56 protein-coding genes and 1 tRNA gene (2 of these 57 only partly in view) are annotated in these 54,701 nt (G+C 69.0%); 26 read left to right on the forward strand and 31 right to left on the reverse strand.

The window, feature by feature from the left end:
* The 5 genes from ACZ7OI_RS24805 to ACZ7OI_RS24825 all read right to left on the reverse strand — a co-directional run.
* A protein-coding gene (locus ACZ7OI_RS24805; RefSeq protein WP_470266549.1) for an ABC transporter ATP-binding protein crosses the window boundary here: on the reverse strand, positions 1-418 show its 5' end (the start). The gene continues 608 nt to the left of window position 1, outside the view; only the first 418 of its 1,026 coding nucleotides appear in the window; its start codon is at positions 416-418; its stop codon lies beyond the left edge, outside the window.
* 5 nt (positions 419-423) lie between these two features.
* Entirely contained in the window at positions 424-1,380 is a 957-nt protein-coding gene (locus ACZ7OI_RS24810; protein WP_470266550.1) for an ABC transporter permease, read from the reverse strand.
* Positions 1,373-2,299: an ABC transporter permease gene (locus ACZ7OI_RS24815; RefSeq protein WP_470266551.1), complete on the reverse strand. Its 927-nt coding sequence runs from the start codon at positions 2,297-2,299 to the stop codon at positions 1,373-1,375. The genes ACZ7OI_RS24810 and ACZ7OI_RS24815 overlap by 8 nt, the downstream gene beginning before the upstream one ends.
* A 103-nt stretch (positions 2,300-2,402) precedes the next feature.
* Positions 2,403-4,031, reverse strand: a complete 1,629-nt coding sequence (locus ACZ7OI_RS24820) for a peptide ABC transporter substrate-binding protein (RefSeq protein WP_470266552.1) — start codon at positions 4,029-4,031, stop codon at positions 2,403-2,405.
* A gap of 205 nt (positions 4,032-4,236) precedes the next feature.
* Entirely contained in the window at positions 4,237-5,190 is a 954-nt protein-coding gene (locus ACZ7OI_RS24825; protein ID WP_470266553.1) for a Ppx/GppA phosphatase family protein, read from the reverse strand.
* A gap of 179 nt (positions 5,191-5,369) precedes the next feature.
* Between ACZ7OI_RS24825 and ACZ7OI_RS24830 the strand changes: the two genes are divergently transcribed.
* The gene (locus tag ACZ7OI_RS24830) at positions 5,370-6,110 is read left to right on the forward strand and encodes an oxidoreductase (RefSeq protein ID WP_470266554.1); all 741 of its coding nucleotides are present in this window, start codon (positions 5,370-5,372) and stop codon (positions 6,108-6,110) included.
* Positions 6,107-6,841, forward strand: coding sequence for an SDR family oxidoreductase (locus ACZ7OI_RS24835; protein ID WP_470266555.1), 735 nt, complete (start codon positions 6,107-6,109; stop codon positions 6,839-6,841). Before ACZ7OI_RS24830 ends, ACZ7OI_RS24835 begins: the two co-directional genes overlap by 4 nt.
* A gap of 3 nt (positions 6,842-6,844) precedes the next feature.
* Here the strand turns inward: ACZ7OI_RS24835 and ACZ7OI_RS24840 are convergent, their stop codons facing one another.
* From ACZ7OI_RS24840 to ACZ7OI_RS24865, 6 genes are all read right to left on the reverse strand, one after another.
* Positions 6,845-7,738: a LysR family transcriptional regulator gene (locus ACZ7OI_RS24840; RefSeq protein WP_470266556.1), complete on the reverse strand. Its 894-nt coding sequence runs from the start codon at positions 7,736-7,738 to the stop codon at positions 6,845-6,847.
* 99 nt (positions 7,739-7,837) lie between these two features.
* Positions 7,838-8,923 (reverse strand): lytic transglycosylase domain-containing protein, encoded by a 1,086-nt coding sequence (locus ACZ7OI_RS24845; protein WP_470266557.1) that lies wholly within the window; start codon positions 8,921-8,923, stop codon positions 7,838-7,840.
* A gap of 958 nt (positions 8,924-9,881) precedes the next feature.
* The gene (locus tag ACZ7OI_RS24850; RefSeq protein ID WP_344281221.1) at positions 9,882-10,403 is read right to left on the reverse strand and encodes a DUF501 domain-containing protein; all 522 of its coding nucleotides are present in this window, start codon (positions 10,401-10,403) and stop codon (positions 9,882-9,884) included.
* A 711-nt stretch (positions 10,404-11,114) separates the two neighbouring features.
* Positions 11,115-11,480 (reverse strand): septum formation initiator family protein, encoded by a 366-nt coding sequence (locus tag ACZ7OI_RS24855; RefSeq protein WP_078870811.1) that lies wholly within the window; start codon positions 11,478-11,480, stop codon positions 11,115-11,117.
* A gap of 193 nt (positions 11,481-11,673) precedes the next feature.
* Entirely contained in the window at positions 11,674-12,960 is a 1,287-nt protein-coding gene (gene eno, locus ACZ7OI_RS24860; RefSeq protein WP_344280197.1) for a phosphopyruvate hydratase, read from the reverse strand.
* Positions 12,961-13,075: 115 nt separating this feature from the next.
* On the reverse strand, positions 13,076-13,567 hold the full coding sequence (locus ACZ7OI_RS24865) for a VOC family protein (RefSeq protein ID WP_470266558.1): 492 nt from the start codon (positions 13,565-13,567) through the stop codon (positions 13,076-13,078).
* Between the two features lie 70 nt (positions 13,568-13,637).
* Between ACZ7OI_RS24865 and ACZ7OI_RS24870 the strand changes: the two genes are divergently transcribed.
* Together ACZ7OI_RS24870 and ACZ7OI_RS24875 are read left to right on the forward strand one after the other, a co-directional pair.
* On the forward strand, positions 13,638-14,042 hold the full coding sequence (locus tag ACZ7OI_RS24870) for a tetratricopeptide repeat protein (RefSeq protein ID WP_101437659.1): 405 nt from the start codon (positions 13,638-13,640) through the stop codon (positions 14,040-14,042).
* Positions 14,043-14,248: 206 nt separating this feature from the next.
* Positions 14,249-14,431 (forward strand): hypothetical protein, encoded by a 183-nt coding sequence (locus ACZ7OI_RS24875; protein WP_470266559.1) that lies wholly within the window; start codon positions 14,249-14,251, stop codon positions 14,429-14,431.
* A 568-nt stretch (positions 14,432-14,999) separates the two neighbouring features.
* Here ACZ7OI_RS24875 and ACZ7OI_RS24880 read toward each other — a convergent pair.
* Positions 15,000-15,800 carry a lysozyme family protein gene (locus ACZ7OI_RS24880; protein WP_470266560.1) on the reverse strand — a complete coding sequence of 267 codons (801 nt, stop codon included), beginning with the start codon at positions 15,798-15,800 and terminating at the stop codon, positions 15,000-15,002.
* A gap of 268 nt (positions 15,801-16,068) precedes the next feature.
* On the opposite strand from ACZ7OI_RS24880, the gene efeU reads away from it, so the two are divergent.
* The 5 genes from efeU to ACZ7OI_RS24905 all read left to right on the forward strand — a co-directional run bounded on the left by efeU (position 16,069) and on the right by ACZ7OI_RS24905 (position 20,915).
* On the forward strand, positions 16,069-16,920 hold the full coding sequence (efeU, locus tag ACZ7OI_RS24885) for an iron uptake transporter permease EfeU (RefSeq protein WP_470266561.1): 852 nt from the start codon (positions 16,069-16,071) through the stop codon (positions 16,918-16,920).
* Between the two features lie 2 nt (positions 16,921-16,922).
* Positions 16,923-18,074 carry an iron uptake system protein EfeO gene (gene efeO, locus ACZ7OI_RS24890; protein ID WP_470266562.1) on the forward strand — a complete coding sequence of 384 codons (1,152 nt, stop codon included), beginning with the start codon at positions 16,923-16,925 and terminating at the stop codon, positions 18,072-18,074.
* On the forward strand, positions 18,071-19,330 hold the full coding sequence (gene efeB / locus ACZ7OI_RS24895; RefSeq protein ID WP_470266563.1) for an iron uptake transporter deferrochelatase/peroxidase subunit: 1,260 nt from the start codon (positions 18,071-18,073) through the stop codon (positions 19,328-19,330). Before efeO ends, efeB begins: the two co-directional genes overlap by 4 nt.
* Positions 19,331-19,435: 105 nt before the next feature.
* A complete protein-coding gene (locus tag ACZ7OI_RS24900) occupies positions 19,436-20,500 on the forward strand; it encodes an LLM class flavin-dependent oxidoreductase (protein ID WP_470266564.1) in 1,065 nt (354 codons plus the stop codon).
* Between the two features lie 4 nt (positions 20,501-20,504).
* Positions 20,505-20,915: a PPOX class F420-dependent oxidoreductase gene (locus tag ACZ7OI_RS24905; RefSeq protein WP_470266565.1), complete on the forward strand. Its 411-nt coding sequence runs from the start codon at positions 20,505-20,507 to the stop codon at positions 20,913-20,915.
* 77 nt (positions 20,916-20,992) lie between these two features.
* On the opposite strand, the gene ACZ7OI_RS24910 is transcribed toward ACZ7OI_RS24905, so the two are convergent.
* The 7 genes from ACZ7OI_RS24910 to ACZ7OI_RS24940 all read right to left on the reverse strand — a co-directional run bounded on the left by ACZ7OI_RS24910 (position 20,993) and on the right by ACZ7OI_RS24940 (position 27,641).
* Complete coding sequence (locus ACZ7OI_RS24910; RefSeq protein ID WP_470266566.1) at positions 20,993-21,556, reverse strand: hypothetical protein; 564 nt, start codon at positions 21,554-21,556, stop codon at positions 20,993-20,995.
* On the reverse strand, positions 21,556-22,902 hold the full coding sequence (locus ACZ7OI_RS24915) for a hypothetical protein (RefSeq protein ID WP_470266567.1): 1,347 nt from the start codon (positions 22,900-22,902) through the stop codon (positions 21,556-21,558). The genes ACZ7OI_RS24910 and ACZ7OI_RS24915 overlap by 1 nt, the downstream gene beginning before the upstream one ends.
* Positions 22,902-23,705, reverse strand: a complete 804-nt coding sequence (locus tag ACZ7OI_RS24920; protein WP_470266568.1) for an ABC transporter ATP-binding protein — start codon at positions 23,703-23,705, stop codon at positions 22,902-22,904. The genes ACZ7OI_RS24915 and ACZ7OI_RS24920 overlap by 1 nt, the downstream gene beginning before the upstream one ends.
* 21 nt (positions 23,706-23,726) lie before the next feature.
* The gene (locus tag ACZ7OI_RS24925; RefSeq protein ID WP_470266569.1) at positions 23,727-24,515 is read right to left on the reverse strand and encodes a zf-HC2 domain-containing protein; all 789 of its coding nucleotides are present in this window, start codon (positions 24,513-24,515) and stop codon (positions 23,727-23,729) included.
* A gap of 29 nt (positions 24,516-24,544) precedes the next feature.
* Positions 24,545-25,099, reverse strand: coding sequence for an RNA polymerase sigma factor (locus ACZ7OI_RS24930; RefSeq protein WP_470266570.1), 555 nt, complete (start codon positions 25,097-25,099; stop codon positions 24,545-24,547).
* Between the two features lie 632 nt (positions 25,100-25,731).
* The gene (locus ACZ7OI_RS24935; protein ID WP_470266571.1) at positions 25,732-26,646 is read right to left on the reverse strand and encodes a nucleoside triphosphate pyrophosphohydrolase; all 915 of its coding nucleotides are present in this window, start codon (positions 26,644-26,646) and stop codon (positions 25,732-25,734) included.
* Positions 26,643-27,641, reverse strand: coding sequence for a hypothetical protein (locus tag ACZ7OI_RS24940; RefSeq protein WP_470266572.1), 999 nt, complete (start codon positions 27,639-27,641; stop codon positions 26,643-26,645). The genes ACZ7OI_RS24935 and ACZ7OI_RS24940 overlap by 4 nt, the downstream gene beginning before the upstream one ends.
* A gap of 81 nt (positions 27,642-27,722) precedes the next feature.
* Here ACZ7OI_RS24940 and ACZ7OI_RS24945 point away from each other — a divergent pair, with 81 nt between their 5' ends.
* Entirely contained in the window at positions 27,723-28,136 is a 414-nt protein-coding gene (locus ACZ7OI_RS24945; RefSeq protein ID WP_470266573.1) for a hypothetical protein, read from the forward strand.
* A gap of 6 nt (positions 28,137-28,142) precedes the next feature.
* On the opposite strand, the gene ACZ7OI_RS24950 is transcribed toward ACZ7OI_RS24945, so the two are convergent.
* Entirely contained in the window at positions 28,143-28,718 is a 576-nt protein-coding gene (locus ACZ7OI_RS24950; protein ID WP_470266574.1) for a Rossmann-fold NAD(P)-binding domain-containing protein, read from the reverse strand.
* A gap of 110 nt (positions 28,719-28,828) precedes the next feature.
* On the opposite strand from ACZ7OI_RS24950, the gene ACZ7OI_RS24955 reads away from it, so the two are divergent.
* Positions 28,829-29,701: a LysR family transcriptional regulator gene (locus ACZ7OI_RS24955; RefSeq protein WP_470266575.1), complete on the forward strand. Its 873-nt coding sequence runs from the start codon at positions 28,829-28,831 to the stop codon at positions 29,699-29,701.
* Between the two features lie 11 nt (positions 29,702-29,712).
* Here ACZ7OI_RS24955 and mfd read toward each other — a convergent pair whose 3' ends face one another.
* A complete protein-coding gene (gene mfd, locus ACZ7OI_RS24960; RefSeq protein WP_470266681.1) occupies positions 29,713-33,273 on the reverse strand; it encodes a transcription-repair coupling factor in 3,561 nt (1,186 codons plus the stop codon).
* A 24-nt stretch (positions 33,274-33,297) separates the two neighbouring features.
* Complete coding sequence (locus tag ACZ7OI_RS24965; RefSeq protein ID WP_470266576.1) at positions 33,298-34,239, reverse strand: LLM class flavin-dependent oxidoreductase; 942 nt, start codon at positions 34,237-34,239, stop codon at positions 33,298-33,300.
* An 88-nt stretch (positions 34,240-34,327) separates the two neighbouring features.
* On the opposite strand from ACZ7OI_RS24965, the gene ACZ7OI_RS24970 reads away from it, so the two are divergent.
* Positions 34,328-35,101, forward strand: coding sequence for a helix-turn-helix domain-containing protein (locus ACZ7OI_RS24970; RefSeq protein ID WP_470266577.1), 774 nt, complete (start codon positions 34,328-34,330; stop codon positions 35,099-35,101).
* On the opposite strand, the gene ACZ7OI_RS24975 is transcribed toward ACZ7OI_RS24970, so the two are convergent.
* Both ACZ7OI_RS24975 and ACZ7OI_RS24980 read right to left on the reverse strand, forming a co-directional pair.
* The gene (locus ACZ7OI_RS24975; RefSeq protein ID WP_470266578.1) at positions 35,079-35,585 is read right to left on the reverse strand and encodes a DedA family protein; all 507 of its coding nucleotides are present in this window, start codon (positions 35,583-35,585) and stop codon (positions 35,079-35,081) included. The genes ACZ7OI_RS24970 and ACZ7OI_RS24975 overlap by 23 nt on opposite strands.
* Complete coding sequence (locus ACZ7OI_RS24980) at positions 35,557-36,162, reverse strand: class I SAM-dependent methyltransferase (protein ID WP_470266579.1); 606 nt, start codon at positions 36,160-36,162, stop codon at positions 35,557-35,559. The genes ACZ7OI_RS24975 and ACZ7OI_RS24980 overlap by 29 nt, the downstream gene beginning before the upstream one ends.
* A 146-nt stretch (positions 36,163-36,308) precedes the next feature.
* Here ACZ7OI_RS24980 and ACZ7OI_RS24985 point away from each other — a divergent pair, with 146 nt between their 5' ends.
* Genes ACZ7OI_RS24985 through ACZ7OI_RS24995 form a run of 3 tightly spaced genes read left to right on the forward strand, consistent with a single transcriptional unit; the run spans position 36,309 to position 39,260 of the window.
* Complete coding sequence (locus tag ACZ7OI_RS24985; RefSeq protein WP_470266682.1) at positions 36,309-37,433, forward strand: sensor histidine kinase; 1,125 nt, start codon at positions 36,309-36,311, stop codon at positions 37,431-37,433.
* The gene (locus ACZ7OI_RS24990; RefSeq protein ID WP_470266580.1) at positions 37,430-38,083 is read left to right on the forward strand and encodes a response regulator; all 654 of its coding nucleotides are present in this window, start codon (positions 37,430-37,432) and stop codon (positions 38,081-38,083) included. The genes ACZ7OI_RS24985 and ACZ7OI_RS24990 overlap by 4 nt, the downstream gene beginning before the upstream one ends.
* A 19-nt stretch (positions 38,084-38,102) precedes the next feature.
* The gene (locus tag ACZ7OI_RS24995; protein WP_470266581.1) at positions 38,103-39,260 is read left to right on the forward strand and encodes a PQQ-dependent sugar dehydrogenase; all 1,158 of its coding nucleotides are present in this window, start codon (positions 38,103-38,105) and stop codon (positions 39,258-39,260) included.
* Positions 39,261-39,262: 2 nt separating this feature from the next.
* Here ACZ7OI_RS24995 and ACZ7OI_RS25000 read toward each other — a convergent pair whose 3' ends face one another.
* The gene (locus ACZ7OI_RS25000) at positions 39,263-39,985 is read right to left on the reverse strand and encodes an SDR family NAD(P)-dependent oxidoreductase (protein WP_470266582.1); all 723 of its coding nucleotides are present in this window, start codon (positions 39,983-39,985) and stop codon (positions 39,263-39,265) included.
* A 25-nt stretch (positions 39,986-40,010) separates the two neighbouring features.
* Here ACZ7OI_RS25000 and ACZ7OI_RS25005 point away from each other — a divergent pair, with 25 nt between their 5' ends.
* The 3 genes from ACZ7OI_RS25005 to ACZ7OI_RS25015 all read left to right on the forward strand — a co-directional run bounded on the left by ACZ7OI_RS25005 (position 40,011) and on the right by ACZ7OI_RS25015 (position 41,218).
* A complete protein-coding gene (locus ACZ7OI_RS25005; protein ID WP_470266583.1) occupies positions 40,011-40,544 on the forward strand; it encodes a MarR family winged helix-turn-helix transcriptional regulator in 534 nt (177 codons plus the stop codon).
* A 10-nt stretch (positions 40,545-40,554) separates the two neighbouring features.
* On the forward strand, positions 40,555-40,953 hold the full coding sequence (locus tag ACZ7OI_RS25010; RefSeq protein WP_470266584.1) for an NUDIX hydrolase: 399 nt from the start codon (positions 40,555-40,557) through the stop codon (positions 40,951-40,953).
* 109 nt (positions 40,954-41,062) lie between these two features.
* Positions 41,063-41,218, forward strand: a complete 156-nt coding sequence (locus ACZ7OI_RS25015; RefSeq protein WP_470266585.1) for a VOC family protein — start codon at positions 41,063-41,065, stop codon at positions 41,216-41,218.
* A 4-nt stretch (positions 41,219-41,222) separates the two neighbouring features.
* Here the strand turns inward: ACZ7OI_RS25015 and ACZ7OI_RS25020 are convergent, their stop codons facing one another.
* Complete coding sequence (locus ACZ7OI_RS25020; RefSeq protein ID WP_162834135.1) at positions 41,223-41,813, reverse strand: TetR/AcrR family transcriptional regulator; 591 nt, start codon at positions 41,811-41,813, stop codon at positions 41,223-41,225.
* Positions 41,814-42,032: 219 nt separating this feature from the next.
* Positions 42,033-42,992, reverse strand: coding sequence for an acyl-CoA desaturase (locus ACZ7OI_RS25025; protein ID WP_470266586.1), 960 nt, complete (start codon positions 42,990-42,992; stop codon positions 42,033-42,035).
* A 197-nt stretch (positions 42,993-43,189) separates the two neighbouring features.
* Here ACZ7OI_RS25025 and ACZ7OI_RS25030 point away from each other — a divergent pair.
* The 4 genes from ACZ7OI_RS25030 (at position 43,190) to ACZ7OI_RS25045 (ending at position 47,550) form a co-directional block, all read left to right on the forward strand.
* Positions 43,190-43,261: transfer RNA gene (locus ACZ7OI_RS25030), tRNA-Gln, on the forward strand.
* 90 nt (positions 43,262-43,351) lie between these two features.
* On the forward strand, positions 43,352-45,031 hold the full coding sequence (locus tag ACZ7OI_RS25035; protein ID WP_470266587.1) for a GGDEF domain-containing protein: 1,680 nt from the start codon (positions 43,352-43,354) through the stop codon (positions 45,029-45,031).
* A 45-nt stretch (positions 45,032-45,076) separates the two neighbouring features.
* On the forward strand, positions 45,077-46,573 hold the full coding sequence (gene glmU / locus ACZ7OI_RS25040) for a bifunctional UDP-N-acetylglucosamine diphosphorylase/glucosamine-1-phosphate N-acetyltransferase GlmU (protein WP_470266588.1): 1,497 nt from the start codon (positions 45,077-45,079) through the stop codon (positions 46,571-46,573).
* Positions 46,570-47,550, forward strand: coding sequence for a ribose-phosphate diphosphokinase (locus tag ACZ7OI_RS25045; protein ID WP_116200125.1), 981 nt, complete (start codon positions 46,570-46,572; stop codon positions 47,548-47,550). Before glmU ends, ACZ7OI_RS25045 begins: the two co-directional genes overlap by 4 nt.
* Before the next feature lie 772 nt (positions 47,551-48,322).
* Here ACZ7OI_RS25045 and ACZ7OI_RS25050 read toward each other — a convergent pair.
* Positions 48,323-48,748: a pyridoxamine 5'-phosphate oxidase family protein gene (locus tag ACZ7OI_RS25050; protein WP_470266589.1), complete on the reverse strand. Its 426-nt coding sequence runs from the start codon at positions 48,746-48,748 to the stop codon at positions 48,323-48,325.
* Positions 48,749-48,854: 106 nt separating this feature from the next.
* Between ACZ7OI_RS25050 and ACZ7OI_RS25055 the strand changes: the two genes are divergently transcribed.
* Entirely contained in the window at positions 48,855-49,727 is an 873-nt protein-coding gene (locus tag ACZ7OI_RS25055; RefSeq protein WP_470266590.1) for a TIGR03621 family F420-dependent LLM class oxidoreductase, read from the forward strand.
* On the opposite strand, the gene ACZ7OI_RS25060 is transcribed toward ACZ7OI_RS25055, so the two are convergent.
* Complete coding sequence (locus ACZ7OI_RS25060) at positions 49,663-50,337, reverse strand: TetR/AcrR family transcriptional regulator (protein ID WP_470266591.1); 675 nt, start codon at positions 50,335-50,337, stop codon at positions 49,663-49,665. The genes ACZ7OI_RS25055 and ACZ7OI_RS25060 overlap by 65 nt on opposite strands.
* A gap of 122 nt (positions 50,338-50,459) precedes the next feature.
* Here ACZ7OI_RS25060 and ACZ7OI_RS25065 point away from each other — a divergent pair, with 122 nt between their 5' ends.
* A complete protein-coding gene (locus ACZ7OI_RS25065) occupies positions 50,460-51,320 on the forward strand; it encodes an esterase/lipase family protein (RefSeq protein ID WP_470266592.1) in 861 nt (286 codons plus the stop codon).
* A gap of 47 nt (positions 51,321-51,367) precedes the next feature.
* Here ACZ7OI_RS25065 and ACZ7OI_RS25070 read toward each other — a convergent pair whose 3' ends face one another.
* Positions 51,368-52,015 carry an NAD(P)-dependent oxidoreductase gene (locus ACZ7OI_RS25070; protein ID WP_470266593.1) on the reverse strand — a complete coding sequence of 216 codons (648 nt, stop codon included), beginning with the start codon at positions 52,013-52,015 and terminating at the stop codon, positions 51,368-51,370.
* Positions 52,016-52,118: 103 nt separating this feature from the next.
* On the reverse strand, positions 52,119-53,234 hold the full coding sequence (locus ACZ7OI_RS25075; protein ID WP_470266594.1) for a hypothetical protein: 1,116 nt from the start codon (positions 53,232-53,234) through the stop codon (positions 52,119-52,121).
* A gap of 325 nt (positions 53,235-53,559) precedes the next feature.
* Here ACZ7OI_RS25075 and ACZ7OI_RS25080 point away from each other — a divergent pair, with 325 nt between their 5' ends.
* Together ACZ7OI_RS25080 and pth are read left to right on the forward strand one after the other, a co-directional pair.
* Positions 53,560-54,159: a 50S ribosomal protein L25/general stress protein Ctc gene (locus ACZ7OI_RS25080; protein WP_470235172.1), complete on the forward strand. Its 600-nt coding sequence runs from the start codon at positions 53,560-53,562 to the stop codon at positions 54,157-54,159.
* Between the two features lie 10 nt (positions 54,160-54,169).
* Positions 54,170-54,701, forward strand: partial view of an aminoacyl-tRNA hydrolase gene (pth, locus tag ACZ7OI_RS25085; RefSeq protein WP_470266595.1) — the 5' portion only. 62 nt of this gene lie beyond the right edge of the window; the window shows 532 of its 594 coding nt (coding positions 1-532); its start codon is at positions 54,170-54,172; its stop codon lies beyond the right edge, outside the window.

Consider the following 54,701-nt stretch of genomic DNA (forward strand, 5'->3'; position numbering starts at 1 on the left):
TTTTGGACATGCCAAGCCGGACCCGCAGCTGTTCTTCGATCTGGAACCCGACGGTGAACACCGGGTTCAGCGCCGAAAGCGCGTCCTGGAAGATCATCGCGATCTCCGCGCCGCGCACCTGGCGGCGCCGGTCCGCCGACGCGGTGAGCAGATCCTCGCCGCGATAGCGGATCGATCCGCCGGTGATCACGCCCGGCGGGGTGTCGAGAATCCCCATGATGGTCTGCGCCGTGACGCTCTTGCCGGAGCCCGATTCGCCAAGCACGGCAAGGGTTTCCCCGGCATGCACCGCATAGCCGACGCCGTTGAGCACGTTGGCCACGCCGTCGGAAGTGCGGAACTCCACGTGCAGGTCTTCGACCTCGAGCAGCAGCTCGTTCTCGGCGGCCGGGCCTGGTGTAGTGGACACTGTGGACATCGCGGCTACCTCGACTTCGGGTCGAGCGCGTCGCGGATACCGTCGCCGAGCATCACGAACGCGAGCACGGTGACGGTGACGAACGCACCGGGGAACAGGAGCATGTGCGGGACCGCGCGGAAATAGTCGCGGGCGTCGCTGATCATGACGCCCCACGACACCACCGGCGGCCGCACTCCGATGCCGAGGTACGCCAGCGTCGCCTCGGCTCCGATCGCCGCGCCGAGCGCGATAGTGGCGTACACGAGCACCGGCGCGATCGTGTTCGGCAGCAGATGCCGGAACACGATCCGCGGCGTGCTGGCGCCAAGCGCGCGGGCCGCCTTCACGTAGTCCAGCTGTTTGGCCACCAGCGTCGCGGACCGCATGATGCGCATCGCCACCGGCCAGGTCAGCACCGCGATCGAGCACACCACCTGCACGATGATGGTGACCTGCCCGGGATTCGTGCCGGGTGCGTTGAACGTGGTGAGGATGACGATCGCGCCGAGCACGAACGGAAGTCCGGCGAACACGTCGCCGAGCCGGGACAGCAGGCTGTCGATGAGGCGGCCGTAGTAGCCCGCGACAATGCCGATCAACGATCCGAAAAGGACAGTCAGCAGCGTCGCGAAAACACCGACCAGCAGCGAAGCCCTGGCCCCGTAGATGGTCCGCGCGTAAACGTCGTAGCCCTGGTTGTCGTAGCCGAACCAGGCGTCCGCGGACGGTCCTTCGTTGGCGTGCGTCAGATCGCTGTAGCCGGCACTGCGGTGCGAGAACAGCCCCGGCGCGATCGCGATCAGCACGATCAGCAGGATGATCAGCGCGGAGATGACGAAGGCCGGCTTGCGGCGCAGCTGCCGCCACGCGTCGCCCCACAGACTGCGCGGCTTCTTCGGACCGGCGTCGGCCGAGCTGTCCACATGCGACAGCTGCGCCGCGTCGATCCCTCCGCCGCCGACGAGATTCGGGTCAGTCATAACGGATCCTCGGGTCGAGAACGGCGTAGAGCAGGTCCACGATCAGGCTCATCAGCAGGTACACCAGCACCAGCAGCACGACGACGCCGACGACGGTCGCGCTTTCCCGGTTCTGGAGGCCGCGGAAGATCAGCCCGCCGAGACCGTTGATGTTGAACACGCCCTCGGTCACGATCGCCCCGCCCATGAGCGAGCCGAGGTCGGTGCCGAGGAAGGTCAGCACCGGGATCACCGAATTGCGCAGCAAATGGATGCCGACGACGCGGCTGTTGGGCTGCCCCTTGGCGATGGCGGTGCGGATGTAGTCGGCGTGCCGGTTTTCCGCGATCGACGTTCTCGTCAACCGGGCGACATAAGCCATCGAAAGGCTGCCGAGCGCGATGCCGGGCACGATCAGCTCGCCGAAACTCGGATCGTCCGAGACGCTGGCGTCGATGATGCCCAGGTTCACGCCGAGCACGATCTGCAGCACGATCGCGGTGACGAACACCGGCAGCGAAATCAGGAAGGTGGTCGAGACCAGCACCAGGTTGTCGAGGAAACCCTTGCCGCGCAAGCCGGTCAGCACGCCGGCGGTGAGGCCGATGATCGCCTCGATGAGCACCGCGACGAGCGCGAGGCGCAGCGTGATCGGGTAAGAGGTGGAGATCAGTTCGCCGACCGAGGAGCCGTTGAACGTCTCGCCCCAGTCGCCGCTGAACAGGCTCCCGAGGTATTTGAAGTACTGGACGATCAAATTGTCGTTCAGGTGGAACTTCTCGGTCATCAGGTCGATATAGGCCTGCGGACAGGCTTGCTGACCGCATTTGCCGGAGAACGGGTCCCCTGGCACGGCCCACACCAGTGCGTAGATCAGGAAGGTGGTGCCGAAGAACACCGGGATCAACTGGAGCAGGCGACGCAGGACGTAACGAATCATGCGTGGTTCCTAGGAGTGCGCGCCGGGCTCGTGAGTGGCCAGGCCGGTTCTTACCGGCGTAGCCACTCACGAGCCGCGTGGTGGAAACGGACGAGTCAGCGCATCACTTCTTGAGGACCTCGACCGAGGAGTAGTCCGCGCGACGGCGGAAGTCGAGGACCACGGTCTTGGTGTGCTTCGACTTGGCCGCGACGCCCTTCTCGTCCCACACCGGGATCGAGGGCAGGTCCTTCGCGATCAAGTCCTCGGCCTGCTGGTACAGCTTCACCGCGGCGTCCTTGTCCGCCGTCGAGTCGGCCTGCTTCAGCAGAGCGTCGACCTGCGGGTTGGAGTACGTCGAGTCGTTCGACGAGGCCCCGGTCCGGTAAAGCGGGTTGAGGAAGTCCTCAATGGACGGATAATCCGCCGACCAGTCGGAACGGCCCATGCCGGTCAGCTTGTGCCCGGTCACGATGCTGCGCCACTGGCCGAAGTCGGTCGCCGGAACGAAATCGCATTCGACGCCGAGGGTGTTCTTGATGCTGTTGCACGCGGCCACCAGCGGTTCCTTGCGGCCGCCGTCGGCGTTCGAGGCGATGGTGAGCTTGCCCTTGAACCCGGACTTCGCGAACAGTTCCTTCGCTTTTGCCGGGTCGAACTTGCAGTACTCGCCGCACACGCCCGGCCGGTAGCCCGGAATGCCTTGCGAGACATAGCTGTCCGCCGGCACGTAGGTGTCGTGCATGACCGTCTTGGTGATCTGCGCGCGGTCGATCGCCATCGAGATCGCCCGGCGCAGGTCGAGGTTGTTGTAGCCGGGAACGTAGTACGGCACCGCGATCGTGCTGATCCCCAGCAGATGCCCGGTGACCAGGTTGTCCTTGAGGTCGGTCTTGTACTTCTCCGCGGTGAGCGCGGACGGCGGCAGCGTCTCGATGAAGTCGAGCTTGTTGCTCAGCAGGTCCTGGTACGCGGTTTCCTGGCTGGCGTAGATCTTGATGTCCAGATCCTTGAACTTGACCTTGTCCGCGCCCTGGTAGTCGTCGAAGCGGGTCAGCTTGATCTCGACGTTCGGCGTGCGGCTGACGAACTTCATCGGGCCGTTGCCGATCGGGTGCTTCGCGAAGGCCTCGGGGTCCTTGAAGAAGGAGTCCGGCAGCGGGTCGAAGGCGGTGTAGCCGATCTTCGTGGCGAAAACGGAGAACGGGGCCTCGAGGGTCACCTGGAACTCGTAGTCGCCCTTCACGACCAGGCCGGACATCTTGTCCGTGGTCGGCTTCGCCGTCTTGTCGGCCGGGTGAACATCGGAGTAGCCCTGGATGTTCTCGAAGAACGTGCTGTTGATCTGGCCGTTCGCGGAGTTGGCCCCGTAGTTCCAGGCGTCGACGAAGTTCTTCGCCTTGACCTCGGTCCCGTCGTGGAACTTCCAGCCGTGCTTGATCTTGATGTCGTAGACCTTGGAATCGGTCGTGGTGATCGATTCCGCCATCAAGTTCGACGGCTCGCCGTTCTCGCCCTTGTAGACGACGAGTCCCGCGAACATCGGGTCGACGGCCTTGGAACCACCGAGTTCGTTGGTATTCGTGGGGATCAGCGTGTTCTGCGGTTCCGTGCCGTAGACCGTGAAGGTCCCGTTCGGATCCGCCTCTCCCGACGACCCGCTGCTGGATCCGCCGCCCCCACAGGCAGTCAGGAGCAGTGACAAGGTTGTCACGACTGCGGCCGCGCTCCAGAGCCTGGATGAACCCCGCATGTCCCCTCCGTTTCTAGCGTCCGAATAGCGAGATGGAGGCTAGCGTGATCGGCCCTTCGTAACCGGATCACCGGGTTGCACATGAATAACAACGCCGACCGTCACCCAGACAGCTCACAACGAACTGCGGTTGATGACTTTCAGTCATTTTGATACGGGTTCGGACGCGGGGTGCGCGCGTGGTCACCGGGGCACTGCGGAGCGTTCAGGCGAGCGACAAAGCGATGCCGTCCAGGATGTCGTGCTCGCTGACGACCAACTGGTCCGGACCACCGCGCGCGGCGAGTTCCTCGGCGAGCACCTGGACGACGACCGCGCCGCCGCCGATCACGTCGACCCGGCCGGGGTGGATCACCGGGTTCGCGGCACGGGTCTCGCGGTCGGCCGCGAGGAGGTTCTGCGCGACCCGGTCGATCTCGCCGTGGGTCAGCTTCGACAGGTGAATGCGCTCGGAGTCGTACTCGGGCAGCGCCAGCGAAACCGCTGACAACGTGGTCACGGTGCCGGCCACGCCGATCCAGGTGCGGGCCTTCGCGACGTCCACGACGTCGAACGCCTCGGCGAGGATGCCGCGGGCCAGTTCGCGGGCGGCGGAGACCTCGTCGGCGGTCGGCGGGTCGCCCTTCAGCGCGCGCTCGGTGATCCGGACGCAGCCGATGTCGACGGATTTCGCGGCGATCACCTCGGCCTCGCGACCGTTCCAGGTGCCGAGGACGAGTTCGGTGGAGCCGCCGCCGACGTCGACGACCACGAACGGCCCGTCGTCGGGGTCCTGCTCGCCGACCGCGCCGGTGAAGGACAGCCGGGCTTCCTCGTCGCCGCTGATCACCTCGGCCTCGACGCCGAGCGTCTCGCGGGTCATCGCGAAGAACTCGTCGCGGTTGCTCGCGTCGCGCGTTGCCGAGGTGGCGACCATGCGCACCTTCTCGACGCCCTTGCGGCGCGCGGCGACGGTGTAGTCCGCGAGCGCGGCGCGGGTGCGCTCGAGCGCTTCCGGCGCGAGCCTGCCGGTGGCGTCGACCCCCTGGCCGAGCCGCACGATGCGCATCTCGCGGTGCAGGTCGCGCAGGTCGACCGTGCCGTCGTGGCGCGGCGTCAACTCGGCGACGAGCAGACGGATGGAGTTGGTCCCACAGTCGATCGCAGCTACCCGAGGCATGCCTCCGACTTTACTTGGTCTCCGGCGCTTCGCGGGCCAGGCGGGCATAGGCGGGTCCTATGCCCCCTCGCCGACATTTGGTCTTTGCCTTCCCCTCTTTTCCGGACGTACGGTTGCCGTGTTCGCCGCATTTCGTTTCGCGGCGGTTTTCTTCTCCTTTTATCGAGAGGTTTAGTGGCATGCCCGAATACGGGATAGCGGGAAAGCGCGCAGTGGTCACCGGCGGCTCTCGCGGAATCGGCGCGGCAATCGTGGCGCAATTGCTGGCCGCGGGCGCGACCGTGCTCACCACCGCCCGGTCGGCGGTCCCGATGCCGGAAGGCGCGTCCTTCGTCGAGGCCGACGTCCGCACGCAAGCCGGCGCCCAGACGATCGCCGCTGCGGCGCAAGAGATCCTCGGCGGCGTCGACCTGCTGGTCCACAACGCGGGCGGCGCGCGTCCGCACCCCAGCGCCCTGGCCATCCCCGACGACGAATGGCAGGACGCGCTGTCGGTGAACCTCCTGGCCGCGGTCCGTCTGGACGCGCTGCTGGCCCCCGGCATGCGGGACCGCCGATCGGGCGCGATCGTGCACATCTCCACCGCCGCGATCCGCCCGCCGTTCCCGCCCTTCCTGCACTACGTCGCGGCGAAAACGGCCCTGGAGGCGTACAGCCAAGGCCTGGCCGCCGAACTGGCGCCCGCCGGCGTCCGGGTCAACACCGTCTCCCCCGGCCGGACCGCGACCCCCGGCGGCGTGGCGACCCGGGAGCAGTGGGCGAGCCTGTCGTCCGGCGGTGTTGAACTCCCCGGGGTCCCGCTGGGCCGGGACGGCGAACCCGACGACATCGCCAACGCCGTGCTCTTCCTGTTGTCCGACCAAGCGAACTGGCTGACCGGAAGCGGTCTGGCCGTCGACGGAGGCGAATACCCGCGATGAATACTTATCAGGACAAAATTGTCGTCGTCACCGGCGGCAGCACCGGAATGGGTTTCGCCACCGCGAAATTGTTCTCCGACGGCGGCGCGCGGGTAATCATCACCGGCCGTTCGCAACCTCGCCTCGACGCGGCTTTGACCCGGCTCGGTGACAGCGCGACAGCCGTCCGCGGCGATGTGGCGTCGCTCTCCGACCTGGACACGCTGGCCGCCCAGGTACCCGGCCCGGTCGACGCCCTGTTCGTCAACGCCGGGATCGCCCGGACGGCACCGTTCGAGTCGGTCACCGAGGAGCAGTTCGACGAGCAGTTCGCGGTCAACGTCAAGGGCGCGTACTTCGCCGTGCAGAAGCTCGCTCCGCTGCTGCGCTCCGGCGCGGGCGTCGTGCTGACCACCTCGACCGCGAACGTCATGGGCCTGCCGGAAACCAGCGTCTACTCCGCGGGCAAGGCCGCACTCCGGTCGATGGCCCGCACGCTCGCCGCCGAACTGCTTCCGCGCGGCATCCGGGTGAACGCGATCAGCCCCGGCCCCATCGACACCGAGATCCTGGAAGCCGGGATGTCGAACGAGGAAGCCGCGCAGTTCAAGGCGGCCCGAGCCGCGGCCAACCCCATGAAACGGCTGGGCACCCCCGAAGAAATCGCCCGCGCCGTCGCTTTCCTGGCCTTCGACGCCACCTTCACCACCGGCATCGAGCTGGTCGTAGACGGAGGCGACACGCAACTCTGACGTTCAGGCGGCCGGTGCTTCGGACTGGTACCAAGTCTCCTGCCGCAGAAACTCGAGCAACGCCATCTCCGCGGGCCCAGCCCCGGGCCGCACCGCCGCGACGACGGGCTGGGCCACGACCGGGAACACCGGCCGCACGAGATGCTCATGCCCCTCCGGCACCGCCGACGCCGGAACGAGCGTCACGCCCAGCCCGTGCGCGGCCCACCGCACCGCCGTCGAGGTCTGAGACACCCGCGCGACCGCGGTCGGCTCCAACCCGTTGTCGCGCAACACTTCCGTCAGATGTCCGTCGAGCGCACTGTCCGGATCGAACCGGATCCAGTGCTCTTTCTCCAGCTCCCGCAACGCAATCCGGTCCTTCCTGAGCAACCGGTGCCCGGCGCCGAGGACCGCCACGAACTCCTCGTCGCCAAGGTGATGTCCCTCGTACAACCCTTCATCACACGCCGAGCCGAGCAACGCGAGATCCAACACCCCACGCCGAGCCAGCTGCTCCAGCTCCGCCGGATTCGGCTCCTCGAAAACGGTCACCGCCAACCGCGGAAACCGCTTTCGCAACGCAGCCAACGCGCCCGGCAACTGCCGCGTCCCCAACCCCATCTGCGCCGCGACGAGCAACTCGCCGACCAGCTCGTCAGCACCCGCCCGCGCCGTCGCCTGCGCCCGCCGCGCCGCCCTCACCGCGACTTCGGCGTCCTTGAGAAACGCCCGCCCCACGACGGTCGGCACCAGCCCGGTGGGCGTGCGGGAGAAGAGCTGGACGCCGAGTTCCCGCTCAAGCCCCCGAATCTGCTGCGACACGGAGGGCTGCGCGACGTGAAGCAGCTCGGCCGCAGCAGTCACCGACCCCGCCTCGGCGACGGCCAAGGCGTACTCGAACTGACGAAGACTCATCGGCTCCCCTGCGAGGGTTTGTAATGGTGTAAGCAAGGTTACCGGAGAAGATCTCGTCGCCGGTTTTGTTGGTTTCGCTGGTTTCGCCGGTTTTGCTGATCAGCCGGGAGCCGACGCCCCGCTGCTCGCCTGACTGCTGCTCGACGTGGTGCAGGTCGGAGTCGTCGGCGCAGTCGTCGTCGTGGTCGTAGTGGTGGATCCGCATGTCGGACTGGTCGACGTTTGAGTCTGACTGCCCGACGGAGCTCCGGACGAACTGCCCGGCAGCGTTGTCCCGGTAGGCGTCACAGACGGAGCCCCAGTAGAAACCGGCGGCAACGACGACCCGGTAGTCCCCGGCGGCCTCGGCCCATTCCCCGGATTCGCCGGCGGTGCGGCGCTGGACGTCGTCGACCCAGGCGCCCCGACCGGAACCGGACTGTCCGGCACCTGCGCGACGCCCTTCCGGTAAGCCTCCGCCCAGAGGATGACCGTGGTGACGTAGGCGTCGGAGTTGTTGTAGCGATAGATCGCAGTCCGCAACTGGTCCGGGTTGGCCAAGTCGAGCCCGCCGGAACAGAGATAACGCGCCGCCGCGAGGGAGGCGTCGAAGAGATTGCTGGGATCGGCCTTGCCGTCGCCATTGCCGTCCGCCGCGTACGTTCGCCAGGTCGCCGGGATGAACTGGAACGGCCCGACCGCACGATCCCACACCGGATCGTGATCGAGAGCGCCGTGATCGGTGTCCGGAATCGCCGCGTACGGCCCGGTCCCGTTGAGCTGAGGCCCGAGAATCGGCTGAAGTGTCGTCCCGGCAGCGTCGACGTAGCCGCCCCGCGCGTGATTCGACTCGATCCGCCCGATGCTCGCGATGAGCGCCCAGTCGATATGACACCCCGGCTGTTCTTTGCCCAGAACCTCAGCCGCGTGCCGATACGCGACGAGCGCGGTAGCCGGAATCCCGAGCGGCCCGTCCGGAAGATCGTACGCAGGCAGGGGAATCGGGGCTGGCGCATCAGGCAACCGCCCGTCGACCGCGACCCCGCGAATCCCCGGGTCATACCCCTGATCAGGCATAACGTCCGCCGTATGCACCACCGGCATCCGCCCGGCCCACCCGACGACCACCCCCGCCCCGACGGTCGCCGGAAGCACCCCGAGAACCCCGGCAAGCACCGCGACGGCCGTCCGATGCCGCGAAGCCACCCGCCGAGCCCGATACCGCCCCCGTCTCGCCCGAACCCGCACGCGACCCACCCACCGGGGTTTATCCAGCGGCGGCCCGATCAGCCTGGCGGTTCTTTTGGTTCCGACTGGGCTGGCTGTCGTCCCGTCTGGACCGGAGGGGGCGTCGGTGTTTTCTTCGTCCGTTACTTCAGCGTTGGTCGCCCTATTGTCGGCATTGTCTTCATCGGTGGTCTCGCTATTGGTGGTCTCGCCCTCAACGGCCTCATCCCCAGCGCCGCCTCCGCCTAGCGCCTCGCCGTCGTTCTCGCGACCGGCCAGCTCGTCCACAACGCTGACCTCGTCGCCAGGCTCACCAACGGCAGCATCGAACGTCCCACCCTCGCCGACCGTTTCACCGCCGCTCCCGGTCTCGCAGTCTTCCCCGCCAACCCCACCACCGACTGCATCAGCAGTTCCACCCGAACTGTCGGCGCTGACCTCACCGCGAACGACTTCCTCGCCAGCACTCTCCGCACCATCAGGTTCACCACCGGCAACGCGGTCAACCGCACCGCCCACCGCTGGCTCGACCCGAGCTTCCACACCCGCCGCCGTCGGCCCGACCTGAGTTTCCGCACCGTCCACCGCTTGCTCGGCCCGAACCTCCGCACCGTTCACCGTCGGCTCGGCCCGAACCTCCGCGCCATCCACCACCGGGTCGACCCGAGCTTCCGCACCGTCCGCTTCACCACCGGCAACGCGGTCAACCGCACCGCTCACCGCCGGCTCGGCCTGGGCCTCCGCACCAGGAGACGCCTCAGCGCGCACCGACCGCCGAGATCTGCGTGGCACCCGCAATTTCCGCCCCTCCCCAGCGCGCCCGGCGGTGCACTCAGGCTCGCCTGCTCGGTGTGATGCTCCGGTGCGCGCCGCGAAGCATTCCCACCCAGGCGGGCACCAGCCTCTGCTGTGCCTATCCGCGCCCGAGACCGGAGCGTTACCCGGCGCAGTCGCCCGTCGGCCAGCCCTGCTCGCGGACCCAAGCGAGGGTCTCGTCACCGAACGGGTTCACACCCGGGCCAGCCGCCAGCGTGTGCGCGAGGTGGACGTGCAGGCATTTCACCCGCCCGGGCATCCCACCCGCGGTCACCTGGGTCCCGAGCGACTCGATGGCATCCCGCTCGGCGAGGTACGTCTCGTGCGTGCGCTGGTAAGTCGCCGCGAGTTCGGGATCGGTGGTGAGCCGTTCGGTCATCTCTTTCATCACGCCGGACGCCTCCAGCGTGCCCACCATCGACGACAACCGCGGGCAGGTCAGGTAATACAACGTCGGGAACGGCGTTCCGTTCTCCAACCGCGGACTGGTCTGGACCACCGAGGGATGCCCGCTGGGGCACCGCGCGGCCACCGCCCGCAACGCCCGCGGCGGCCGTCCGAGCTGCTGCGCGATGACCTCCCGGTCGGCATCGGTGACGGGCTCGAATCGGGGTGTCTCCGTGCTGCTGTTCACGCTCTCCAGGCTAATGCCGCCGTCCGCCCGACCCCTCGCGACCTCCGCCGAAACGGGCGAGTTGTCCACAACCCGCACCCCGTGTGGACAACTCGCCGCAGCCGCCTCCGGGGCACTGGCGATGTGGTTAACGTGGATGGCAGTCGAAGCTTCGCCACGAAATCAAGACGCTGGAAAGAAAGGACGACCGAGCCGTGTGAAACAGAATCCGAGGACCGCACAGCCTCTGTTGCACAGTCTCAGCCGCCCAGCCGAGAGCTACCGAAACTCACAGCATCGAGGAGACGCCTAAGGCCCAACCGCCAAGAACCAGCGGCACCCACCGCTGGCAACCTCACCCAGTCGGCAATCCCACCGGCCAGGCCCTCGCCCAATCAGCAACCCCGCTCGGCAGCGCCCTCACCCGACCAGGAACCTCCCCTGGCCGACTGACCCGCCCAACCAGAAACCTCACCTAGCCGACTGGCCCGCCCAACCAAAAAAGTCACCTGACCGACTGGCCTGCTCGACCAAAAACCTCACCCGGCCAACGACCCAACCCAGCCATCGACCCTCACCCAGCCAGCGCCCAGCCACACCGAGCCGAGATCTCGCCCAACCAGGAACCTCACCCGGCCGACGATCCAGCTCAGCCATCAGCCTCACCCGGCCGAAACCCCGCCCAACCAGCAACCCCGGGCCACCAGACCCGCCCAGCCAACAACCCGCCAGCCAGGAACCTCAACCCCCGGAAACCTGCGCCCAAAGGTTCTCGTACCAAGGCGCCTGCGGAGCAGGCTGCTGCCCAGGCTGAGCAGCCGTCGGGGAACCAGGCTGGTCCTCAGGCAACTGGACCATCCACGGGGTCTCCCCGGGCTTCACGTACCGGAGCCGGCGGCGGGCTTCCGCCTCGATCTGGGCCGGGTCGCTCAGCTGGGCTTTGCGGTCGCGCAGCTGGGCGACCTCGTGCTGGAGCTGGGCGAGCTGCGCTTCCTGGTCGCGGACCTCGGAACGCTGGGAAAGGTAGGTGCGCAACGGGACCGCGACGGTGAACGCCAGCGCGCACACCACGATCGCCACCACGGCGGCGCGCCGGGTGGTCGACATGCCGAGCACCTTGGCCGCACCGGAGGCGCGTTTCGCCGCCAGGCCGCGGCGAAGCCGGGCTCTGGTCGTCTCCGTCGTGCCCGCGCCGGTGCGGCGCCGGGCCGAAGCGGGACGGCGGGCCCTGCTGGACCCGCTTCCCCCGGCCCGGCCGCCGCGGCGGCTGCGCGCCCTCCCCCGGTCGGCCATGTGCCCCTCAGGCCTCCGCGCTGAACCGCGGGAAGGCGAGGTCGCCGGCGTAGCGCGCGGCGTCCGCGAGGGTTTCCTCGATGCGCAGGAGCTGGTTGTACTTCGCGATCCGCTCGCCGCGCGCCGGGGCTCCGGTCTTGATCTGGCCGACGCCGGTGGCGACCGCGAGGTCGGCGATGAAGGTGTCCTCAGTCTCGCCGGACCGGTGGCTCATCATCGACTTGTAGCCATACGACGTAGCCAGCGACACCGCGTCCAGCGTCTCCGACAGGGTGCCGATCTGGTTGACCTTCACCAGCAGCGCGTTCGCCGCGCGGCGGGTGATGCCCTCCTCGAGACGGTCCGGGTTGGTGACGAACAGGTCGTCGCCGACGAGCTGGACCTTGTCGCCGATCTCGGAGGTCAGCTGGACCCAGCCGTCCCAGTCGTCCTCGCTCAGCGGGTCCTCGATGGAGACCAGCGGGTAGTCGCGCAGCAGTTCGCCGTAGTACGCGGACATCTGCTCCGCGCTGCGCTTCGAGCCCTCGAAGGTGTAGGCGCCGTCGGAGTAGAACTCAGTCGCGGCGACGTCCAGCGCGAGCGCGACGTCGCGGCCCGGCGCGTAGCCCGCCTTCTCGATCGCGGCGAGGATCAGGTCGAGCGCCTCACGGTTGTTGGCGAGGCTCGGCGCGAAACCGCCCTCGTCGCCGAGGCCGGTGGCCAGGCCGCGGCCCTTCAGCACGGACTTCAGCGCGTGGTACACCTCGGTGCCCCAGCGCAGCGCCTCCCGGAACGACTCCGCGCCGATCGGCGCGATCATGAATTCCTGGATGTCGACGTCGGTGTCGGCGTGCGCGCCGCCGTTGAGGATGTTCAGCATCGGCACCGGCAGCACGTGCGCGTTCGGCCCGCCCAGGTAGCGGAACAGCTCCAGCTCGGCCGATTCCGCGGCGGCCTTCGCCACAGCCAGCGAAACGCCGAGGATCGCGTTCGCGCCCAGCCGCGACTTCGCCGGCGTGCCGTCGAGGTCCACCAGCTTCTGGTCGACGATCCGCTGGTCGACCGCTTCGACGCCGACCAGGTCCGGCCCGATCTCGTCGAGCACCGCGGCGACCGCGCGCTCCACGCCCTTGCCGTTGTAGCGGCCGGTGTCCCCGTCGCGCAGCTCGACCGCTTCGTGTTCGCCGGTCGACGCGCCGGACGGGACCGCCGCCCGGGCCAGGGTGCCGTCGTCGAGCGCCACCTCCACCTCGACGGTCGGGTTCCCGCGCGAATCGAGAATCTCGCGCGCGCCTACCTGCTCGATGAGAGCCACGCTCTGCTCCTTGGTGGGTCGTGCCTGCGGTGACGCCGCCCAGAGTAACCGCCCAGCGGGTTCACCCGTTGGAGGCCAGGCCGGTACCGGGCCGTTCCGCTGCGTGTTCTCCAGCTCAGCCGGGCACTTCGCCGGTCTCGTCGGCGGTCTGGTCCTCCGGCCGGACTTCGCGCCACCCCGACGGCAGCTCGACTTGATCGGTCACCTGCTGCCAGAACGTCCAGCTGTTGCCGCCGGGATCGGCCACGGTGAAGATCCGCGCTCCGTAAGGCTGATCCTGCGGCGGTTCCGGGGCGGCGTCCTCGCCGAGCGCCGCGGACACGCGCTCGTACTGCGCGTCGACGTCGGTCACGTACACGACGTTCAACTGCCCGACCGGCCCCTCGACCCCCTTGGCCTCCCAATATTCGGGACCGACCCCGGCCAGCTGGAGACGCGCGTCGCCCGCGAGGAGCGTCGCCTGGAAGACCTCGCCGGCCCCGTCCTCGAAGCGGACTTCCTCGGTGAAGCCGAACACCCTGGTCAGCCAGGCGAGCGCGGCGGTCGCATCGCTGTAGTAGAGGTACGGCGCCAGTCCCACGTAGCCGGGTTCCTGATCGCTGCTCATGGCGGAACAGTCCATCACGACTCCTCTGACGGTCGTGCAACGCCCTCCGCGCCGGTATCGTGAAGCGACCATGACGGACGCCGCAGCAGCCCCCGAACCCGACGGCGAATCGCGCTTCCGCAGGTTCCGCAACGCCGAGCATCTGGTCGCCCGGCGACGCCCGCTCGACGCGCTCAAAGAGCTCGAACCCCTGCTCGCCGACGAGCAGGACAAGCCCAGCGTGCAACTGCTCGCCGGGCGCGCGTACTTCCACTCCGCCCAGCTGCGCCGCGCCGAACGCGCGTTCACCCGCGTACTGGAGCTGGACCCCACCGACCATTACGCCCGGTTCGTGCTCGGCCGCACCCTCCAGCGCCTCGGCCGTTTGGCCGAGGCGCTCGCACAACTGCGGATGGCGTCGGCGATGAATCCGGTGCCGGAGTACCTCGAAGCGATCAGCGAGGTCAGGGCAAGGATCACGCTGAGCGACCACTGAACCCGCGTGTCCCGAACGTGCAAGCGCGGAGGCACTCCCGTGCAACCGCCGGATCCAGCGCGGCCCCGGCGCGTCTTCTGAAGTGAACAGGGCAGCGGGGAAGCCTGGCCATCCGGCGACGCGGCTCGGCCGGTCGGCCGATCCGGGCAGACCGGGCGAAGAGCGATCCTTGGTGTCATCACAGAGAGCGATTAGAGGAGGCCGACATGACCGCGCTGACCGTGATCGGAGCGACCGCCGGGCTGATCGTGCTGGTGCTGATGGCGCTGGCCCCGACGCTCGTGGAACTGAACGAACGCCACCCGGTGCAGCCGCGCAAGCAGCCGGTGCGCGCCGAGGGTGCGGTGCAGAAGCCGGTGCGAGTGAGCGCCGCGCTGACGACACACTGACCGCTGGCTGCTGACCTGGCTGGATCGGGGCGCAGCCGATCGCCGAACGGATCAAGTCAGGCCATCTCAGCTGGTCAGAATGGGTGCCATGGCAGTCGCCCATCGACCGGAAGCAGATCGGGCAACCGAGCAGACGGCTGGCCGAACCGGATCGGCCGCCACGTTGAGCAGCCGCGAGCCGAACTGGCTCAAGCGACCGCGCGACCGCCCACAAATCACGCCACGCGCTACCGCCAGCGGCCACCGGCAGCAACGGTGCAGCGCGTCGAACTGGACTGGCCCAAGTCGCCGCACCGCCCGCGCGCCGCACCGCCGAGGAGCCGCTGGGCGAACCGCAACGCGACGTTGCTGACTGCCCATCATCAAAAAGCCAAGCGCAGCAACAAAAACCAGCCGCGACTGAACACCGAGCCAAGCCGCCGCCACTAACCAACCAGGTCAGGCCAACTCGCCGATCAGCCGCTTGCCACCCGGGTCAGCCCGCCTTGCCGACCGGCCACTTGCTATCCCGGCCAACCAAGCCAGGCCACCTCGGCCCACCAGCCGCATGCAACCCGACCAACCCCGCTCACGGCGCCACACTCTGCGCCGCATACGTGTCCGCTGCGGTGAAAACGTCCTGCACGTAGTTCACGGCCGGGTTGTAGAGCAGCATCGCTTTCCACCAGCCCGCCGGGGCACCCAGGTCGTCGTCGCCGGAGCAGAGGTAGCGGGCGGTGGTGAAGGCCGCGTCGTCGAGGTTGCGGGGGTCGGCGGGTTTGCCGTCGCCGTTTGCTCGTTGGGCGTGTTTGTGCCAGGCGGCGGGCATGATCCGCAGCGGGCCGACGCGGTGGTCCGCGGTGCGGTCGCCGTCGAGTTTTCCTTCGTCGGTGTCCGGGCTTTCCGCGCGGCCGGGGTTGACCGCCATAGTGCCGTCGGGGCCGGGTTTTTCCGTTCCGAAGGCCAGGTTTCCGATCGCCGCGAGCGTCGCCCACGACAGGTGGCACGACGGTTTCTGGCGCTGCATCCACATTTCCGCGCGTCCGTACGCGGCGAGCACTCGCGCGTCCAGTTGCGTTTTTCTGGCGACCCGGGTCGCCCATGCGTCCAACTCTGCTTGATCGGATACCAGCGGGCGGTCCGGCGGTGCGGCCAAGCCGACTCGAGGGGCTTCGGTGCCGGGTTGCGGGCGTGGTTCCGATTTGGCCGAGACCGGCGGCGGTGCGGCCGCGGCGGGAGGGGCGGGCGGGTTCGGGTTCTGAATTCCGATGGTCACCACCAGCACGACCCCGGTCAGCACCAGGCCCAGCGCAAACGCGATTCGGCTCGGGTAGCGGCGCGGCGGGCCCGTCGGAGACGGGGCGATGGTCGGCTGAGTGGTATCGGCCACCCGGACAGGTTACTGATGAACCCAGCTGAGGGACGCTGGACTGGGCGAATGGCAAGCGGATGGTTAACTCGACGCCTGAGCCGCCCAGGTCACACAATTCGTTACGTGACTTCTCGGCGACGCTCTGACCTGCGGTTACCCTAACCTAACTCACCGCAGAACGTCGTTTTGCCGGTTTTGCCGGACCCATTCAGCGAAACTCCCTCTGGACTTACAGGCAAGCCTTACCTAAAAACATCAGGTCAGGTAGTCGAAGGAGGGCTGAACAGTGGTGTTTTCCAGCGCGCTCATCGGGCTGCGCGAAGGCCTCGAAGCCGCGCTTGTGGTGAGCATCCTGGTCGCCTTCCTGGTCAAAACCGACCGGCGGCACGCGCTGCGGTTCGTGTGGCCCGGGGTCGGCGCGGCCGTGCTGTTGTCGGTCGGCGTCGGCGCGATCCTCACCTACAGCACCGCGCAGTTGAGTTTCGAGCATCAGGAACTGCTCGGCGGCACTCTTTCCATTGTCGCGGTCGTCTTCGTCACCGCGATGATCTTCTGGATGCGCAAGGCTTCCCGGCACATCGCGGCGGAACTGCGCGGCAAAATGGAGGACGCGCTCAAGGTCGGTCCGGCGGCGGTGTTGCTGCTGTCGTTCCTCGCGGTCGGCCGCGAAGGGCTCGAAACCGCCGTCTTCTTCTACTCGGCCGTGCAGACCGCGCAGTCCGACACCCTGCAGCCGCTGATCGGGTTCGTGATCGGGATCGCCGCCGCGATCGTGCTCGCCTACCTGCTCTACCGCGGCGCGGTGCGGTTCAACCTGGCGAAGTTCTTCACGATCACCGGCGTGCTGCTGGTGTTCGTCGCCGCCGGCGTCCTCGGCTACGGCCTGCACGACCTGCAGGAAGCCGGGTTCATTCCCGGGCTGACCACGCTCGCCTTCGACGCGTCGAGCACGCTGCCGGAAACCTCGTGGTACGGCGCGCTGCTCAAGGGAATCTTCAACTATTCGCAGCAAACCACTGTGCTGCAAGCGATCGCGTGGGTCGTCTACGTGGCGATCGTGCTGCCGCTGTTCCTCAAGCCTGCCCGCAAGAACAAGACCGAAGCGGCTCCGGCCGCCCCGGCCGCCGCCAAGGAGTGATCGTGTCCCAGTTCCGCAAAACCTCGACGGCTGTGCTCACCAGCCTCGGCGCGCTCGTCGCGCTGACCGCCTGCGACAGCACGAACTCCGCGTCCGGTCCCTCCGGCGCGGCCGCGGGCGGGCCGATCAAGGTCGAGGCGTCCGACACCGCCTGCTCGGTGTCGGCGACGACCGCGGCCGCGGGCAACCTGACCTTCGAGATCGCCAACAAGGGCAGCAAGGTCACCGAGTTTTACCTGTACGCCGAGGGCGACCGGATCATGGGCGAGGTCGAGAACATCGCGCCGGGGCTGAACCGGCGGCTCATCGTCGAGGTCCCGGACGCGGGCAAGTACCAGACCGCCTGCAAGCCCGGCATGGTCGGCAACGGCATCCGCGGCGACTTCACCGTCACCGGCGGCGCGCAGGGCCAGAGCAACGCCAATGCGCAGAAAGCCGCTGCCACCAAGAGTTACGCCTCCTACGTCGAGAACAACAGCTCGGCGCTGGAGGCCGAAACGGCGAAGTTCGTCGCCGCGGTGAAGGCCAACAAGGCTGACGAGGCGAAGGCCGAGTACGCGCGCACTCGCGTGTTCTACGAGCGGATCGAGCCGGTCGCGGAGAAGTTCGGCGACCTCGACCCGTCGATCGACGCCCGCGAGGCCGACGTCGAGCCGGGCCAGCAGTTCACCGGCTTCCACCGGCTGGAGAAGGACCTGTGGACCACCGGCCTGAAGCCGGACAGCCCGCAGATCGCGGACAAGCTCCTCACCGACGTCAAGGCGCTGGTCGCCAAGACCAAGACGCTGCAGCTGAGCGTGCTGGACCTGGCGAACGGCGCGAAGGGCCTGCTCGACGAGGTCGCGACCAAGAAGATCACCGGCGAGGAGGAGACCTTCTCGCACACCGACCTCTGGGACTTCCAGGCCAACCTCGACGGCTCCAAGGGCGCGATCGCCGCGCTGCGGCCGATCCTGCAGGAGCGCGACGCGACTCTGGTGTCCACTTTGGACAAGGAGTTCGCGAACGTGCAGGGGCTGCTGGACAAGACCCGCTCCGGCGACGGTTTCAAGTACTACAACGAGCTCTCCCAGGACCAGATCAAGGCGTTCGCCTCGGCGGTCGACGCGCTGAGCGAGCCGCTCAGCAAGGTCGCGGAGGTTGTTGCCAAGTGACCGAAGAGGGAACCCAGGTTTCCCGCCGGAAGCTGTTCGGGCTGGCCGGCGCGGGGGTCGCGCTGGCCGGCGCGGGCGCGGCGGCCGGCGTCGGCTTCGACCGGCTCGGCGGCGACGCCCCTGCCGCGGCCGCGACGGCCAAGGTCGACTTCCACGGCGAGCACCAGGCAGGCATCGTCACCCCGGCGCAGCCGAACCTGCATTTCGCCGCGCTCGACGTGACCACGAAGGACGCCAAGAAGCTCCGCGAGCTGCTGCGCACCTGGACTGCCGCGGCACGGCGGATGACGGCGGGCCAGGAGGTCGGCCCGAACGGCGCGCTCGCCGGGTCCGCGCAGGCCCCGCCGGACGACACCGGCGAGGCGCTCGACCTGCCTGCCTCCGATCTGACGCTGACGATCGGCTTCGGTCCCTCTCTCTTCGACGACCGGTTCGGCCTCGCCTCGAAGCGCCCGCCGCAGCTGATCGACCTGCCGGCGTTCCCGAAGGACAAGCTCGACCCGGCCCGCAGCGGCGGCGACCTGTGCATTCAGGCCTGCGCCAACGATCCGCAGGTGGCGGTGCACGCGGTGCGCAACCTGGTGCGGTTGGGCTTCGGCGTCACCGAGGTGCGCTGGTCGCAGCTCGGGTTCGGCCGCAGTTCCTCGACGTCTCGCGCTCAGCAGACGCCGCGCAACCTGTTCGGCTTCAAGGACGGCACCAACAACATCAAAGCCGAGGACACCGACGTGCTCCGCGACCAGGTGTGGGCGCAGGCCGGCGACGGACAGGCCTGGATGGCCGGCGGCACCTACCTGGTGGCGCGCCGGATCCGGATGCACATCGAAACCTGGGACCGCGAGACGCTCGCCGGGCAGGAGCAGATTGTCGGGCGCTCCAAGGGAACCGGTGCGCCGCTCGGGCAGACCGGCGAGTTCGACCAGGTCGACCTGCAGGTCGGCGGCGCGGGCGGGACCCCGCTCATCGCCGAGGACGCGCACGTCCGGCTGGCCTCGCGCCAGACGCGCAAGGGCGTGCAGATCCTGCGCCGCGGCTACAACTTCGTCGACGGCTCCGACGGCGTCGGTCATCTTGAGGCGGGGCTGTTCTTCCTGGCGTTCAACCGGGATACGCGCACGCAGTACGTCCCGATGCAGCAGGTGCTGTCGTCGAAGGACGCGATGATGGAATACCTGCAGCACACCGGTTCCGCGCACTTCGCGATCCCGCCGGGCCTCACGCCGACCGGCAACTGGGGTGACGGGCTCTTCGCCTGACCAGTACAAACCTCCTCGCCCCGCCACTGCGTGGGACCGGTTGCCGGTGCCTTCCGGGCAAGCGACGGTGACCGCGTTCATTCGCGCGAGGTGAGGAGTTCGGTCGTGGTCGCTGTGGCACAGCCGCGGTTCGGAGTGTGGGCGGTCGTCTACGGGTCGTGGGGCCCGTTCGATCATCCGGCCGATCCGGTGGACGCGAGCTGGGAACGCAACCGGCGGCTGATCGTCGAGGCCGACCGGCTCGGTTTCGATTCGACGCTCATCGCGCAGCACGTGGTGAACCCGTTCGGCGACGAACTGGACCAGCTGGAGACGTGGACGTCCGCGGCGGCGCTCGCCGCCCTCACCGAACGGATCGAGATCATCGCGGCGATCAAGCCGTATCTCGTGCATCCGGTGGTGCTGGCCAAGCAGGCGCTGCAGATCCAGGAGATCAGCGGCGGCCGGTTCGGGCTGAACCTGGTCAACGCCTGGTTCAAACCGGAGTTGGCGCGAGCCGGCATCCCGTTCGCCGAGCACGACGAACGGTACGAGTACGGCCGCGAATGGATCAGCGTCGTGCGCGGATTGCTGGCCGGTGAGCGGGTTTCGTTCGAGGGCAAGCATTTCCGAGTCGACGGGTACCAGCTTCGTCCCGCTGGTTCGTCGCCGACCGTGTACGTCGGCGGCGAGTCGGACCCGGCGCGAGCGCTGGTGGCGGACAAGGCCGACGTGTGGTTCATCAACGGACAGCCGCGGGAGAACGTCGCCCGGCTGATCGACGACGTCGCCGCCCGCCCGCGGGTCGGCCCGCCGGTCCGATTCGGACTGTCGGCGTTCGTGGTCGCTCGCGAAACCGACGCCGAAGCGGAAGCGGAACTGGCGGCGTTGTGGGAACTGGCCGAGGCGGGCAAGGCGCGCTGGGAGGCGCTGGTCGCGGACGCCGATCCGAAAGCGGTGATGTTTCAGACGTTCGCGAAGTACCCGCACATAGGCACGAACGGCGGCACCGCGGCCGGGCTGGTGGGCAGTTACGACACCGTCGCGCAGCGCATCCGCGAGTGGGCTGACCTGGGAATCGAGACGTTTATGCTGCAATTTCAGCCCTTCGAAGCGGAGATGCGGCGGTTTGCCGAGCAGGTGATCCCCCGCGTGCGCTTGACTTCAAGCAAACTTGAACTTGCACGGTAGGTGCATGTTCACCGACGCAGAACTCAGCTACCTGGCCGACCAGCCCCTCGCGCGGGTCGCCACCCAGCAGCCGAACGGAACCCTGCAGGTCAGCCCGGTCGCGTTCTCCTGGAATCCGGAGACGCAGACCATCGACGTGTCCGGGTACCACCTGACGAACAGCCGGAAGTACCGCAACGTCGAGGCCAACGGCCAGGTCGCCATCGTGATCGACGACCAGCCCTCGACGAAGCCGATGCGCATCCGCTGCTTGGAGATCCGGGGCCGCGCGGAAGCGGTGCCGAACGCCTTCGCGCCGGACGGCCACCTCGACGGCGCGGTCATCCGCATCTACCCGCAACGCATCATCAGCATGGGCATCGACGACCCCGACCGCGAACCGCTCGAGGTGAAGCCGAACAACCGGAACGTCTGAAGTCGCGCCGGTCCGCAGTTCCGCCCCTGCCCGGGGGAGGGACGGGGCTGCGCCGGGCTTCACCGGTCCCTTGACTCTCACCGGCGAGCACCCGCCACCGCGTACGCCGCCGTTCCCGCCACGAACAGCAACCCGGCCGTCCACCACGCCGCGACGGAGCCCGCGGTCGCCATCGGCCAGGCCACGACGTCGTAGGCCGGGCCAACGGCTTCCGGGACGAAGACCGACGTCATCGCCCAGACCATCGGCAGTGTCCAGCCGAACTGGCCGCCGAACAGCGTGGCTGCCAGACCGGTCAGGCCGAGGAGCCCGGCCGTGGTGCGGAGGATCCAGCTCGCGTCCGTCGGGAGGTCGGCAAAGCCTTGTGCCGCAAGCATCACTCCACCGGCCACCACGCCGATCAGCAAGAGGTGCGTCAGTCGCCGTGGCGGCCAGCGGAAGGCGGCCGTGCGGTCCAGATCGAGGTCTTGTCCGCTGAGCCCGACGCCCGCCACCGCGACCGCCGCACCGAGGGTGACTGTCGCGAAGACCGTCGACCAGTTGCCTCCCAGCAGCAGGAGGAGAACGACGGCACAGAGCAACACCGCGGCCAACGACACTGAGAGGTGGCGCGAACGCGCGTACAGCGCGATCCACTGCATCAGCGCGCACCCTCCATGAGGACCTTCAGCGGATCGCCAGTGCAGGTCAGTTCCAGTTGCCGCACCGCGGCGACCCGAGCGGTCTGCTCCGCCTCTGGCACGGCCTTGAGTGCGGCCCACGCCGGGTCCGTTCGAGTCCGCAGCGGAGGCTGTGCATACGAAGTCGGCGGCGTGTACGAGCCCGCCAGCCACTGCGCCATGACCCAGCGCGCGGCGTCCTCCCGGTCGTTCTGCTCGCCGCCGTAGGACGGGGCGTGGCACGGCAGCGTCCCGGCCCCATTCAGCAGCGTCAGGGTGAGACTGTGGCCGCTTTTGCCATACAGTGCATAGGAGTCCTGCTGCATCAGCAGCCGGGAGGGATCTCGCGGACCCACTTTGGTGTTGCGGAACGACACCGTCGATTCCTCGACCCGGCTCGGGCGTTGCGGAAGTTTCTCCAGCAGTCGCAAGGATTCCTTGCCTGGACCGGCCACAGTGGACAGCCAATCCTCGTGCAGCCTCGTGACGCACACGGGGCCGTCGCATACTAGGGCGGCAGCCGCCTTGTCGACGGTGTAGTTGTTTTCCGAGGCAGCGGGGAACAGCGGCACGGCCACCGCCAGCCCGGCCGCCACCGGGAGCAACGCGAGCGCCTTGATCCGCGCCGACGTGGCGAGCAGCATCAGGAATCCGGCAGCGGAGAGCCCGAGCAACCAGGCCAGCTGCCCGATCTGCACCGCTGGCCCTGGCACGTCAAATGGACCGCGCGGCTGCAACTGCCCGATCCCGAGCAGCGCGGCCGGATTCGGAACCCGTTCGGTCTCGCCCGATACCTGCAGCACCAGCCCGCCGACCAGGGCGAGCACTGCGAGCGCCGGAGCGGTGATCGGATACGGCAGCAGCCGTCCGAGGCCAAGCCCCAGCGCCACCCCGGCGACCACGGACAGCACTCCGAGGAGCAACTGCATCATCCACGCCGCGGTGAACATCCCGCCATCGACCACGACCTGCCCGACCCCGGCGGCGACCAGCACCAGGTACCCGGCCACCGCGGCGAGCCCGACGGCCGAGGCGAGCGTCCTGCCCCGCTGTCCGGCGGGCCTTGGCGTGGAACGGAACAGTTCGCCGACGCCGGCACGGGCGTCCCGCATCCCCTGGATCGCCGCGGCTCCGACGATGATCGGCCACAACAGCACCAGCAGATAGCGGGACCATCGAACCGCGGTCAGCCACGTGGCGTCCCAGGCCGCGGAACCGTGGCTCCACGGTCCTCGCGATAACAACAGAAACCCCAGCCCCACCACCAGGACCGCGACAGGCACCCACGGGGCCACGGTGCGCCGGAGTTCGGTCCGGAACGCGCTCATCACCAGGCTCCCTTCCCCTGGGCGTGGCCGAGCAGCGCCGAATAGCCGCGCTCGATCGCGCTGTCGCCGACGTCCGCCTCGCTGCCCGCGCTGGCCAGATCGGCTGGCGTGCCTTGGAAAACCAGCTTCCCGTCGGCGAACAGGACGACGTCCGAGCACGCCGCGGCGACGTCTTCGACCAGATGGGTGGACACGACGACGCACGCGTCCCGGCCGATTTCCTGCAGCAGTTCCCGGAAGCGCAGCCGTTGCGCCGGATCGAGCCCGGCAGTGGGTTCGTCGAGCAGCAGGAGCACCGGGTCGTTCACGATCGCCTGCGCGATGCCGACGCGGCGGACCATGCCGCCGGACAGCGCCTTCATCTTGTCTTCGGCTCGCTCGGCGAGACCGACCCGCTCGATCGCGCGCTGTACCGCGCCCGGCACCTCCCGTTTCGGCATTTCCTTGAGCCACGCCATGTATTCGACGAACTCGCGGACGGTGAACCGCTTGTAGTACCCGAAGGTCTGCGGCAGATACCCGATCCGGCGGCGCAGGCCGCGCTGGTCGAGGCGCGCCCCGATCGGCGCCCCGAGCAGCGTCAGCTTGCCCTCCGTCGGCCGCAGCACCGTGGCCAGCGTGCGGATCAGCGTGGTCTTGCCCGCGCCGTTCGGCCCGAGCAGCCCGTGCACCCCCGTGCCGAGCGCGAGGTCGAGGCCGTCGACCGCCATGCGTTTGCGGCCGACCCGCACTTTCAATCCCTGTGCCTGGATTTCCCAGGCGTAGGTCGCCGGAGCGACCTCGGCGGCTTCCACAGCCCGCATCGGTGTCCCCTCTCGTTTCCGTCAGTGATGCGCAGCAAGCTGCGTGAAGGTGTTCCGGCGAAGCACGACGAACACGGCCGCGACGACGGCGGCCGCGAGCCAGCCCGGCCAGGTGGCGGCCTCCAGCAGGACCGAGCCCCCGAACGCGATGCTCGGCACCACCAGCGCGCCGAGCCACAGGCCGATCAGGATCGACGCCGCCCAGGCGACGCCGATGAACGTGCCGAGCGCGAGGGTCCCCGTGGTGAACGCGAGACTCGGCAGCAGCCCGAACCCCAGCCGTGCGCCGACCAGCCAGCCCGCGAGCAGCAGCACCGCGAGCACCGGCACCACGACCGCGGTGGTCCGCCGCAGGATCAGCTCCAGCCCGGCGCGCGGGGTGGCCGCGGTGAGCTCGTACGACGGATCCAGCCCGCGTGACCACGCCGCCGCCACCCCGAAGACGGGCAGCACGGGGGAAAGGAGCTGCACGAACGACAGCCCCTCGCGGAGCGACCGGTCGAGGTAGACCGACAGCGCGCCGACCACGAGGACCATCAGCAGCCACGGCACCATCACCGGGGTCGCCCAGCAGTGCAGCCACCGCGCGACCCGGCGCGGCATCGGCTGCGGCACGCGGACGAGGTCCGGCTCCAGCCCGGCCCAGACGGAGTCGAGGAGACCGGCTACCTCCGCGGTGGACGCGCCGGCGAGCCGCGCCCGGCATTGCGCGCACTTCTCCAGGTGCCCTTCGATCGCCCATGCCTCGTCCCCCGGCAGTTCGCGACCGGCGACGTAACCGGCGAGCATCCGGTCGGATACGTGGTTCACGGCTTGACCTCCTTCGGCCAGTCCTGGTTTCACGACAACGCCTCCCGCATCGCGATCCGGGCGCGGCGAGCCCGGGTTTTGACCGTGCCCTCCGGCAGGCCCAGCAGGATCGCGGTCTCCCGGACCGACAATCCGTCGAGCACCATGGCTTGCAGAACCTCGCGCAGCTCCGGCGCGAGACTGCGCAAGGCGTCGCCCACCGGCTCGCCGACCGCGCCGGCCAGCGCCTCCTCCTCGGCAGCCGGCACGGACAACGCCTCCTGTGCCGCGGGAGGCGGATGCGCGTCGTGCGCACGCCGCCGGAAGGCGTCGATGAGCCGTCGCACCGCGATCGTCCACACCCAGCCCACGGCGGAGCCGCCGGCGACGACGCCCGCGAACGAGCCCGCGGCGCGCCACACGGCGAGGTAGGTCTCCTGCATCACCTCCAAGACGATCTGGTCGTCGGAACAGCGGTGCCGCAGGCGAATCGCGAGCCACGGCGACGTGCGGCGATAGAGCTCTTCGAACGCCGCACGGTCACCGCGGGCGGTGCGCCGGAGGAGCTGCTCCTCGTCCGGCTCCCTGGGTGGCTTGTGTCTCACACCCGGCAAGACGCTGCCTCCGCGCTTTCGGTTCTCAGAAATGAGTGATGTGGGTCACATTTATGAAGGCGGGGTGATTCGGGCATTGAGGCAAGCGTGCCCGGGGGACGCGGCGGGTGTGGGTGGATGGGAAGGGAGCTCCGTCGATTGGGTGACGGCGGTGGGTGTGCGGGGCGGGTCAGGCGAAGCCGCGTGGTTAAGGCACGGGACGGAGAAACGGGCGGCGGGCAGCGGGAATCGACGGACGAGGGTGCAGCTGGGGCGGCCAGTGGCGAGGACGGAGGTCGAGCAGGGGCACGGGCAACGAGCGGAGGGCGAGAGCCGTGCCTCGGTTCGGTGCGAACGCACGAGTGCCGACCGCCAGGCGCGATTGCGTCCGGGCGACGGCTGGGTGCGGGCAAATGGGGTAGGCCCGTCAATCGGGTGAGGGTGGCTGGCACGCGGGGCACGCCGTGCAAGACGGCGCGGCTGAGACGCGGGACGGAGAGCGGCCAACGTCCGGCGGGCAGCGAGAGTCGGCGGACGAAAGTGCGACCGTAAGCGGGTCGCGAGAGCGCGAAGCTAAGGCCCCGGCGCGGACGACGAGGACAGAGCACTAATTCAGCGCGAATGCCAGGCGATGCGAAACCGCCTCAAGCCGAAGGCCAGAACTTCCGCCAGCCTTCAGCCTCCAACGTCGCCGGTTCCACCCCGGCCTTCCGCGCCGCCGTCTCCGCCGCCCGGATGTCGCGGGCGAACTGCTTCGCCACCGCTCGCAGTTCGCCCTCCGGATCCAATCCGCCTCGACGCGCGGTCGCCGCGGTTCGGAACAGCTGGGCGGGAACCGAGGAGTCCTGCGGGAACAGGTCCAGCGGGATCCCGGCCCGGCCGCTGCGCTGGCCCAATTTCCCGGCCAGGGCGACGGCGGGCTGGCCGAGAGCAACACCGTCCACAATGGACTTACGCTGCTTCTCGGCCTGTTTCAGCTCTTCCCACTTCAGCTCTTGGTGCTCGGCCGTAGCAATGCGGGCCGCGTCGGCGAAGACGTTGGGGTGGCGGCCTACCAGTTTGTCCACCAGGTCGCCCGCGACGTCGTCGATGGTGAAAGGGGCTCGGCCGTGTTCGGCGGCGACGCGGGCGTGGAACAGGACCTGCAGCAGGACATCGCCCAGCTCCTCGCGCAAGGCCGCGCGGTCGTTGTCCTCGATGGCTTCCAGCAGTTCGTACGTTTCCTCGACCAGGTACTGCCGCAGGGATTCGTGCGTCTGGCGGGCGTCCCATGGACAACCGCCCGGGGAGCGCAGGCGGTCCATGACCTCGACCGCTTCCACGAGCGGCGGCACGGGCGTTTCGATCACCTGCGCGCCGGCGGCGAGCATCGCGGCGGCCGTCGGTTCCGTGCGGGAAGCGGCGAGCAGCACGATGCCCGCGAAGGACTGGCCCACCGGTGGGACGCCAAGCTGCACAGCATCGACGTCTGTCGCGGCGTACACCGCACTGGTGCGAAGCAGGGGCAACGCGGCTGCGGGCAGGCTCGCGCCGTGGACCAGGACTACAGTGCCGGTCACCGCTGCGCCGGAGCACCGCCGTGCAGCGGCACGGCCACGCCCGTGACCTCGGCCGCGCTCGGGGCGAGGTTCATGCCGACCGGGTCCCACACGCCGTAGCGCGGGTTGATTTTGAAGTCCACGCTGCCAACATACGGCTGAAGCATCCGCACGCCGATCGCGCCCAGCTGGGCCGCGGTCGGCTGCTGGACCTGGTCGGTGGCGACCTTCGAATCGGTCGTCCGCTTCCGCACCACGGCGGTGACCCACCAGGTCGGCGCGCTCGCCGGGTTCGGCTGGAACGCGATCGCGGTGTTCGCGGGGACGCCGAACAGCACGGTCGCGGCGTCCTGCGGCGACGCCAGCGCGGGTGCCTGCTGGCCGACGTTGCCCTGCGCGCCGCCGCGGATGTCGGACTGGATCGCGCCCGGATTGGCCGCGTACTCCTCGGCCTTGGCGATGGCCTGGCTGCGCGCGGTCTTCGGATCGATCGACGGGGCCTGGCTCTCCGAGGTCGGCGCGCCGATGCTGGTGAAGTCGAAGTTCACCGACAGCGTCGGCAGGTACTTCAGCGCGATCCGCTGCTGCAAGTACTGATCAGTGACGGCCTCGCGGTGATCGCGCAGCCGCCAGACGAGCTGAGTGACGGCCGCGGACTGGTCCTGCGTGACCGCCTCGGGCACCGGCGACGCGAGCGGATCTTGTTGCATGGCTTCGGTGACGGTGGCCTCGTCGACCGAAATGCCTTCCTTCTGCGCGGCCTTCGCGACGACCTCGTGCAGCAGCGTCTGCCGGACGATCTCGCGCCCGACCAGGTCGAGCTGGTGTCGCGTGGCGAGCTGCCGGGCGTACGGCTGCTCCTGCACGGCGCGGTCGAGCAGCGCCTGAACCTGGTCGATGGTGGTGACCTGACCGTCGACGACCGCGGCGGCGCCCACCTGACTGGGGCCGGTACCGCATCCGGCGAGGAGGAAAGCTCCGGCGAGAACGGCGCCCAGCGCACGGCGGCACCCCATGATCCGCATCACAGGCCATACCCTCTCACATGCCCTCGAAACGCAACACCATCGAGGCATTCAGCGGGCTATTGTCGACATATGGACTCTTGGTTGTCGATCGAAGTCCTCGACGGGGCCTTCGCGGCGAGCGCGTGGCAACGCGCTCACGGCGACCGTCTGACCGAGGCCGCGCTGACCAACGGCGTCGAACAGTGGACGTGGCACGTCCACCACTGGGGCGTGACGCTGGAGATCGAGTTTTCCTCCGAAGAGAAACGAGATCGCTTCCGGAGCCTGCCCGCGGTGACCGCCGCCCTCGACGCGGTGCCGGATCCGGAACGCGGCCTGCTCGTGTATCCGGGTCGCGGCGGCGGTTCGGGAGCCCGGGTGCCGCGGCGTCCCCGGCCGTTGCCGATGACCGGCTGCGGTGCGCTGCCGACGCCGCAGGAGGAAGTGTCGTTGCGGCTCGCCACCGCGCAACCGCCGGGGTTCGAGGTCTGCCCGGCGAACTGAAGCAGGTCATCGGAACGCGGCGAGGTTCTCCGTTGCCCACTGGCGGAAAGTGCGGCCGGGACGTCCGGTGATCCGTTCGACGCTTCGAGCGGACTCGCCGGGCAGTTGCGCCCAATAGTCCAAGATCGCCTCGGCCAACGGCGCGGGCAACTGCTGGACCGCCTCGTGCCGGGTCGGTTCGCGCAGCTCGATCTCCTGGCCGAGCACTTCCGCCAAGATCTTTGCCTGGTCCCGGAAACTGAGCACGTCCGGGCCGCCCAAGCTGATTGTCTCGCCGGCTGATTCGTCGGTGGACAGCGCTAGTTCGGCGACGTCGGCGATGTCCTCGGGGTGGATGACGTCCAGCCGGGCGTCCGGATACGCCTGCTCGACCGGCCTGCTGGCGCGGCCGAAATCGGCCCACCGCAAGGTCATCGTGGCGAACCCGCCGGGGCGCAGAACGGTCGAGGTCAGCGGTGCGGACCGGAGCGCCCGTTCCACCAGCAAGTGGTGGCGCGCCAAGGCGTTGTGCTCGGCGTCGGGCAAGCGACGCAGCAGGCTCGCGCCGATGCCGCCACGAGCGCCGGTGATCAGGATCGTCAAGGGATGCCTCCGCGGGGAATTCGGCTCTGAGAAGCACTTTTCCCGCACCCGCTGATCGAGTCCAACAAAGATTAGTAGTCACATTGATCGAGCAGTGCTACGAATCGGCCATGGAGTTGCGGCAGCTGGAGTGCTTCGTCGCAGTCGCCGAGAAAGCCGGCTTCACCCGTGCCGCGACCCGGCTGCACCTCGTGCAGGCCACGGTGTCGGCGACCATCGCTTCGCTGGAACGAGAGCTGGACGCGCAGTTGTTGCTGCGCACGACCAGGCGCGTCAGCCTCACCGACGCCGGCCTCGCGCTTCTGCCGAAAGCACGCGCCGCGCTCGATGCCGCCCGCGATGCTCGCGACACCGTGCACGCGGTCCGGGGCGGGCTGCGCGGCACGCTGCGCATCGGGACCATGAGTTCCCTCGGGCTGATCGACTTGCCCGCGTTGCTGGGCGGCTTCCACCGCGAGCACCCTCGCGTGTCGATTCAGCTGGCCACCGCGTCGTCCGAAGGCGGGTCTCCCGGCCTGGTCGCGGCGGTCGCCGACGGACGGCTCGACCTCGCCTTCGTCTCGATCCCCAGGCACCCGCCGGCGACTGTGCGGCTGCGGACACTGACGTCCACGCCGCTGGATCTCGTGGTTCCCCGCGACCATCCGCTCGGCCGCCGAAACGACGTGGCGCTAGCGGAACTGGCCGACGAAGCGTTCGTCGATTTCCCGCTCGGCTACGGAAATCGCGCCGTGACCGATCGCGCGTTCGCCGCCGCCGGGGTACGACGGCACCTCGCCATCGAGATCAACAACCTCACGCGGGCACCGATTTCGTCCGGCAGGGGCTCGGCGTGGCACTGCTGCCCCGCGCGATCCTCCCGGCCGACGACTACCTCGTCGCACTGCCGATCGCCGACGCCGACCTGGACTGGCCCATCGCCCTGGCCACCCCGGCGGGACGCACCCCCGGGGCTGCCGCCAAGGCGTTCACCAAACTGGTGACGGAAGAGCGCTCACACCGCCGCCGGGGTCTTCGTCAGATGGGCCAGCAACTTCGTGCACCAGTCGAGCAGCTCCTGGTCCCGCAGCACCGGCGCGCCCATCCGGCCGCCCGCCGGGCCTTCGGTCGGTTTCGGCACCGACACCGTGTTGGTGATCGCCTTGTACATCGCCTTGGGATACAAGCGTTTCAGCCGCACCAGCTGCGAGTCCATCAACGGCAGCGGCGCGAACCGGATCGTGTTGCCCTGCACCGCGACCTCGGTGACGCCGGCAGCCCGGCAGGTGTGCCGGAACGCCGCGACCGCGAGCAGCCGCGTGACCGGGGCGGGCGGCTGGCCGTAGCGGTCGACCAGTTCCTCGCGCACCGCGTCGAGCGCCGCGGTGTCCGGGGCCGACGCGATCTTGCGGTACGCCTCCAGCCGCAGCCGTTCGCCGGGGACGTAGTCGTGCGGGATGTGCGCGTCCACCGGCAGGTCGACGCGGACTTCGGCCAATTCCTCGTCCTCCGCCGGCTCCGCGCCCGCGTGCCGCCGGAACGCCTCGACCGCTTCGCCGACGAGCCGGACGTACAGGTCGAACCCGACGCCCGCGATGTGCCCGGACTGTTCCGCGCCGAGGATGTTGCCCGCGCCGCGGATCTCCAGGTCCTTCATCGCGACCGCCATGCCCGCGCCGAGTTCGGTGTTCTGCGCGATGGTGGCGAGCCGGTCGTGCGCGGTTTCGGTGAGCGGCGCTTCCGGCGGATACAGGAAGTACGCGTACCCGCGCTCGCGGCCACGCCCGACCCGGCCGCGCAACTGGTGCAGCTGAGCGAGGCCCAGCATGTCGCCGCGCTCGACGATCAGCGTGTTGGCGTTGGAGATGTCCAGACCGGTCTCGACGATCGTGGTGCAGACGAGGACGTCGTACTCGTTCTCCCAGAAACCCTGGATGATCTTTTCGAGCTTGTCCTCGTTCATCTGCCCGTGCGCGGTGACGACGCGCGCCTCCGGCACCATCTCGCGGATCCGCTTCGCGGCCTTCTCGATCGACGACACCCGGTTGTGCACGTAGAACACCTGGCCGTCGCGCAGCAGCTCGCGCCGGACCGCGGCGCCGACCTGCTTGTCGTCGTACGCGCCGACATAAGTCAGGATCGGGTGCCGGTCTTCCGGCGGGGTGAGGATGGTCGACATCTCGCGGATGCCCGCCAGCGACATCTCCAGCGTGCGCGGAATCGGCGTCGCCGACATGGTGAGCACGTCGACGTGCGTGCGCAGCGCCTTGATGTGTTCCTTGTGCTCCACGCCGAAGCGCTGTTCCTCGTCGACGATCACGAGGCCGAGGTCTTTGTAGCGGATGCCGGTCTGCAGCAGCCGGTGCGTGCCGATGACGATGTCGACCTCGCCGTCGGCGAGCTGTTCGAGGATCCGGTCCGATTCGGCCTTGTGCGTGAACCGCGAAAGGCCCTTGATGGTGACCGGGAACGACCGCATGCGCTCGGTGAACGTGTTCAGGTGCTGCTGCGCGAGCAGCGTGGTGGGCACGAGCACGGCCACCTGTTTGCCGTCCTGCACCGCCTTGAACGCCGCGCGCACCGCGATCTCGGTCTTGCCGTAGCCGACGTCGCCGCAGATCACGCGGTCCATCGGGACCCCGCGCTCCATGTCCGACTTGACCTCGTCGATGGCCGCGAGCTGGTCGTTGGTCTCGGTGAACGGGAAGGCGTCCTCCAGCTCGGACTGCCACGGCGTGTCCTGGCCGAACGCGTGGCCGGGCGCGGCCTGGCGGGCGGCGTAGAGCTGCACCAGTTCGGCGGCGATCTCCTTGACCGCTTTTTTGGCGCGCGCCTTGGTGTTCTTCCAGTCCGAGCCGCCGAGCTTGTTGAGCGTGGGCAGTTCGCCGCCGACGTAGCGGGACACCTCGTCGAGCTGGTCGGTGGGCACGAACAGCCGGTCGCCGGGCTGGCCGCGCTTGGACGACGCGTACTCCAGCAGCAGGTACTCGCGGGTCGCTCCGGCGACCGTGCGCTGCACCATTTCCACGAACCGGCCGATGCCGTGCTGGTCGTGCACCACGTAGTCGCCCGCCTTGAGCGCGAGCGGGTCGACCGCGCCGCGGCGGCGCGACGGCATCTTCGCGTTCAAGTCCTTTGTGGACGATCCAGCGGTGGCGCCTCGGCCGGTCAGATCCGCCTCGGACAGCACCACGAGCGCGCGCTCCGGCGAGACGAAGCCCTCCGCGAGCCCGCCGCAGGTGACCGTGACGACCCCGGCGGGCGGTACGTCGGCAAGCACTTCGGCGTGCTTCGCCGGGACCTCGGCCGCGATCAACTGCTCGACCGCGCGGCTGGCGGTGCCCTGCCCGGCGACGACGAGCACGCCGGTTCCGCCGGACGCGAGGTGCGCGCGCAAGTCGGTCATCGCGCGTTCCAGCTCGCCCCGGTAGGCGGGCGCCGGCTCGATGCCGACGCGGTAGACGTCCGGGTCTTCGCTGGTCAGCTGGGTGAGCGTCCACCACGGGCGCTTGGTCTCCTGCGCGTGCGCGGCGATCTCGGACAGCTCGCGATACGCCGACGCACCGAGGTCGATCGGGGCCTGTCCGCCCGCCGCGGCGGTGGTCCAGGAGGCTTCGAGGAACTCCTGCCCGGTGCGGACGAGGTCGGCCGCGCGGGCGCGGATCTTCTCCGGATCGGCCAGCAGCACGTGACTGCCCTGGGGCATCGCATCGGTGAGCAGAGCCAGCTCGCCCTCGCAGAGCACCGGGATGAGCGCCTCCATGCCCTCGACCGGGATCCCGCCGGACAGCTTGGTCAGCATTTCGGCCAGGTGCGCGTCGGCCTCGTACGTGGTGGCCAGCTCGGCCGCGCGCGCCTTGACGTCCTGCGTGAGCAGCAGCTCACGGCACGGCGGCGCGGTGACCCGCTGGATCTCGCCGGGCAGCGACCGCTGGTCGGCCACCGCGAACGCGCGGATCTCGCTGACCTCGTCGCCCCAGAACTCGACGCGGACCGGATGCTGCGCGGTGGGCCCGAACAGGTCGAGGATGCCGCCGCGGACCGCGAACTCGCCGCGTTTCTCGACCATGTCCACGCGCGTGTAAGCCAGCTCGACAAGCCGTTCGAGCAGGTCCTCGAAGCTCTGCTCCTCGCCGACGACCAGGTCGATCGGCGCGAGCGAGCCGAGCCCGGGAGCCATCGGCTGGATGAGGCTGCGCACGGTCGAGACCACGACCCGCAGTTCGTCGTCGCCGGTGTGCAGGCGGTGCAGCACTTCCAGCCGCCGCCCGACCGTGTCCGCTCGCGGCGAAAGGCGCTCGTGCGGCAGCGTCTCCCAGGACGGGAAGTCGGCCACTCGATCGGGGCCGAGCAGCGCGCTGAGCGAAGCGGTCAGCTCGTCGGCTTCGCGCCCGGTGGCGGTGACGGCCAGCACCGGACGGCCCGCGCCGCCGCGCTCGGGGTCTTCGGCCAGCGCGGCGGCCACGAGCTGCCGTACGGCGACAGCGCCTTGCAGTTCGAGCAGCGGGGCGCCGGCGCGCTCGACAACGCCGCGCAGCGCCGGGTCGGGAAGGATGGCTTGGAGGAGTCCGGACAGTACAGCGTCGGTCACCGTCCCAGACTACGTCGCGGCACCGACAGGTTTCCGCTCCCCGGCGATCACCTCCGCCAACAGGGGCAGCTGCCGCTCGACCGCGCCGGGTTCCAGCGAGCCGACGCGCAGCAGGACGTGCTCCGCTCCGGCCTCGGCGTAGCGGCGCACGGTCGCCGCGACTTCCGAGATCGGGCCGGTCACGGTCGCCTGGATGGTGCTGATCTGCGCCAACGACCGCTGATAAGTCGCCTGCGCGTAGTCCTCCAGGACGCGCTGGCCGCGCCGCGGATCGGGGTCGACGTAGACGGTCAGGAACAGCGACGGGGTGACAGCGCGGTCAGTGGCGGCGCGGATCGTCGCGACGCCGGACGCGTAATCCGCAGGGTCCGGCGGGTACGGGAGCCAGCCGTCGTAACGCAGAGCGGTGCGGCGTAGCGCGGCTGGCGTCGCGCCGCCCAGCCAGATCGGCGGACCGCCGGGGCGTGCGGGCCGGACCGCCGACGGCAGCCAGTCGTAGTGCAGTACTTTGCCGTGGAACGAGCGCGGCTGGCCGGTCCACAGCTCGCGCCAGAGCGTGACGACGTCGTCCAGATGCGAGAACCGCGTTCGGAAATCGACCCCGGCCAGGTCGAATTCCCGCTCGCTGAAGCCGGGGAAACCCGCGCCGACGCCGACCGCGAGCCGTCCTTCGGAGATCAGGTCGACTGAGGCGAGCGTCATCGCGGTCTGCACCGGGTTGCGGTGCGCGGGCAGCAGCACGGCGGTTCCGACGGTGACGCGTTCGGTCGCCTGCGCGACTGCGGTGAGCAGGGTGAGCGGTTCGATCCGCGGCCGGGAAAGCGAGTCACCGGCCCAGATCGACGCGAAGCCGAGCCGTTCGGCTTCGCGAGCTGCTGCGACGAGGGCACGCGGGGTGCCGCCTGCTTCGAGCTGTGCCTGTCCGGCAGGAAGAAGGAGTCCGAATTCCACGCCGTCGACGATCCAGCGCGGCACGGCGTCCCGGCAATTCCCTCCGGGGAATGGCCGGGCAGCGGAGAACTCGGCAAGAATCGTGCAGGTGCCCCCTTTCGCCGACGCTTTGCGCGACGCCCGTTCCCGCCGCCGGCTCAGCCAGCTCGACCTCGCGCTGAAAGCCGGAACGACGCAACGCCATGTCAGCTTCATGGAACGCGGCCGTTCGCTGCCCGGCCGCGGCATGGTGGTGCGCGTCGCCGAGGCGCTCGGGCTGCCGCTGCGCGAGCGCAACGCCCTGCTGCTGACCGCCGGATACGCGCCGGTCTACCCCGAAACGCGGATGGACGACCCCGCGTTGACGCCGGTGCTGGAGTCGCTGCGCGCGCTGCTCGCCGGGCACGAGCCGTACCCGGCGCTGGTCGTGAATCGCTACGGCGATCTCGTCGCCGCGAACGACGGCTTCGATCTGCTCACCGAGGGCGTCGCGGCGGAACTGCTCGAACCGCCGATCAACGTGCTGCGGCTGGCGTTGCACCCGCGCGGGATGGCGCCGCGGATCCAGAACTTCGCCGATTGGGCGCAGCACGTGCTCGAACGCCCTCGCCGCGGTCTGGCGCACGGGCCTGATCCACGGCATCAGGCGTTGCTGGACGAACTCACCGGCTACCTGCCGTCGCCTGGCGAACCGTCGGGTGACCACCTCGGTTTCGCCGTGCCGCTGCAGCTGTCCAGCTCGGCGGGCGAACTGCGGCTGCTCACCGCGATCACGCAGTTCGCCACTGCGGTCGACGTGACCATCGCTGAGCTGAGTCTCGAGACCTTCCTGCCCGCCGACGCTTCGACTGCGGAACTGCTCAAGGCGCAACCCAGCCGGTGACCTGACCCATCGTCAGCTCCACGCCCGCCCACAACACCGCCGCGCACAGGCTTCCGATGAAGAAGCGTCGGTACGACAGTCCAGCAGAACCGGCGACGCGCGGCACGAGAGTGCGTACGCCTGCGAGGCACCGCCCTAGGACCACTGCTGGCACGCCGTAACGCGCGACAGTCGCTTCGGCCTTGTCCCACTTCGCTTCGCCGATCCGCTGCCCTACGCGGGACCGACGCAGCTTCGGTCCCCACAGTCGTCCTTCCCAGTACGCAAGCTGATCCCCCGCGAACGCCGCCGCGACGCAGACTGCGAGCGCAGGCCACAGCTGCAAAGTCCCGCGCTGCACAAGGAAACCCATGAGCAGCAAGGTGGACAGCGTCGGCAGCACGATGCCGGGCAACAACGCTGTCTCGGCCATGATCACCAGCGCGCAGATCAGGTAGACGAGCGGCGCGGGAGCGTCAAGAAGCGGCTGAAGCAGGCTGTCCATACCGGTCCAGTCCCGACCGCACCGGCAAAGCCGCGCGGTACACGTACGCCGGCGGGAGGTTCCGCCAAACCACACTGGTGCGTTCGACGACCGCGAAGCGGCTTCGCAACAACCGTGCGAACCGACGCGCTGGCGGGGTCCAAGCGGTGTGCGCGTACGCGAAGGTGGTGAAGCGGCCTTGCGGGGAAAGCACCTCGCAGACGGAGTTCAGTACCGCAGCCTGGGGCGCGGCATGCATCGCTGTCCAAGGCAGACCGGAGACGACGACGTCGACCGGCATCGTCACGTACGCAGCGACGTGTTCCGCAGAGCCCTCCGCAAGGTGTATCGATGGGAAGCGCTCGCGTAGCTCTTGCACGAGGTGCGCGTTGATTTCCACCGCGGTGAAGTGTGCGTCGCGCTGAAGCACGCGAAGCAGCACTTCGGTGAATACGCCCGTTCCTGGCCCCAGCTCCACGACGCTGTGCGCGCTCTCGACGCCCAGCCCTGCCGTCATCACTCCGGCCAGCCGCGACGAGCTGGCGGCGATCGCGCCGGTCCGCATCGGGTGGCGGAAGAACTCCCTGGTAATCGACATGTTTTCGACGGTAGGAAACGCCTCGGTCGTCGCGGATCGGCTCGGTCGGCGGGAAAAGTCGTCCGCTCGGAGGACCACGGCCATCCTCCGGAACGACGCGCGCGACGACGACCGCGCGTTACGTTCGTTTCGTGCGGAGACTGGTCATGTGGGGGCGCAGGCAGCGGTGGCTGCTGGACTTGCCGCTGTACGCCGTCTTCATCGCCTTCGGACCCAACATCGCGGATCAGCAGACCTGGCTGCTGCGCATGGTTTCAATGCTGTTTCTGCTCCCGCTGTTGGTGCGTCGCCGCTACCCGCGCACAGTCGCGCTCCTGATCCTCATCGGAGTAGCGCTCGTCTATACGAACGAAATATGGGCGTATGACCGTGGCCGTAGCGACCTCGCGATGGCGGTGGTCCTGTACACGCTCGTCAAAGCCGGTGACAGATGGTTCATCGGCTTCGCGGTAGCTATCGCCGGCCTAGACACCTTCTGGGGATTCACCTGGGGCACCAACACTCTGAACCCGGCGCTCACCATCTTCGGCACACTGCCGCTGTACCTGGCGGCCTGGGCGCTCGGCGCGTTCTTCCGTACGAAGGAACAACTCGCCGAAGAAGAACGACTGAGAGCTGAGCTGGCAGCGTCCGAGGAACAAGCCCGCAGTCGCGCTTCAGTCGCCGAAGAGCGCACAAGGATCGCGCGCGAGCTTCACGACGTACTCGCGCACAGCATGAGCGTGATCGTCCTGAACGCCGAAGGAGCGAAGCTCGCGCGCCATCACGACCCGGACGCTGTCGACCGTACGCTCGACACCATCAGCAAAACCGGCCGTTCCGCCCTCGCCGAGCTTCGGCGGCTGCTGGAGGTGATGCACGCCGGCGAACCCGCGCGCGCACCGCAGCCGACGCTCGACCAGTTGCGCACGCTCGTCGCGCAGTCCGGCCGCGAAGTCACCCTCGAAGTCAACGGCGACATCGCCGACCTGCCCGCCGGTGTCGCGCTTCAGGCGTACCGCATCGTCCAGGAGGCCCTGACCAACATGCTCAAACACGCGCCGCCCGACGCGACCGGCCGCGTCCGGGTCACCTTCGCCGGCCCGGAAATCCACGTCGAGGTCACCAACTCCGGCGGACGGCAGCCGGTCGCGGCGGGGCTGCCCGGATCCGGGCGCGGGCTCACCGGCATGGCCCAGCGCGTCGCGATGTACCACGGCAAGCTCGAAACCGGCGCGCTCCCGGACGGCGGTTACCGCGTCTCGGCGACACTGCGGACGGACGCCGCATGACGTCCGTGCTGATCTGCGACGACCAGGAACTGGTACGCGTCGGGCTGCGGATGATCGTGGACAGCCAGCCTGATCTGGAGGTGGTCGCCGAGGCGAGCGACGGCGCGGAAGCCGTCGAACTCGCCCGCGCGCGGCGGCCGGACCTGGTGCTGATGGACGTCCGGATGCCGGTGCTCGACGGCGTCGCGGCGACCGCGCAGATCTGCGCAGAACTGCCGGACACCTCGGTGCTGGTGATCACGACGTTCGACCTCGACGAGTACGCCTACTCCGCGCTCCGTGCCGGGGCCAGCGGATTCCTGGTCAAGGACGCGCCGTCGGACGAAATGCTGGTGGCGATCCGCGGTGTGCTGCGCGGCGACGCGATGGTGTCGCCGTCGGTCACGAAACGCCTGCTAGACCGCTATCTCAGCGCACACCGGACGCCGCTGGACGAGCAGAAACTGGAGACGCTGACCGAACGCGAGAAGGACGTGCTCGGCCTGATCGCCCGCGGATTGTCGAACACCGAGATCGCCGGGACGCTGTTCATCGGCGAGACGACGGTGAAGACGCACGTCGGACGGTTGCTGAACAAGCTCGGACTGCGGGATCGGGTGCACGCGGTCGTGTTCGCGTATGAATCCGGATTGGTACGTCCAGGCGGCTGAACCGGGGCATGCTGGACCCATGCGTCTCGTCCCGTTGCTCGCCTCTCTCCTGCTGCTCGCCGCCTGCTCGGCCGCGCCAGCGAGCGCCCCTGCCCCAGCGAAGCCGGAGTCAGGCCGGTTCGCCGTGCAGGAGGTCGCCGACGGCCTCGAACACGGCTGGGACGTCGCTTTCCTTCCCGACGGTTCACTGCTCGTGCCGCAGCGCCCCGGCAAGCTCGCGCTGATCCGCGACGGCCGGAAGACCGACGTGCGCGCCGATTTCTCCGACGTCCTCGTGCAGGGCGAAGGCGGTCTGATGGGCCTGGTCCTGGCGGCGGATTTCGCGACCTCGCGCGAGTTCACCACCTGCCAGACGCACCAGGAAAACGGGCGCGCGGTGGACGTCCGGCTCGTCACCTGGCGGCTCGCCGACGACGGCGCGAGCGCGGCCAAGGTGCGCGACCTGCTGACCGGCCTGCCGGTCAACCCGAGCGGACGGCATTCCGGCTGCCGCCCGACGCTCGCCCCCGACGGCGCACTGCTCGTCGGCACCGGCGACACCGCTCGGTCCACGGTGGCGCAGGACCGGCACAGCCTCGGCGGCAAGGTGCTGCGGATCGACGCGAAGACCGGGGAACCGTTGCCGGGCAACCCTTTCCTGGCGTCCACCGATCCGAACGAACGCCGGATCTACACCTACGGCCACCGGAACGTGCAGGGCGTCGCGATCCGGCCGGGCACCGGGCAGGTGGTCACTTCCGAGCATGGACCGGCGTTCGACGACGAGGTGAATCTCCTGCGGCCAGGCGGGAATTACGGCTGGGATCCGTCGAAGGGCGGCACCGATTCCAGCTACGACGAGAGCGTGCCGATGACCGACAGCACCCGGTTCCCGGACGCGGTTCGTCCACTGTGGACCAGCGGCCAGATCACCGAAGCGACCAGCGGCGACGCATTCCTCACCGGCAAGCAGTGGGGCGCGAACGAAGGCGCGCTGGTCGTCGTGGCACTGAAGGGACAGAAACTCCTGCTGCTGCACCTGGACGCCGCGGCGAAAGTCACCGGAGTCACGCTGCCCGCGGAATTCAACGACAAATTCGGCCGGTTGCGAGCCGCCCGAAGCGGACCGGACGGCTCGCTGTATGTGACGACTTCCAACGGCAGCAACGACAAAGTCCTGCGCGTGACGCCTGGCTGAGATCAGCCGACGTACGCGCCGCCGTTCACGTGCACGACCTGGCCGGTGACGTGTCCGGCCTCCGGGGAAGCCAGGAAACGCACCACCTCGGCGACGTCCTCCGGCTTGCCCGCGCGTTTGGTCATCGTGTTCTCGACCAGCCGCTCCTGGCGTTCGGCGGAGAGTTTGCCGCGGAAGAATTCGGTGTCCACGATCAGCCCCGGCGCGACGATATTCGCGGTGATCCCCCACTGACCGAATTGGCGCGCGGTTTCGGTATTCCACACCTCCACCGCCGCTTTCGCCCAGCCGTACGACTCCGCGCCGGTGTGCCCGGCGATCGAGCCGATGGTGACAACGCGGCCGTTGTCGGCCAGTCGCTCCCCCAGCGCCGACGTCACGAACGCGGCGGAGAACAGATTCGCCCGGATGTTGGCCGTCCAGGCAGCGTCGAGCGCTTTCAGCCCCCGACCGTCGGAGCGCAGGAAATCCGTGTTGCCGCCAGCATTGTTCACCAGCACGTCGACCCGTTCCGGCAACTGCTCGCACGCCGCCTCGACCGCCTCGGGATCGCTCGCGTCGAAGCTCACCGCACGCGCGCCGAGCAGCGTCGCCGCCTCGGTGAGCACGTCCTCGCGCCGTCCGGTGATCGTGACCCGATCGCCGTCCCGGACAAACGCCGCGGCGATCGCGTATCCGATTCCGGTGCTGCCCCCGGTCACTACTACGTCCCGATTCATCCCCACGTCCTTTATTGCTAAAGTACCTCTTGTGGACGACGGTACCGGCGGCGGGGAAAACCCGTCAAGCGACGAGGTGGACGAGATTCAGCGGGCGTGGCTGCGAGAGCGGCCGGGCACGCCGGTGTCGTCCATCGGCGTGATCACGCGCATCTGGCACATCGCGAAACTGCTGGAAGAAGACCGGCGCGCCACCATGCTGGAGCTCGGAATGGACGCCTCCACTCGCACGCTGCTCAGCACGCTGCGCCGCGCCGGGCCGCCGTACCGGCTCAGCGCGGGCGAACTCGCGAAACGCTGCCGGGTCAGCCCCGGCGCGATCTCCCAGCAGACCGCCCGCGCCGAACGCGACGGCCACGTCCGCCGGATGAAGTCCACTTCGGACCGTCGCGGGGTGTACGTCGAGCTGACCGAAGCCGGGCACGAGCTGATCGAGCGAACCGTCGGAGATCTGCTGGAGCACGAGGAAACCTTGGTGTCCGCGCTGTCCCCGGCGCAGCGCGAGCAGCTGGCCGATCTCCTGCGCATCCTGCTCTCGGACCTGGACCAGCGAGCGCGAAGGTAAAGTGGCGGACATGCCCACCATCGACAAAGTCGCCTGGCTGCACGTGGTCGACGGCAAGCTGCTCGCCGCGCGTTCCGCGGGCAAGGACACCTGGTACCTGCCCGGCGGGAAACGCGAGGAGGGCGAGTCGGACGTCGAGACGCTCGTCCGGGAGATCGCCGAGGAACTGAGCGTGACGCTGGATCCGGCGTCCGCGCGGCTGGTCGGGGCCTGGGAAGCGCAGGCGCACGGCAAAGCGGACGGCGTCGTGGTGCGAATGACTTGTTACGCCGCGGATTACACCGGCGAGCTGAAGCCGAGCAGCGAGATCGAGTCGTTCGGCTGGCTCGTCCACGCCGACCGAGACCGGGTGTCGGCGACGGTCCAGCTGATCCTCGACGACCTGTACGCACAAGGAAAACTGGTCTGATGCTGCGACTCGGGACAACGGTGCTCGGAGTCGCCGACGTCGAACGCGCGATGCGGTTCTGGTCCGAAGCGCTCGGGCTCGTCGAGAACCCGGAATGGGCGAGTGAGACATGGCGGACCCTGGCGGCGCGCACGCACTCGGACTCGGCGCACAACGGGTCGGCTCGGAGCATTACCCGCCCGAGCCGGATTTCGTGGTCCTCGCCGACCCGGACGACAACCTGTTCTGCGCAGTGGATCTGAGCAACGCGCCGTCCGGCGGATAAGGGTTCAGCCGAGCAGCCGGGGCTTGTTTTCCAGGTGCGACAAGCCATTCCAGGCAAGATTCACCAAATGCGCGGCGACCTCGTCACGCTTCGGTTTGCGCGCGTCCAGCCACCACTGCCCAGTGAGCGCGACCATGCCGACGAGCGCCTGCGCGTAGAGCGCGGACAGCTTCTCCTCATACCCGCGCGCGGCGAACTGCTGCGCGAGGATGTGCTCGACCTGGCTGGCGATGTCGTTGAGGACAGTCGAAAAGGTGCCGGTGGAACTAGCGACCGGGGAATCGCGGACGAGGATGCGGAAACCGTCGTGGGAATCCTCGACGTAGCTCAGCAACGCGACAGCGGCCTGCTCCAGCATCACCCGCGGATGTCCGCCGTGGAGCGTCGAGATCATCCGGTCGAGCAGCAGCTGCGTCTCCCGGTCGACGACGACGGCGTAAATGCCTTCCTTGCCACCGAAGTGCTCGTAGACGACCGGCTTGGACACGTTCGCCCGTGCGGCGATCTCCTCGACCGAAGTGCCGTCGAAACCCTTCTCCGCGAACAACGCACGCGCCACGTTGAGCAGCTGCTGCCTGCGCTCGGTGCCCGTCATGCGCACCCGGGCGACCGGTGCGGCCGGCCGCGCGCCGGTGACCGCTGCTTCTCGCTTCGCCCGTCGTCTCCCCGCCATTCGCAGCAGGGTAGCGGGCTTGGCTCCGGCGGGCTTCGGGGAGCCGCTCGTCGTCCTGGGCCCGGACATGAACAAACCCCGCCGAGCGACGGGGTTCGTCCGAGAGAGGGAGCCGGGAAACTCAGCCCGGCAAAGGGAAACCTACTTGCTCTCGGCCGCGATCCGGGCCAGCCGCTGCGGGGTCGGCCACCGGACGTCGTGCACCCAGCCGAACTTCTCGAAGATCCAGATCAGCCGCGCCGACATGTCGATCTGGCCGCGCTTGACTCCGTGCCGGGCCGAGGTCGGGTCCGCGTGGTGCAGGTTGTGCCACGACTCGCCGAAGGAGAAGATCGCCAGCGGCCAGAAGTTCGCCGACCGGTCGCGGGCGGCGAACGGGCGCTCGCCGATCATGTGGCAGATCGAGTTGACCGACCAGGTCACGTGGTGCAGCACGCACACGCGGACCAGGCCCGCCCAGAAGAACGCGGTCACCGCGCCCCACAGCGACCACGAGATCAGCCCGCCCAGCAGCGCCGGCCCGAACAGGCTCACCAGCGACCACAGCCAGAACAGGTCGTCGACCTTGCGGATGGCCGGGTCCTTCACCAGATCCGGCGCGAACCGCGCCTGGTTGCTCTGGTCGCGCTCGAACAGCCAGCCCATGTGCGCGTGCCAGAAACCCTTGGCGATGGCCAGCGGCGAGGTGCCGTACGCCCACGGCGAGTGCGGGTCGCCGTCGCGGTCGGAGAACGCGTGGTGGCGCCGGTGGTCGGCCACCCAGGTGATCACCGGTCCCTGCAACGCGATGCTGCCCGCGATCGCCATCACGACGCGCAGCCACGGCTTGGCCTTGAACGAACCGTGGGTGAAGTAGCGGTGGTAGGCGACGGTGATGCCCAGCCCGCTGATCCCGTAGAACACGACGAACAGCGCGACGTCCGTCCAGGTCAGGCCCCAGCCCCAGGCGAACGGAACCGCGACCAGCAGCGCCACGATCGGCAGCAGCACCCCGAAGTACACCGACAGCTGAACGCCGATCCCGCGCTGTCCGTCGATGATCGGCTTGGGGCCCTTCGGCGGGTCGCCCGCTGACTGAGAACGATCGAGGGTGGCCGTCATGCGCTCACTTCTTTCCTCTCACAACCCCTTGCGAAGGGTGCCCTTACCTACGGTGTCGTAAGTTACGGTACAGGAGGTTTCCGGCGCTGTGGAGGCCCGAAAAGTCCGATTGCCCGGTGCCCGGGACGGCCCTGTGGCGCACGCCTCCCCCTCCTGGCGCCCCCGTCCTCGATCATCGCTATCCTGACCAGGACCGATCCGCCGTAGTGTAATCGGCAGCACTTCAGATTTTGGTTCTGACAGTTCAGGTTCGAATCCTGGCGGCGGAGCTGCACATCCGGCGAGGGCGATGGGAGTGGGGGCGGCTGAGCGAGGAACCGAGCGACCCCGCGGGCGCCCGTCGCCCGACCCTGGTCGAGATGTCGGACGCGTGGCTGGTCGGGCGCGCGCGGGAACTCATCGCGGCCGTTCAGCGCCAGGAGCACGAAAACCAGCTCGAGATCGTCAAGATCATGGACGAGCTGCTCGAGGAGACCCTGCGCCGGGGAGAACCCACGCTCGTCGCCCAGCTGCTGCGCGCCTCCGCCTTCTCCCGGCTCGTCACCCGCGGCCTCGCCGCCGAGGCCGAACCCCGGCTCGACGAGATGCTCGCGCACACCCGCCGGCACGGTCTGTCGCTGCTTCGCGCGGACGCGCACGCGCTGCGCGGGCGCCGGCTCGTGCTCGCCGCGCAGGAAGACGCCGCGCTCACCGAGATCGCCCGCGCGCTCGCGATCCTCGACGACTCCACGATTCCGGACCGCCAGGTCGGCGTCCGCAACTGGAACCGCATGCAGTCGATGGCGCTCATCGACTGCTGGATAGTGCTCAACCAGCTCGGCGTCTACGAGGCCGCCGAAGAGGTGATCGGCCGCGCGCACCAAGCGATCCGGGAAAGCGCGAGCCCCCACGAGATCACCCTGCAGCTGATGAACCGGGTCAAGATGCTGCTCGGCTGGGGCCTGCGGCTCGAGCGGATCGAGCAGTACGACGAATCGGCGGAGAAGTTCCGCACCGCCGCGTCGATGGCGGTGGCCGCGGAGGGCCCGTTCGCCGAATCGCTGTTCCCGCGCAAGATCGGCGTGTCCGCGGTCGACCAGGTCGGCGTGCTGGCCGCGGCGCTCGCGCTGCACGACCCGTCCGCCGAGCACGTCGAACGGTTGCAGGGCATGCATCTCGGCCACCACTACCCGCACGAGCAGGAGCTGGTCGCGATCGCGCTGGCCCGCTGCCTCGACCAGGCCGGCCGCCGCGGCGACGCGCTGAAGGTGCTGCACGAGGCCCGCGACGTGCTGGCCGAGGACGTCTCGCAGCCGTCGATGCGGCTCACCCTCTCCCGCGAACTCGCCAGGCTCGATCCGGAAGCGGCGAGCCAGTCGCTGATCGACTACGCGACCGCGCTGGAAACGGAAATGTGGGCGCTGCGCGAATCGCAGATCGCCACGCTGAACGCGCGCCGCGAGCATGAACGGCTGTCCGCCGAGCACGGCGCGATCACCCAGCAGGCACTGCAGGATCCGCTCACCGGCCTGCCGAACCGGCGCGCGCTCGACGAACGGCTGCGCTCGCTGGCGTCGTCGGCGGACGCGCAGCCGCTCGCGGTCGCGCTGGTCGACCTCGACGGGTTCAAGGGCGTCAACGACAAGCAGTCGCACGCCGAGGGCGACAACGTTTTGCGTGTTGTCGCAAGCACTCTGCGCGACGCTCTGCGCGGAGACGACGTGGTGGCTCGCTACGGCGGCGACGAGTTCATCGTGCTGCTGCCCGGCGCACCGGCGTCGGCGGCGAAGATGGCGCTCGGCCGCGCGGCCAAGTCCGTCGCGACGCTGCCGCATCACCTCTCGCACGGTGTGACGTTGTCGATCGGCTTGGTGTCACTCCGTCCGCAGGAGCGTGCCGAGCAGGTGCTCGCGCGCGCAGACGCGGCGATGTACGAAGCGAAACGCGGCGGTGGCAACCAGGTGGCGTCGGCCAACTCGATGGCGGGCGACGGCATGGGCGGCTGGCCTGGGGAAACGGCTCCGACCGACCCCGCGTGGAGCGCTGGGGACCCCACGTAGGATCGTTGGTGCTCGTCAACGCACCGGTGAATCGTTGGGAGACTCGTGAGCGGCCCGCTGAGCACGCTGATCCTCGCTGCGGGTGAGGGCACCCGCATGCGTTCCTCCACTCCTAAGGTGTTGCACCCGATCGCCGGAAGGCCGCTGGTGGAACACGCTGTGCGCGCCGCCGCCGGCCTCGCGCCGCAGCATCTGGTGGTCGTGATCGGACACGGCCGCGACGCCGTGCGCGCCGAACTCGACCGGGTCGGCGAGGCGCTGGGCCGCGAGGTCGCCACCGCCGTGCAGGAAGAGCAGAAAGGCACCGGGCACGCCGTTTCGTGCGCGCTGGCCGAACTGCCGGAAGGACTCACCGGCACCGTGGTCGTCAGCTACGGCGACGTTCCGCTGCTGGACACCGAAACCCTGGAAGCGCTGCGGGCCGAGCACGCCAAGGCGGGCAACGCGGTCACCGTGCTCACCGCCGAGGTCGCCGACCCGACCGGCTACGGCCGGATCGTCCGCGGCGCCGACGGCTCGGTCAGCGCGATCGTCGAGCACAAGGACGCGACGCCGGACCAGCGGGCGATCACCGAAATCAACTCCGGCGTCTACGCCTTCGACGCGGCCGTGCTGATCGACGGCCTGTCGCGGCTGTCGACGGACAACGCGCAGGGTGAGCTTTACCTCACCGACGTCCTCGGCATCGCGCGCGAGGACGGCAAGGGCGTCGGCGCGCTGGTGGTCGACGACCCGTGGGTCACCGAGGGCGTGAACGACCGCGTGCAGCTTTCGGTGCTCGGAGCCGAGTACAACCGCCGCATCGTGCGCCGCTGGCAGCGCGAAGGCGTCACGGTCACGGACCCGAACACCACCTGGATCGAGGCGGACGTCACGCTCTCGCGCGACGTGCTGATCGAGCCGAACACCCAGCTCAAGGGCCGCTGCTCGGTCGGCGAGGGCTCCGTTGTGGGCCCGGACACCACGCTGACCGACGTACAGATCGGCGCGGGCGCTTCGGTCGTCCGCGTGCATGGCTCCGGCTCTGAGCTGGGCGACGGCGTGAACGTCGGCCCGTACACGTACCTGCGGCCGGGCACGAAGCTCGGCGCGAAGGGCAAGCTGGGCGCGTTCGTCGAGACGAAAAACGCGCAAATCGGCACCGGCACAAAGGTGCCGCATCTCACTTATGTGGGCGACGCGATCGTCGGCGATCACAGCAACATCGGCTGTTCCAGTGTGTTCGTGAACTACGACGGGGTGGCCAAGCACCAGACCGTTGTCGGTTCGCATGTCCGGCTTGGGGCGGACAACACGCTGGTCGCGCCGGTGCGGATCGGGGACGGCGCTTACAGTGGAGCCGGTGCGGTGATCCGCGACGACGTCCCGCCTGGCTCACTGGCGCTGTCGGCCGGTCCGCAGCGCACCATCGAAGGCTGGGCGGTCCGGCGCAGGCCGGGCACGCCCGCGGCGGAGGCGGCGGAAGCCGCACTCGCCGCCCAGCAGCAGGACACCGTTGTGTCCGAGTCAGCAGCAGGAACCGACGGGGAGTCGCCAGCATGAGTCCGAAGTCAGGTACGCCGAAGAAGAATCTGATGCTCTTCTCCGGCCGTGCGCACCACGAGCTCGCGGAAGAGGTCGCCAAGCACCTCAACGTGACGATCACCCCGCAGACCGCGCACACGTTCGCCAACGGCGAGCTGTTCGTGCGGTTCGAGGAGTCGGTGCGCGGTACCGACGCGTTTGTGATCCAGGCGCACACCACGCCCATCAACGAGTACGTGATGGAGCAGCTGATCATGGTGGACGCGCTGAAGCGCGCGAGCGCCAAGCGGATCACCGTGGTCATGCCGTTCTATCCGTACGCCCGCCAGGACAAGAAGCACAAGGGCCGCGAGCCGATCTCGGCGCGGCTCATCGCGGACCTGTTCAAGACCGCGGGCGCGGACCGGATCATGACGGTCGACCTGCACACCGCGCAGATCCAGGGCTTCTTCGACGGCCCGGTCGACCACCTGATGGCCCAGTCGGTCCTCGCCGACCACATCAAGTCGACCTACGGCAACGCGGACATCACGGTCGTCTCGCCGGACTCGGGCCGCGTGCGCCTTGCCGAGAAGTGGGCGCAGCAGCTCGGCGACCGGCCGATCGCGTTCATCCACAAGACGCGCGACCCGGACAAGCCGAACCAGGCCGTCGCCAACCGCGTGGTCGGCAAGGTCGAGGGCAAGCTCTGCGTGCTGATCGACGACATGATCGACACCGGCGGCACGATCGTGAAGGCCACCGAGGCGCTGCTGGAGGAAGGCGCGGCGGACGTGGTCATCGCGACCACGCACGGCATCCTCTCCGACCCGGCCACCGAGCGGCTGTCGCAGTGCAAGGCGCGCGAGGTCATCGTGACGAACTCGCTGCCGATCCCGGAAGAGAAGCGCTTCCCGGGACTGACGGTGCTGTCCATCGCGCCGATGCTCGCGGAAGCCATTCAGCAGGTGTTCGAGGACGGGTCGGTCACCTCGCTGTTCGACGGCAACGCCTGACGCCCGCAGCTTCCGAACGGTTCTGAACGACGCGGCCCGAGTTGGCGGGTGCGGCCTGAGACGGGTCGCATCGGCTGGCTCGGGTCGCGTCGTTTTGTGACTGCGGCCGGTTGGCTCGGGTCGCTTCGTTTGGTGACCGCGGCCGGTTGGCTCCCGGGTTGCCTCGGTCGGCGCAGGTCGCGTCGGTCAGCGCAGGTCGCGCCGCGCCGCCTCGGTCGGCTCGGGCCGCGTCGGTCAGCCCGCGCCGCCTCGGTCGGCTCGGGTCGCCTCGGTCGCCTCGGTCGGCTCGGGTCGCCTCGGTCGGCGGCTGCGACCAGTTGGCTCGAGTCGCGTCGGTCGGCTCGGGCCGCATCGATTGGCGCAGGTCGCGCCGGTCGACTCCGGTCGCGTCGGTCGCCTCGGTCGACTCCGGTCGCATCGGTCGCCTCGGTCGACTCCGGTCGCATCGGTCGCCTCGGTCGACTCCGGTCGCGCCGGTCGCGCCGGTCGGCTCCGGTCGCATCGTTTGGTGACTGCGGCCGTTCGCCGAAGAGGCTCGCCTGAGCCGAGCGACCCAGCGTGAGGCATGCAGCGTCGCCAACGGCCCAACCGCGCCACCTCACCGACGCCTCGTCACCTGCCCGGAACAAGCCCGCCCAGCCCGGCGGGGCATCAAGCCCCCGCCGCGCTCAGCGCCGCCCAAGAACCGTGTCACCGCTCCCGAGCAGCCGCACCACCATCACCAGCCAAAAACACCTCCCTCGCCCCACGAACTCCGCACCCAGCCCAGCCGTCACACCGCGCCCATGTCCGAAGACAGCCACCTCTCCGGCCGCATATGGATCGCCATGTGCTCGCCCAGCTGCGTCCGCTCGTACTCCACATACCCGGCCACCTTGTCCGCAGGCAGATACCACGACGCCATCTCCCACGTCAGCTCGTAACTGCCCGGCCGCGTCCGGACCACCGGCCCCTCCACCGACACGTACCGCACCGTCGGCTCGACCCTCTGCACCATCAGGCTGAACCGACCGGCCGCCTCGATCGCCTTCGCCTTGCGCGAGTTCGGTTCCGTGATCACCCACAGCTCGCCGCCCGGGGTGTACTGGTACCAGATCGGCACCGTCAACGGCGCTCGGTCCGGGCGCTCCACCACCGCGAGCGCGCCGATGTGCGGTTCGGCCAGAAACTGTTCCCGTTCTTCACTCGACAACACCATGCCCTCGAAGCTAGCGACGGGGTACGACAAAAACCGGCGAGAACCGGGTTCCGCCGGCGGCGAAAACCGATGCGTCACCCGTCCGGGACTGACTAGCGTCGCTGCCATGGGGAAATTCGAATTCGGCGTCAGCCTGCGGCTCACGGCCGACGGCACTGAGTGGACCGAAAAATGCCGGCGTGCCGAGGAACTCGGCTACGACCATCTGACCGTGCCCGACCATCTCGGGCCGGGGCGGCTGGCCCCGTTCCCCGCGCTCACGGCCGCGGCGGCGGTGACCGAGCGGGTGCGGGTCGGCACGTTGGTGTCCAATGTGCCCTTCTACAACCTGGCGCTCTTCGCTCGCGATGTCGCCACCACCAACAAACTCACCCAAGGCCGTTTCGAACTCGGCCTCGGCTCGGGCCACATGAAGCACGAGTTCGACGACGCAGGGCTGCCGTGGCGCAAAGCCGCCGACCGGATCGCGTATCTCACCGAAGGCCTTGCCGAGCTGCGCACGCGCGTCGAGGACGAGGGCGGCATGCCGAAGCTGCTGATCGCGGGCAACAGCGACGGCGTCCTCAAGCTCGCGGCGGAACAGGCGGACATCGTCGGGTTCGCCGGTCTTCGCCAGGACCGCGGCCGTCCGCCGGGCACGTTCGTGCTCGACAACGACGTGGCGATGGACGATCGGGTCGCGTATTTCCGTTCCCTGGCAGGGGATCGCGAGATCGATTACAACATGCTGGTCCAGCGCGTCGTGGTCACCGACGACCGCCGCGAGGCCGCCGCGGAATGGCATGCCGAGACCGAGGAACGCAGCGCGGCGGACGTCGACGAACTGCTTAAAGCACCGCAGCTTCTCTTCGGCACGGTGGACGAAATGGTGCAGCAGCTGATCGCGCACCGCGAACGGTACGGCTTCTCCTACTTCACCGTTTTCGAGGCGATGATGGAGACCTTCGCTCCGGTGGTGGCTGAACTGCGAGGTCGCTAGCCGCCTGCACCTTCGCGACGGCGTCCCCGGCGATCAACGTGAGCACGCGGCCGAGGAGACCGTCCGGCACAGCTTCGTCGTCGATGTCGGCTTCCACCGCCAAACCGTTGCTCAACGCGAGCAGTACGACGGCGAATTCCTCGGCAGGCAAAGGAAGTTCGAGGTCCAACCCCTCGGCGAGCCGGTTCAACGCACGCGCGATCGTGTCGCGAACCTCCCGGCGGCGCCGGCGCAATGCGTCGCGCCGCCGGTCGTCGTGGTGCGCCATCGCGAAGAACTCGGCCAGCAACCGGTGCCACACCGCGTCAGTGCGCATTTCGTACATCAGCACCGCGGCGACGTTCGCCAACCCCGCGCCGCCGTCGTCCGCTTCGGCGAAACTCGCCAGGCTTGCCTCGAGCCGGTGCGCGGCGTGCTCTTCCATCAACGCCAGCACCAGCTCGTCTTTCGACGCAAAACTCGAGTAGACCGCGCCCTTCGTCAGCCCGGCCGCCGCGGCTACCTCGGTCAATTTCGTCGCGGCTATGCCCTGTTCCCCGAACACGGCGAAGGCCGCGTCCAGGATGCGCCGCCGGGTCTCCGCCCGCGTCGGCCGCGTCCGGCCGGTCATCGGCTTCTCCCTCATCCGGGGGTTGACACTGCCTGAGCCCGCTCAATACCTTCAAGTATCCAATACCCACGGGTATTCAGTGTCAAGGACTCTGTCAAGGACGACAGGGAAGGACCGCTCCGATGAGGTTGCGCATCGTCCTGGCCGCCGCGGCATTGCTGACCGCCGCGTTCGCCGCCCCAGCCACCGCCGCCCCAGCCACCGCCGCCACGGCAGGCGGCGTCAATGATCCCTCATGCCGGCCGAGCACGGCGCATCCGCGTCCGGTGGTGTTCCTGCACGGGCTCGGCGCGACGTCCTATGAGGACTTGAACTTCCTCCAGGATCACGTCGCCGCCAAGGGATACTGCACCTTCAGCCGCACTTACGGCGCGTATCCGCAGTTCCCGGTAGTCGGCGGGCTTCGTCCGATCGCCGACTCCGCAACGGAAATCAAGCAGTTCGTCGGCGAGGTGCTGGCGGAAACCGGTGCGGCGCAAGTGGATCTGGTCGGCCACTCCGAGGGCGGCTTCCAGTCCCTGTACGTCACGAAGACCCAAGGCATCGCCGACCGGATCGGCTCCGTCGTGGCGATCGCGCCGCCCGCGCACGGCACCACGTTCGCCAACCTGACGAAACTGGCGTACCTGCTGGGAATTCGCGATGAAGTCGGCAAGGCGCTCACCGCGTTCGGCTGCCCGGCTTGCGACAACCTGATCACCGACGGCAGCGCGGTCCAGACCCTCACGAACGGTCCCATCGCGCAGCCCGGCGTGCGCTACACAGTGCTCACGTCGCGGTACGACGAACTGGTCACGCCCACCGAAACGTCCTTCGTGCGCGAGCCGGGCGTCACGAACGAATACGTCCAGGACACCTGCCCGTTCGATCCGGTCGGGCACATCGGCGAGGCCTACGACCTCAACGTCTGGAACCTGGTCACCAACGCGCTCGACCCGGCGCACGCCGAGAAATTCCTTTGCACCGCAGGATCTCCCGGCTGACGCACGACGCGACCCGGTGGTGCCGCGAGCACCACCGGGTTCCGCGCTCAGTACGCCAGCGTGAACCGGGCGCGCGAGTGCTTCGGCTCTTCGATCTCGTCCAGGAACGCGATCGCCAGGTCCGCGCCGCTGATGTGCGAGCGGCCGTCATCGTCGCTGACCAGCACGTCGCCGCCGAGGCGGAACTTGCCGGTGCGCTCGCCGGGGATCCAGGAACCGAACTCGGCCGCCGGGCTGACGTAGAACCAGTCGACGTCGTCGCCGGGCAGCTCGCGCAGAGCCTCCAGGACGAGGACGTGGCTGCCCGCCTCCGCCTTGTACTCCTCCGGGAACTCCGGAGTGTCGATCACTCGCGGCCCGTCCTCGCTGACGCGCAGCGAACCTGCGCCGCCGACGATCGCCAGCCGCGCGCCGTTCGCGCGCGCCGCTTCCAGCAGCGTCGGCAGGGCGTCCACCAGACGGCGGCCCTCGTCGTCCGCGCGGCCCGGCGTCGCGACCACGAGCACGTCCGCGCCCTTGGCCACCGAAGCGACGAACTCCGCGTCATGCATCGATCCCGACCGCGCCTCGACACCGGAGGGCAGGCCCTCGGCCTTGCGCGCGACTCCGGTCACGGAGTGCCCGCGCCGCAGCGCCTCGTCGGTGATCCGGCTGCCGGCGAATCCCGTCGCGCCGAACACCACAAGCTTGCTCATTTGCCGCTCCTCGAAAAGAAAGTCCGTCTCGTCGAATCCGATGGTAAGGACCGGTCTTCGGCTACTTCAACGGAAGAAACGCACCCCGAGGTGAGCGTGCAGGTCAGCCGCCGAGCGCGGCGAACGCGGTGGCCAGCTTCGCCTTCACCGCGTTCGCGTCGACCGGCGAGCGCACCTCGGCGACCGCCGTCGGCTTCGCCAGCACCTGGTAGCTCGCGGTGCGGTTGGGCAGGGAGAATTTGACCGAACAGGACATCGTGATGGTCGCGTCCGCGGCCGCGTCGCCCTCGGTGGCGCAGCTTTGCGAGCCGAGCGAGTCCGCGCTGATCTCCACCGAAAGCTTGATGTGCACATTCGGTTTCGAGCCCGGCTGATTGCCGACGACGCTGTTCGAAACGTCCACTGTGGTCTTGCAGGAACCGACGTAATCCTGGCAGTCGAGTTTGTCGTTGAGCACCGTGACGCTCGCCTGTGCGAGCCCGTCGAACGGCTGCCCGACCGCGTCGACCGCGGCGTTGAAATCATTGTGGAACTGCTTGATCTCGGCGGCGCTGAGCGGCCGGACGCGGAACGCCGCACCCAGCTTCGGACCGCCGCGCGAGTCGAGCAGCGCCGGCGCGAACCCGGCTACCCGGTGCGGTTCGGCGGTAGTCACCTGCAGCGCGCCGCCGAGGTCGTACACCTCGGTGCCGTCCGGCAGTTTCTGCTTCCGCGGAGCACCGGCGCCGAGACCGCCGAGCGCCTTGCGCAGTTCGCCGGCGAGCTTCGGCGGGGCCAGCCGCGCGGCCGGGTCGACCGGCAGTTCGCTCCCGACGGTGTGCACCCATCCGCCGCCGAACTGGGTGCTGTTCTCCTCCAGCCCGTGCGACTTCCAGTAGTCCGCGTCGGCCGCGAGGTACAGCTGCCCGTCCGGTTCGGTGATCCGCACCGACTTGCCTTCCAACGGCAGCGCGCCGAAGCCGTTGCCGTCGCGCGCGACGCGGTACGTCAGCGTCGCCGGGTTGCCGGCACCGTCCTTCAGCGTCGCGTCGTACTGCAGCGCCGGCGCCTTCTCCAGCGCTTGCAGCGCGGCGTCGATCGCCGTCTGCTGCTGCGCACGCTGCTCAGCCAGCTGCCGGTCGGCATCGGACAGTCCCGCCGTGCCGGTCACCGCGACCTGGCAGCCCGCGAGAAGCCCACCCAGCAGCACCAGTGCTGTCGCAGTCCATCGAACTCGCATGTCGGCCGCCCCTCTTTCCGCGGGAATCATGCCACCCCCATGAGATCGGTGGGCGGGACGGGATTTGTGTCGTCACCCACCCACGCGGGGGAGCCTCGGCCGACCCGGTGAGTGACCGTGCGGACCGGCTGGTTTACACTTCTCGGGTTGTCTCGGCGAGGCGGGTGCGCCTGTAGGTGCCCGGCGTGATCGACGCGGCGGCTCGAGAAGCCCCGTGGTCTGCTCACGCCCGCAATCTCGCCGCCGTGCACAACCGCCCCCGAGCAGAGATCGACGATCCCGCCGCCCCCTGCCGCACGTCGTGTGATTGAAGGAGTGCTACACCGTGTCCGAGGTACGTCTTTCCGTCGAACCGCGCACCGAGTTCGGAAAGGGTGCCGCCCGCCGCACCCGTCGCGCCGGCAAAATCCCCGCGGTGCTCTACGGGCACGGCTCGGACCCGCGGCACTTCGCGCTGCCGGCCATCGAGTTCGCCCGCGTCGTCCGCGAGAACGGCACCAACGCCGTCATCACGCTGGACCTGCAGGGCAACGTCGAGCTGGCGCTGACCAAGACCATCGTGGTCCACCCGCTCAAGAACTACATCGAGCACGTCGACCTGCTGGTCGTCAAGCGCGGCGAGAAGGTCACCGTCGACGTCCCGATCGTCGTCACCGGCACCGCGAGCCCGGGCACCCTGGTCGCCCAGGACATCGACACGATCCAGGTCGAGGTCGAGGCGCTGCACATCCCCGAGCAGTTCGAGGTCTCCGTCGAGGGCATCGAGGCCGGCGTCCAGATCACCGCGGGCCAGATCGCCCTGCCCGCGGGCGCCGAGCTGGTCACCGACGCCGAGGCGCTCGTCGTCGCCGTCAACGAGGCCCCGCGCGGCTCCGCTGACGAGGACGCCGAAGCCGAGGAAGCCGCCGCCGAAGCGGCCGAATAAGCTCGCTTTCGTGAGTGAAGACCTGCCCGGGGCCGGCGAGCTGATTCTGCTCGCCGGCCTTGGCAATCCCGGGCCGCAGTACGCCGGAAACCGGCACAACGTCGGGTTCATGGTGCTCGACGAGCTGGCCGGCCGGATCGGCGGGAAGTTCAAGGCGCACCGCAGCGGGGCCGAGGTGCTCGAGGGCAGGCTCGCGGGCTCCCGCGTCGTGCTGGTGAAGCCGCGGTCGTTCATGAACCTCTCCGGCGGGCCGGTGGTCGGCGCGGCCCGGTTCTTCAAGGTCCCGCCGTCCGGCGTCGTGGTGGTGCACGACGAGCTGGACGTCGATTTCGGCGCGCTGAAGCTCAAGCTCGGCGGCGGCGACAACGGCCACAACGGACTGCGGTCCATCACCAAATCGCTCGGCACGCGTGACTACTACCGCGTGCGCTTCGGCATCGGGCGTCCGCCGGGCAGGCAGGATCCGGCGGATTTCGTGCTGAGGGATTTCTCGACGGTCGAGCGCAAGGAGCTCCCGTTCGAGGTCGACCGGTGCGCCGACG

It is taken from the genome of Amycolatopsis sp. NPDC114503, from assembly GCF_055633655.1.

Coding starts and splice junctions, on each gene's coding strand:
- ACZ7OI_RS25025 (WP_470266586.1), bottom strand. CDS start 42,992: ATGACGGCCACCCTCGATCGTTCTCAGTCAGCGGGCGACCCGCCGAAG.
- ACZ7OI_RS25055 (WP_470266590.1), top strand. CDS start 48,855: ATGGGGAAATTCGAATTCGGCGTCAGCCTGCGGCTCACGGCCGACGGC.
- ACZ7OI_RS24905 (WP_470266565.1), top strand. CDS start 20,505: ATGTTCACCGACGCAGAACTCAGCTACCTGGCCGACCAGCCCCTCGCG.
- ACZ7OI_RS25035 (WP_470266587.1), top strand. CDS start 43,352: ATGTCGGACGCGTGGCTGGTCGGGCGCGCGCGGGAACTCATCGCGGCC.
- ACZ7OI_RS24835 (WP_470266555.1), top strand. CDS start 6,107: ATGAATACTTATCAGGACAAAATTGTCGTCGTCACCGGCGGCAGCACC.
- ACZ7OI_RS24820 (WP_470266552.1), bottom strand. CDS start 4,031: ATGCGGGGTTCATCCAGGCTCTGGAGCGCGGCCGCAGTCGTGACAACC.
- ACZ7OI_RS24990 (WP_470266580.1), top strand. CDS start 37,430: ATGACGTCCGTGCTGATCTGCGACGACCAGGAACTGGTACGCGTCGGG.
- ACZ7OI_RS24955 (WP_470266575.1), top strand. CDS start 28,829: ATGGAGTTGCGGCAGCTGGAGTGCTTCGTCGCAGTCGCCGAGAAAGCC.
- ACZ7OI_RS24810 (WP_470266550.1), bottom strand. CDS start 1,380: ATGACTGACCCGAATCTCGTCGGCGGCGGAGGGATCGACGCGGCGCAG.
- ACZ7OI_RS24920 (WP_470266568.1), bottom strand. CDS start 23,705: ATGCGGGCTGTGGAAGCCGCCGAGGTCGCTCCGGCGACCTACGCCTGG.
- ACZ7OI_RS24980 (WP_470266579.1), bottom strand. CDS start 36,162: ATGTCGATTACCAGGGAGTTCTTCCGCCACCCGATGCGGACCGGCGCG.
- ACZ7OI_RS24940 (WP_470266572.1), bottom strand. CDS start 27,641: ATGGGGTGCCGCCGTGCGCTGGGCGCCGTTCTCGCCGGAGCTTTCCTC.
- ACZ7OI_RS24910 (WP_470266566.1), bottom strand. CDS start 21,556: ATGCAGTGGATCGCGCTGTACGCGCGTTCGCGCCACCTCTCAGTGTCG.
- ACZ7OI_RS24855 (WP_078870811.1), bottom strand. CDS start 11,480: ATGTCGACCACCCGGCGCGCCGCCGTGGTGGCGATCGTGGTGTGCGCG.
- ACZ7OI_RS25015 (WP_470266585.1), top strand. CDS start 41,063: ATGGCGGACCCTGGCGGCGCGCACGCACTCGGACTCGGCGCACAACGG.
- ACZ7OI_RS24915 (WP_470266567.1), bottom strand. CDS start 22,902: ATGAGCGCGTTCCGGACCGAACTCCGGCGCACCGTGGCCCCGTGGGTG.
- ACZ7OI_RS24875 (WP_470266559.1), top strand. CDS start 14,249: ATGACCGCGCTGACCGTGATCGGAGCGACCGCCGGGCTGATCGTGCTG.
- ACZ7OI_RS24840 (WP_470266556.1), bottom strand. CDS start 7,738: ATGAGTCTTCGTCAGTTCGAGTACGCCTTGGCCGTCGCCGAGGCGGGG.
- ACZ7OI_RS24825 (WP_470266553.1), bottom strand. CDS start 5,190: ATGCCTCGGGTAGCTGCGATCGACTGTGGGACCAACTCCATCCGTCTG.
- ACZ7OI_RS24865 (WP_470266558.1), bottom strand. CDS start 13,567: ATGAGCAGCGATCAGGAACCCGGCTACGTGGGACTGGCGCCGTACCTC.
- ACZ7OI_RS25075 (WP_470266594.1), bottom strand. CDS start 53,234: ATGCGAGTTCGATGGACTGCGACAGCACTGGTGCTGCTGGGTGGGCTT.
- ACZ7OI_RS25070 (WP_470266593.1), bottom strand. CDS start 52,015: ATGAGCAAGCTTGTGGTGTTCGGCGCGACGGGATTCGCCGGCAGCCGG.
- ACZ7OI_RS25065 (WP_470266592.1), top strand. CDS start 50,460: ATGAGGTTGCGCATCGTCCTGGCCGCCGCGGCATTGCTGACCGCCGCG.
- ACZ7OI_RS25010 (WP_470266584.1), top strand. CDS start 40,555: ATGCCCACCATCGACAAAGTCGCCTGGCTGCACGTGGTCGACGGCAAG.
- ACZ7OI_RS24815 (WP_470266551.1), bottom strand. CDS start 2,299: ATGATTCGTTACGTCCTGCGTCGCCTGCTCCAGTTGATCCCGGTGTTC.
- ACZ7OI_RS25045 (WP_116200125.1), top strand. CDS start 46,570: ATGAGTCCGAAGTCAGGTACGCCGAAGAAGAATCTGATGCTCTTCTCC.
- ACZ7OI_RS24975 (WP_470266578.1), bottom strand. CDS start 35,585: ATGGACAGCCTGCTTCAGCCGCTTCTTGACGCTCCCGCGCCGCTCGTC.
- ACZ7OI_RS25020 (WP_162834135.1), bottom strand. CDS start 41,813: ATGACGGGCACCGAGCGCAGGCAGCAGCTGCTCAACGTGGCGCGTGCG.
- ACZ7OI_RS25060 (WP_470266591.1), bottom strand. CDS start 50,337: ATGACCGGCCGGACGCGGCCGACGCGGGCGGAGACCCGGCGGCGCATC.
- ACZ7OI_RS24945 (WP_470266573.1), top strand. CDS start 27,723: ATGGACTCTTGGTTGTCGATCGAAGTCCTCGACGGGGCCTTCGCGGCG.
- ACZ7OI_RS24995 (WP_470266581.1), top strand. CDS start 38,103: ATGCGTCTCGTCCCGTTGCTCGCCTCTCTCCTGCTGCTCGCCGCCTGC.
- ACZ7OI_RS24870 (WP_101437659.1), top strand. CDS start 13,638: ATGACGGACGCCGCAGCAGCCCCCGAACCCGACGGCGAATCGCGCTTC.
- ACZ7OI_RS24985 (WP_470266682.1), top strand. CDS start 36,309: ATGTGGGGGCGCAGGCAGCGGTGGCTGCTGGACTTGCCGCTGTACGCC.
- ACZ7OI_RS25050 (WP_470266589.1), bottom strand. CDS start 48,748: ATGGTGTTGTCGAGTGAAGAACGGGAACAGTTTCTGGCCGAACCGCAC.
- ACZ7OI_RS24830 (WP_470266554.1), top strand. CDS start 5,370: ATGCCCGAATACGGGATAGCGGGAAAGCGCGCAGTGGTCACCGGCGGC.